Origin of the sequence: Pseudomonas sp., assembly GCF_030147005.1 — a bacterium.
Taxonomy (GTDB): Bacteria; Pseudomonadota; Gammaproteobacteria; order Pseudomonadales; family Pseudomonadaceae; genus Aquipseudomonas.
Genome location: NZ_JASLAW010000246.1, coordinates 57,672 through 115,115, shown reverse-complemented (window position 1 = coordinate 115,115; position 57,444 = coordinate 57,672). Strand labels below are relative to the sequence as shown.

Below are 57,444 nucleotides of genomic sequence, written 5' to 3'. Positions count from 1 at the left end.
GAGTTTGGATATCTATAAGTGCATGAGCTTCATCAATCAGACATTGCATCTGTGCTTGATGGTGGCTGTGCGTAGGGCGCCTTCGGGCGCGCCGGCTTTAGATATCCACCGGTCTACTAACCTGCGTACAGCCGCCACCCATCGTTTAGTAGCGGAAGGTGGTGGCACCACTCAGGATATCTTCATGTTCAAAGCAGACCCAGCCACGCTCTTCAGCGTAGCCCCCAACGCCAGCAACGAAGCTCTTATCACCAACAGCTACGAAACCTTCACCAGCGTCAGCACCCTGCTGCTCGACCTGTCCGAAGACCTCAACGGCAAACACCGCGACATCGCCTTGGCGATCCACCAACTGAGCGAACTGGGTGTATTGCTGACCGCCAGATTGCTTGACCGTGAAGCGCCGTGCGCTGGCTGATCTTCAAGCACCCAACGCGAAAGCTCCCTTAATTGCCGAGTCGTTGTACACCACGTACGACGACTCGGCGATTTGCTTTTGATGGATGGTTCGAAGGACACAAATGCGGCAACTTACGGCCAAAAGCGGACGTTTAGAGTATCTAGCCCTGAAACGGCTTTACACCTATTTCACCTAACCACCGGCGCATGCTCGGCCATCAATTCTATCACCCAGTCGATAAACACCCGCACCTTGGCGCTGACATGCCGATTCGGCGGGAATGCCAGGTACATCGGCATTGGCGCCATGTGCCAGTCCTCGAACAGCGGCAGCAGCTCACCGCTGACCAGGTGCGGTTTGGCCATGTACTGCGGTAGCCAAAGCATGCCAAGACCCGCCAGGCCTGCGGCCAGGTACGCATTGCCGTCGTCGACCGTCAGTTGCGGGCGACCCTGGACCTCGATGCGTTCTTCACCACGCTGCATCGCGTAGGGCAAGGATTTGCCTGTCCGAAACCAGAGGAAGCCAACGGTACTGTGCCTGCCCTCCTCCAACTCCAGGGGGTGCGCTGGCGTACCGAAGCGCTGCAGATAGCTGGGCGCGGCATAAATGCCGATGTGCAGATCACCCACGTGCCTTGCCATAAGCGACTGATCGATGATTTCGCCGCCGCGCACCACGCAGTCGACGTTTTCGCCAATGATGTCGACAATCCGGTCGCTCACGCCCAGGGTCAGCTGGATTTCCGGATAGCGGTCAAAGAACCCCGGCAAGGCCGGTATCAGCAGCATTCGCGCAAACGGGCTGGGCACATCCACCCGCAGCCGCCCGCGTGGTGTCATCGACGCGCTGGACAGGCTGGTCTCGGCATCGTCCATATCGACCAGTAGCCGGATGACGCGCTCGTAGTAGACCGCGCCATCGGCGGTGACGTTGACCTTGCGTGTGGTGCGGTTGAGCAAGCGCACGCGCAGCCTCGCTTCCAACTGCTGAACGAGCTGCGTCACGGTAGTCTTGCTCATGTGCAGGGTGGCTGCCGCCTTGGTGAAGCTGCCGGTTTCCACCACTCGGGCAAAGGCCTGCATTGCATCGAAACGGTCCATTTCACGCCTCACTGGGGTCTGGATAGTTTGGATTCTACAAACAGTCATGACCAGCGTTGCGCGTTTATTCAGGTCGCCCGTCTTTTTATACTGGCTCCATCGTAAACAGCGGGCCATGTCGGCCCCGAAGGAGAGATGCAATGACCAGCAAACGTGATGTGGTTTTCCCGCCTGACCGCCATGCACTGTACGAGCTCCACCGCTACTCACCGGCGATTCGCTCCAACGGTTTTCTGTTCGTATCCGGTCAAGTCGGCAGCCGCAAGGATGGCTCGGCCGAGCCGGACCTCGCGACACAGGTTCGCCTGGCCTTCGCCAACCTCAACGCGATCCTGACCGAGGCCGGCAGTAGTTTCGAGGATGTGGTCGACACGACCATCTTCATGGTAGACCCCGACTCGACATTTGAAACTATCTGGGAAGTAGTTGCCGAGTACTGGGGCGAAGCGCCCTACCCGACGGCGACCGCTATTGGCGTGACTTGGTTGTCCGGTTTTAATTTCGAGATCAAGGTGATTGCCAAACTACCCCAATAAACTCGGCTCAGTCCTTTTCCGACTGTCAAAGGGGGCCATCTTGTTTTTTCTGGGGGATGCTAAGGATTGCAGGCGGGGATAGTTTTCCTGTGCCTGTGTGCGCCGTATAGTGGAAATATTTTTTCGGTCAAGGGAATGGCTATGAACCCGCGCTAAGCTGCCTGTTCGTCGGTGTATCGGCGCCCGTGAAATCGTAAAAGTCACCTCGCATTGCGCGAAAAGGAGAACGCCATGCGTGCAGAAATGATTCTTGCCGGGATCGGCACGACGTTGGCGCTGTTGTCTGCATCGCCAGCCCAGCCTGCGCCCCTGCCGCTGGAAACTGTCAACCAGGGTGCTATCTCGGTGCGGGTACAAGGCTCGGGAACAGATGTCATCTTAATCCCAGGATTTGCCTCGTCCTACGAAGTATGGGCTGATTTGGCCTCCAGATTACGACAGAGCCATCGGCTCCATCTTGTACAGGTAGCTGGCTTTGCCGGCTCAGCTGCTGTACCCGATCCGGAAGGAAGAGTAGTCGCGCCAGCGGTTGAGGCGATCGCTGAATACATCCGCAGCCAGCGCCTCGAGGCGCCGGTCATCATCGGTCATTCGTTGGGTGGTGAGGTGGCACTGATGCTGGGTGCTCGTCATCCCGATCAAGTGGGACGCCTGATGATCGTCGATGCGATGCCCTTTTATACCTTGCTGTTTGACCCCTTCGCGACCCGTGAAACGGCGACCCCGCATGCTGCTGCGATGCGCGATGCAATGTTGGCCGCAACCCCTGAGCAGGCGCAAACCATGCAGCAGGCCTCCATCGCCCGCCTCGCCAAAACTGAAGCGGTCAGGCCAGCCTTGGTCGCAGCGGGGATAAACTCGGACCGAAACACTATGGCCAATGCCATGTATGAGCTGATGGTCACTGACCTGCGACCTGAGCTTGGACGCATCAAGGTGCCTGTCGAGGTCGTCTATGCCTATGACCCGCTTTACGGCATAGAGGCGTCCCACGTTGATGCCATGTTCCGTAACGCCTATGTCTCGACCCCAGACATCAGCTTCAGGCGTATTGACGGCAGTTTTCACTTCATCATGCTGGATCAGCCAGAACTTTTCGTCGGTGCTGTCATCGAGTTCCTGAGTCCAGGAACGGCGGCGGGATTGCTAGATTGATGAATTGCCACTAAAGGGTGCAGTGCTCGTTGCCGTACTTGCAGGAAAGCACGCCGAGAAAACGGGTGACCATTTGGTATCACCCTGACTATTATTGACGTTCACTATCTGCCTACCAAGTAAATCAGCCGAGTCTCCCAGTTGAGAGGGATCGACAGGCTGCGGGCTAATTCGCCAAGGAATTTACGTGTTCAAGATTTTCGCTTTAGCGCTTACCCTTACGTGCCTGTCCGGCTGTAATCAACAAACCCTTGTCCATGCCGTAAAACCCCTCTCTACCCTTCAGGAACAGGAACACGCCCTGATGATCGGTAAGTGGTACGGCGAAGCGACCACCTTCGACGGTAAACGTACGCAGCAACTGAATGAACGTCGCGCCGATGGCACCTTCAATGTGAAGTTCCGCGTGACCGACAAATCCGGCCAATGGTTTGAGCAAAAGGAATTTGGCCTATGGGGAGTGTCCGGCAAGATCTACTTCACTATCACTACCGGGAAACAGGTGGGGGAGCAGATCACTTCCGCCAAACCAGGAAACCCTTACCTTAATGACGCGTATGAAATCATCGAGCTAACCGCTACTACTTACCGCAGCAAGGCGCGAGACGGCGGCGGCGACTTCACCCAAAAAAGGGTGGACGACGGGTTTCAGTTTCCGGCGATTCCGGTGGTCAAGCCTTGATGATTGCTCCCGCGCTCTGCTTGGGTAGGCCGCTCTGAACGCGCCTTGTCGGACTGTTGCAGAGGCTTTATCCCATGCAATGGTGACGATCCCACTGTGTCCGCTTCGGGTCATTCATGAGGGGCTACTTCTGGCCGTTTTCTGCCTGTGACGACCGATTGAATTCGGCCATAAGCGGACATGTCAGAAAAATTGTGGTCGGTGATGCCATCTATCTCCATCTCGTGACAGCGCCAGAAAACGATTGGCCTTTGTCTGGATGTCTACCTCAAAAGCGGACGACCAACTCGGTTCTGGTTTCGCCCAGCTTGCCTCCTCCGCAAGTGCAAGCTGGCTCACTTCTCTGCCTCTTGGATACGCCTGGCATGTCAAGTCGGCTAAAGGCCACGCCCCGATGCGCATTGATTCGGCTCACTTTTAAGTTTGAACTATCCGCAATGTCCGGATAGCCAACTATCGCTGGAATTCTGAATACGCTAAGCTAAAAGGCATCCAATGCTCTACACAGCCCTGCCTTCTCAACAGGCTCGTTTTCAGGTTTTCCAGCTGGGTTTAAGCGCTGCAACGCGACCAGGCACTGGCCACCGTCCAGCAGGATCAGTTCGTAATCTTGCCCGGCCTTGGGGGTGAAGTGAAAGCTCTGCCTGCAGCTATAGGAATTGCCGCCAGAAACATAGCCCTCACTCTGGAAGTTCATGGCAAAAGGCTTGTTCGCCGGCACCTTCAGTTCGCTACGCGCCGAGCCTTGCGCCTCCACCCGGCGGTTGCTCTCGGGCATGCCCAGGCTGCGGCCATTATTCTGACCCGCAAAGCCGGATTCGGACACGGCCATCACCCCGGCGCCAGGCACACGCCAGTCGATGCAGTCACGGCCCGGCACACCGCGCGCCACGCCATTGGTGATCACGCGCAAGCGTGCGGTATCCCCTGCTGTGGGTTCAACATAGGGCGTGTTGTAAGCACGGATATTGGAAATATTGCCGCAGCCACTCACGGCCACGGCCAGGCCGGCTATCAGAAACGCTCTCATGGAAGTCCTTTTTTGAGGCTTAACGGCAGTGATAAGGGCTTTCGCTGCTCAGTTCCTCGCCGGTCCGGGCATCGCGAATGATGACCGTCGCCCCCGGCGCATTGAGGCAGAACGCATTGCGTATGGGGTAAATGTTATGGCCCTCGGCGGTGAACGTGCCGAGCTTGGTTAACGGGGCGCCGGAGGCGTCCTGAGCCGTCACGGTGTACTCACCCGACATGGTCAGACAGCCGCTCAGTAACAGCAGCAAGGTGGCGCAGATTGCATATTTCACAGGTGATGTCCCTATCGTGTCGAGTGACGAACCCTCAAAAAGAGGGCGGTTTTTTTGTGGTTTCATTGCGCCGACTCACAGGCCTTCAACGGTTCTTGGGTGCGCAACGCACAGACGTCAAAACCATCACGCCGGGTGTAGCCCGAGCGCTTCATACACACAAAGCGCTGCGCCCGCTCCTGGAAGCTGGCATTGGGATCGATGCCGGAGCCATTCTTCTCACCGCAAGCCAACATGGAGGTCAAGACATCCTTGCTGCTCGCGCCGGGTTTCTCCCATAAGTCCGCATCAGCCGCCGGGGGCTGAAAGGGCTCGCTGAAACAGGCGGTGACGAGGGTAGCAAGCAGCAGCGCCAATGCCATAGGTTTAAGCCACATGATCAATCTCCTTATTTTCTCGGGCTGACAGGCACCAGCACCGGCTCGCCTTGCGGCCAATATCTTGCGCAGGCTTGCGCACCACTGCCATAACAGCTGTGCATGGTCGTATCACCGGTGAAGACATTGCCCAACTCCTTGAGCAAGCTGCTGCCCTCAGGTATTACGCCGCCAGTACCCGGGTTATTGCCCATGAAGAACCACCTGCCCACCGGGTCGTTGTTATGAACTTCGTATTTAAGAACCATCTTCGCCTGTTCGACTGGGTCGGTGACGGCCGAACGGTTTTGCAAAAAGGCCAACTGTTCATCGGCGGTGTAAACATTGAACGCTCCACCGAAGTTATACACCGTAGTCTTGCTGAGTAACCCGGCAGCATCAGGCATGTTGTAAATGGATTGTCGGGAGTTGCCACCGGTCATAGTGCCGCGACTGTGTTCAGTCAGGTGCAAGCCAGTGGCGCCATAGTCGAGCTGCAACTGGCGCGAGGCCGCGGTGTAGTTGGTCAAGCCGAAAAAGTTGTTATCCATCGCCTTCTGATACCCGGCAATCAACAGCTCCGACAGGGTATTGTCCGCCTTGGGAAACCACATGAAATACTGTGGCCCGGTCGCGCCAGGGTCGCGATGCTGAGCCGCGTATTTAGCCGCGGCTTTGTCGTCGTTGAAAATGCCATTGAGGGCTACGTTGACTACGTTGTTTTCATCCGCCTGCAGATGTTGCCTTTCTGCATCACCCACTACACGGAACAACGGCTTTTGGTCCGCGCCTTCCTTCACATTGCCCTGTTCATCCAGCTCCAGCGCCAACATCTGTGGCGGCGTTTTGAACATGGTGCGATACGCCTTATCGGTAAACTGCACCCCTTGGCGATAGGCCTCATTCTTGATCGACTGCTCCGCCTCGGCGGTACGCTGCAGTTTGTCCAGGTCCTGACGCTCGGCGCCAACATGGGAGTGGGCGGTGTCACGGTTAAGGCTGGCCACGGTTTGACTGGCATCACGGCCGGTCAATTGCTGCTGGCGGTAGGCATCGGTAATGAGGATATTGCCGGCACTCACCGCGCTCAGCGTGTTGCCCTCGGAAGAGTCCGAAGCCTTCCCTGCATCCAGGTAGTTGCTGAACAAGGCCTTGCTGGCGCCGTACATGCCCTGGCCGACAAAGTCGCTGCTGAGGGTGAGCCCGCTGCTGTCGGCGCTGGCCTTGGCGCTGTTGTGCAGGTCAGCGGTGGTCAATGAGCCGGTACTCAAGCTGTTCTTGCCATCGGCAATCGCCTTGTCGTTGCTGGCGATCACGCCGCCCACCAAGTGGGTGTTGCCCTTGACCCGGATATCAAAACCACCGTCCCCGGCCCGAATGCCGCTCTGCTCAGTGACACTTTCAAAGTTGGATTTCTGAATGCCTTTGTTCTGACTCAACGTGAAGCTCGATGAGCCGATGCAGAATGGCGGCACGCAAATACTCACGCCCACGCCCAGGCTAGTCTGTTTGGCCTTGTAGGTACTGGTGTCCTGCAGGCTTTCGACACTGAAATCACCGCCCACATCGGCCGTGACTTGCTTGCTACTCACCACTGCGCCCTTGAGTCGGGTATCGCCACCGGAATCGAGCGAGACCTTATTACCAGCGTCCACATGGGTATTGCTCCAGACCACATCATCGCCATCGGCCTTGCCGCGGTTTTGGGACGCCCCTGCGTTAAAACTGATGCCAGTGGTTTGGCCGCCGATGGCAATGCCAATCCCAAGGCTGGCGTTGCTGCCCTTTTCGGTCGTGCGCTGTTGCACAGTGTTTTGCGCGGCCAGCAAGGCAATAGCGCCGTCGGCCTTGAGGTTAACGTCATGGCCGGCGGTGATCTGGCTGCCTTGTACGGTCAGGTTACTGTTCTTGCCGGCGCCGGCCGCGGTAATGTTGACATCACCACCGGCCAACACCGACGAGCTGGCGGCCGAATTGGAGGTCTGCTCGGTTTTACTTTCCTTCTTGCTGGTGCCGGCCGAAATGCTGATATTAATGCCGCCGGCCATGGACCGGTCCTTGTCATACTGGATATAGCCGTTGCCCGCCCCCATCAGGGTGTTGACCAGCGCCAGTGTTTTGAGCCGGCCATCATCGGTGCGGTCGGACGCGGTTTTCATGCGCTGGGCGGTCTGCACGGCTTCGATCACCGGGTTGGTTACGGTAATCGTGAGGCCGCCTTGCTTGAACTTGGTCTCCTGGGTGATGTGTTGCTGGTCACGGGCCTCAAGGATATCGACCAACCGCGCGGCAATGTTCACATCGCCCTTGGGCGCCGTCACTTGGCTGCCGACCTGGCGGTAGGCATTGCCGGCCAGGATACTCACGTTGCCATCGGTGGCGCCGATGGTGCTGGCCGCCGCCGTTTCACTGGCGGTACGGTTTTTGTCGCTGCGCTGCTGGCTGCCGATGGTCACCGCGATGGCGCCACCGCTGAACAGCCCGCTTTGCTTGACCTCCTTGAAGTGCTGTTCGCTGAGCTGGTCGGTGGCGGCCACCACATTCACATCGTGCCCGGCTACCAGGGTGGTGCCACTGGTGGAGACCACGTTACTGCCGCGCACATTCAAGTCATTGTCGGCCTTGACCCACGCGGTCTCGCCACTGAGGGTGGTGGCCTGAGCGCGGGTTTCACTCACGGTGTCGCGGGTTGTAGTGGTCTTGCTGGAGAACAAGCTGTTACTGCCGGTGACCTTATGGGCCTCGTCGACAAAGTTGTAGCTCTGGCTGGTGCTTAAATTGACGTCGCGGCCTGTCGAAACGGTGACCCCGCCCTGCTCGCTGACGACCTTGGCGCCTCGGGCATTGAGGTCATTGTCTGCGATCAGGCGTACCTCGCCCTCACCCTGGATAACACTGCCGACATCGGTGCGGCTCGCGTCCTTGCGCCAGTTGCTGGCGTTCCATTGCACGCTTTGTTCACGGCTCTGGGTCACCGTGCCCAGGTTGATATCGTGGCCAGCAACCACCGTGGTCTTGCCGTCCTTGCCGGAACTGACGATCTGCGCCGCACTCAGGTTGATATCGCGCGCCGCGTTCACCACCAGTTCACCCTTGGCATCGGAGACAAACAACCCGGCAACCCGCGAAATACCCGTGGCGGTGCCCTGGGCACTTTCGGTGTTGCGCGTGGTGGACACCATGTTGATATCGCGACCGGCAACCGTATTCAAGCGCGTGGAGGCATCGATCAACCCGCCGAGGTTGTTCAAGTCGGTGCGGGCTTTTACCTCCACCTCGCCACCGGTCAGGCGCCCGCCCAGGTTCTGCAGGTTGTCGGCGGAAATCGCCAGCACGCTGCGCCCGGCGATCGTGCCGCGGTTAACCAGGTCGCCTTGTAGCTTGAGGTCGACCACGTTGCCCGCCATTAGTGCACCGGAGCCATCCAGGTCGCCGTCGCGCACCCGCACATACACCTGCGGCACCAACGCCTGCGTCACGCTGCCGTCGGCAAGGGTCACGTCCTTCTTCACCAGCCAGACGATGTCGCTGGTCAACTGGGCCATTTGCTCAGGGCTGAGCGCCACACCCGGCACCAGCTTCCACTTGCCGGCGTAGGTCAGCGCACTGTCGAGCAACGCGCGGTACTGGGTCTCATCATTGGCGTAGCCGTCGAGGAAGCGTCTGCCGGTGAGTTGGGCAATCTGTTCGCGGATCAGTTTTTGCTCATAGAAACCATCGCCCAGCCGCGTAAGGGTCAGGCCCGGATCCAGTTGCAGCCGATCCAGCATGTAGTTGGAAGACAGCCAGGAACGATAACTGGTGAAACGCGGGTCGCTCTCCACCAGATAGTTCGGGTTGGCCTGGGGATTGAGGTGGAACAGGCTGTTGTCCGGCACCTGCACGTTAAGCCCGCCGGTACGGATTGACTCACCTACGCCTCCCGCCGCCGTCGCTTGCAGTGCCGCCACTTCCAGCACCGGGCCAGGCGCTCGGCCATTGCCCACATTGACCTTGGCCGCACTGGCACCGCCGGCAGCCTGATCGACGCTACTGGTCAGGCGAGTGCCGAGTTGCAGGCCACTGCCGGTATGGGCGGTGTTTTGCAGGTACTGGGTTGGCCGCAGGAAAATATCCGTGACGCTGGCGGCCGGGTTGTAGGCGGCTGTCGAACGGCCCTGACGGTCACGGCCCTTGCGATGGATGCGATACAAATGGCTGAACGTGCCACTGTCCGTCACCGTCTGCTGCCCGGTGACTTCGGTGTTGTTGAGCTGTCCGATAGTGCCCACCAACGTGCCGCCGGCGATGATCCGGCTCTTGTCGTTCAACACCGAATTGGCGGTCAGCAGCATTGAGCCGCCGGAAAGGATTTCACCCGGGTCCGAGGTGAGGATCTGGGTCTGGGTAGTGGTACGAGTGTAGTCGTAGCGGTTGTAGTTATCGGCCACGCCCTCGGGGCTGACCAAGTGGCTGACTTCGTCGTTGTAGAGTGAGATCTGATCCGGGCGATAGCGATTGGCAGAGCCGGTGTGCTGGAACTCCTGGACGCCTTCGCGGCTGACCTCAACCACTTGGGTGCTGAAGTGTTCGTTGGTATTGCGCAACTCCGCACTGTTAAGGCTCAGCCCGCCGAGTGCTTCGATACTTGCGCTGGCGTTATGCACCAGCCCGGCCTGGCCGGTGGCCTGGCCCTGGGCATCCAGCGCGCCGCCGATCAACAAGTCACCGGCACTGAAAAGCATGGCGTGCTCACGGTTGACCAGCGTCCCGACGCCAATGTCCAGGCGTTCGCGCGCGGCGATCACGGCCGCTCGGGCATCTTCCACATCATTGGTCAGTTGCCCCGCCGCAACGGATACGTGATCACCATAAATACGGCCGCTGCCAAGGTTGTTGAGCACCTGGGTATTGATTCGGGTGATCTGGGCATCGATCAAGCCACGGTTATTCAGGGTATCCCCCACATCAAGGGTCAATTGCGCGGCACTGATCTCACCGTTGGCGCGGTTTTCAACCCCACCGCTCAATACCCGCAATTGCTTGCCGGCCTGAACCCCACCCTGGTTGTCGAGCGTGCCTTGCAGGGTCACCTCTAGATTACCGTTGGCTTGCAGTTTGCCGGTATTGACCAACCCCGAAGCCAGGTTGAGGCTGATGTCGCCCAGGCTAAACACGCGGCCATCGCCACTGAGGCTGGCGCTGGTCAGGCCGAGCCGTTCTCCGGCGATCAATGTACCGGCACTGTTGAGCAGCGCTTGGTCTGCGTTGATCGACACTTGCTTGCTCGACGAGATCAGGCCCGCACTGTTGTCCAACTGCCCGGTATTGTTGACGCTCAGCAACTGGTCGGCACGAATGGCACCCGAGCGGTTAAGCAACTGCGCCAGGTTCAGGGCTAACGACTGCCCCTCTACGCCCTGGTTGCTCCCTTGGGTCTGCTGGTTATCCAACTGTCCTGCATCGACCGTCAAGGTGCGCCCGGCACGCAGCAGGCCGCCGACGTTATCGAGGTGACCGCTGCCGATGTCCAGCCGCGCGTTCCCCAGGCTCTGCAGCTGGCCGCCGCGATTGCTCAGGCCGCCAGCGGTTAGCAGCAGGCTCTTTTCACTGCTGAGTACACCGGCGTCGAGGTTATCGACCTGCGCGGCATGGATCGCCACGTCGCCTTTACTGCCGATAAAGCCGGCGTTGTTGTTCAGGTTGCCGGAGCGCAGCGTGATACCGGCCTGCCCGAGGATGCCATTGGCGCTGCCCGAGTCAGTATTGGTCAACGTTTGCCCATGGGTGTCGAGTGTGATCGCACCGCTACCCTGGATAAGCCCGGCCTGGTTCTTGAGCTCACCACTGCGCAGGTCCACGGTGCCGCTGCCGATAATGGCGCCGCGCTGGTTTGACAGGCCTTGCCCGGCACTGTCGAGCAACAAGGCCGCGCCACTGATCAACCCATCGTCGTTATTCAGGCCCAGGCTGGTAATTGTCACGCCTTGCCGGGCCTGCACCACACCGCCGATGTTATCGAACGCGCCCTGGCTCACCGTCAGCACCAGCGGCCCGCCGACCGAACCCACGGTGCCCTGCCGGTTACGCAATGCGTCGGCGCTGACACTGAGTGCGCCGATGGCCGCCAGCGTGCCGTGGTCATTGTTCACCTGCCCGCCGGACAGCGTGAGGCTGTCGCCCGCAGTGATCTTGCCTTGCGCGTTGAGCAACTGCCCGGTACTCAACTGTGCGCCCTTGGCTGCGGCCAGCGTGCCTGCACTGTTGTCCAACAGCGTATGCGCGGTGACCTTGAGGTTGCCGGCCACCGCCGCCTGAACCGCGCCGCCTTGATTGAGCAAGCGATCAGCCGTCAGGCTGATATCACTGTCACTGGCCACTGTGGCGCCCGTGTTGTCCAGCAGGCCCATGGTGTTGATGCGCAACGTGCCCGCGCCGGTCTGCAGGATGTTCCCCTGCCGATTGGACAGTTGGTTGGCGTCGATTTGAATCTGCCGGGCTACGGTGGTGGCGCCGTCCAGTACCGCGTCGGCAACGGTGACTTGCAGTAGACCATTGCTCTGCAGGCTGCCTTGGGCACCTGTCAGCGCCTGGCCCTGAAGGGTCAGGCTGCCCGTGCCGGCATGCTCGATCCTGCCCTTGGCATTGGACAGGCGCGCCGCCGAAAGGCGTACGTCGGTCGCATTGCTGGCGATGCGTCCTTTGGTGTTATCCAGGCTGTCGGACACAGCAATCACCGTGGCGCCCTTGCCGACCTGGACGATTTCACCTTGGCGGTTGGACAGGCTGCCGGCGGCCAATTGCACACCTTCGGTGTTGATTTTGGCACTGTCGGTGGTCAGGGTTTGTCGCACCGCTGTGCTCAACGTCCCTGTCGCGTCCAACGCTGCACCGCTTAAGTCAGCGCCGCCCGTGCGGGCAGTGAGCATGACATTTTGCGCAGCGGTCTTACTCGCATTGAGGTCAAGGTTCTCGGCGCTCAACTGCAGATCCCCGGCAGCAATCGCCGAGCCTTGGTGCTTGAGCGTCTGGCTGGCGCTGACGCGCAGTGCGCCATTGCCACTGACCGCGCCGTCAGCTGCCACACCTGCGCCCAATATCGACCTGCTGGCGTTGTCGATGGTTTGGGCGGTCAGGGTCAAGTCCTGCTGCGCAGCCACCACCCCTTGGTTGTTGATATCGCCACGACTGGACAGCGTCGCGGCGCCCTTGCTGTACAGCGAACCGCTGTTATCGATGCCCAGCTGGCTGTCCACCTGCAGGTTCTGACTGCTGCTGATTTGCCCGCTGTTGCCCAGGCGCCCGTCGGCGCTGATGACCACATCGCCGGCACTCGAACCTATTTGCCCGGCATTGCGCACGCCGAGGCCGGCTTCGGTACCCACCAACTTGATTTTGCCGGCATACATGCCACCCAGCTGCGCCACGTCAATGGCGACCTGGGGCTTATCGCCGGAACCGTTGATGACCGTCGCCTGGGTATTGTCGGCATTGACCTGGTTGGCGCCACTGGTCACCCGCAGGTCCTTGGCCCAGATACCGGCATTGACCTCGACCGAGCGTGCGATGACATCGGTAAAGTCGGTCTGCGATGCGTCCAGGCCCTTGCCGGAGATAACCACCTTGCCGCTTTCAACGCGGTAGCCTTGCAATTGGCCGTCCTGCATCTGCGCACTGCCGCTGGTCAAGGTGGCACGGTTAGCGTTGATAAAACCACAGCCGTCACAGGCGATGCCCGACGGGTTGGCGATCACCACCTGGGCTCGGTCACCGGCGACTTCGATGTAACCACGCAATTGGCTGGGGTTGCTGCTGTTGACCTCATTAAGGATCACCCGCGCCGTACCGCCGGCCAAATGCGCATTGCCCTCAATCCAGCCACCCAGCTGAGTTTGGGTATTGGTGCGCGCATTGTTAAGGATCGCGCCTTGGGCATTAACGTCGAACTGGCTGTAGGTGTTACGTGACACCCCTGCCGCACTCGGGGCCTGAATGTTGACTTGGGGCACACCGTTTGCGGCGTTGATAATCACCGGTTGCTGGCCGGGCGCAGCGCCACGGTCAACCACAATATCGCCCCAGGCCAGCGGCGAGGCCAATGTGATCAAGCCCAACGCCGCCATCAATGAGAACCGCAGGGGACGCAGTGTCAGCACAGTATTCAAGACGACAGGGACGACACCGATCCCGGTGCCTGAGGCTTTTTTGCTGCCCAGCACGTTTTCGGCCACTACCATCAGCAGGCCACGGGCTTTGTTAAAAACGATCCTGTAGAGGTGTTTGTTCATGACGATCCCTGTGTCTTGAAAGCTCTAAAATGCCGCAAGTACTACGATTGGCGGGCAACGGCCGCGATCGGCCACTTCAAGCGCGCCAGAGCAGCACCTTGAAACCGCTTGATCCGTAACCCGCGCTCGTTGCCACGGTGATACAGAGCGCTGAACCGGCTGTCGGCAAACAAATGGCGCTGCACTAAGCGTGCAAGGCGGGCGCTGTGACCAAAAGGCGCCACCCAGTCCAGGAACCACAGTCGCTCGCCGCTGTTCCAGTCGTGCGCAGGCAGGCTGATGGCAGGATTTTGCACATAGCGCTGCTCGGCCTCGACGCTGAACCAACACCAGGCGGCGTAAAACACCGGGCGCCCCGATTCGTAGCCGATGATGAACTGGCGGTTGGCAATAGCTGGCAACAGCAGCGCGTTCAGGGTGTGCAGCGGCACATCGCGATGGCTCGCCGAGTGCATCCACAGCCATACGGCGGCACCCAGCGCCTGGGCCTCGTTCCATGGCTTTTCGCTGAACGCCGGCGCGATCAGCTCAAGGTTATCGAGTTGCATGGCAAACCCTCACATCGACCACGTCAGGCTGAAACCTGCCGTGGTACTGGCAGTCTCGAAGCCCTTGGGTTTGCTGATCGGTTGACCGACAAACACGTCGTAAGAAACTTGCCGGTAGCCACCGCGCAACCCCACCACGTACCCAGCCAGATGATCACCAATGAGGTATTGGCTTGAAGGCCCGCCCACCTTGCCGTAGTCAACACCCAGGTAGGTTTCCTGCCCGGAGTTGCCCAGCGCCAGGCCGAGGTCGTTACGCACCAGCCAACCACGGTCGGCCGACAAAATGTTTTCACCGTCAAACCCGCGAACGCTGTAGCGCCCGCCGATCGAGAAACGATCCTGCGGCACCAACGCCGTGCGGTTCCACTGCGCACGCCAGGCCGCGGTGTAACGCAAGCGCTGCGTGGCAAGGCCAAACGGTACGGAAAATTGCGCGTCGGCGTTGATGATCTGCGAACGCGAGGTCCCTTCGTCAAACGCCTCCTCAGGCGCAGCGATTGCGTTGCGCGCACCTGTGCCCCGGCGATAGCTGGTGCCCAGATCGAGCGTGGCGGTACCGATGAACTCCCGATGACTCAGCCCCAGCGCCCAGCCTGCCATGCGTCGGCGCTGAATTTCGATCTCGGTATGGTCGATATAGTTTTGCGAAGTGCGCGTCCAGCCACTGAGCTTGAGCGTGGTTTTGCGCACGGCATCGCGATACAGCAAGCGAGACGCGCTGATCTCATTGTTTTTGCTTTCTCCGGTGTACTTGTAAGTCTGGTTGGCCCCAGCGACCGTCTGGTGATAGTCATACTCGCTGGACGTGACGCCAAACAGCCAATAACCGTAGGGGACAGAGTAGTGCAAGGTATGGCCCTTGGAACCACGATTACCCGCGTCCCCCCCGCCCAAGTCGTGGTTGAAGCTGGCGTAGAACAAATCGTTCAGGCTCAGCAGGTTGTCCAACGACACCGAAGCCGAACCCAGGTATTTACCTGTGGCGTCGGTTCCCGAATCATCTACCGACACGCTCAAACGCACGGGAAGTGCCTGTTTCCACGCGATAACCAAGTCACTGTCGCCCGGCTTTGCGTCCATCCCTTGGGCCGCGGCGATTTGGATATCCGCCTCAGCCGTGGGCACGCGTTTGAAGTTTTCCAACGCTTGCTCAAGATCACGCAGGTTCAGCAGGTCACCTGTTTTGGCAGGCACCGCGTTCCAGGCATTGGCTCGGGTAGAGGTGCCTTCGGCGAAGCGGATGGAATGAATGCGCCCCGGAATCAGGGTCAGTTGCAGCACACCGCTGTTTAAATCCTGAGGCGGTGCAAGCACGCGTGTCGTGACAAACCCGCGCTCGATGATTGCATTCTGGATTCGCTTCATCGTCAGGTTGATGCCTTGGGCACCCAGACATTGACCGGTGGCCGGGTCATTTTTGGGATCGGCGCTGCGCAGTGCCCATTGAAAATCTTCAGCCAACTCGCCGTTCAAGACGACCTGACGAATCAGGAAACAGGGGGATTCGCGCTTCTCGAGCAAAACCCCGGCGGAGGATGAGGGCGGCGCCTCAAGGCGCACATCCGGCGACGGCTCAAGTTGCTCGCGCAACGCTCGCTCGCGGTCCTGCTGCAATAGCAACTGTTGGGCAGGTGCGGGAGGGTCAGCGGCCTGCACGCCGAAACAGCTGATCAAACCGAACAACAATACGGCCACCGAATGAAGGGACGGTGGCAGTTTTCTAACAGGCAAGTACAACGTACCGAAACGGGCCAGGTACTCCTTAGGCCGGAAACATACTTTCATTTCGCATCCCTGTGAAATCTTCCTGCGGGTGCAGCATGCACCAGAACGGCACGTGATCTGCGAGAATTGCCTCTGACAGGCAACTCCCCTATGAACAACTGTTGCTCATTAAAGTTCAAGGGCGCGTGAGAAATTTCCTACACTTAATTTCCCTCCGGCTTCTTAGACCCCTCTAAGAGAGTACTCTTGGCCGGTGAGCGATCGTCGCTCTGATTAGCCATCCTTGTCTTTCCACACGTGGAGGACTTGTTATGAACATCATCGCTACCTGCGGCCGTCAGCCCTGGAACAAAGGAAAACTAGTCGGGCAGAAAGCCCCACTCCGACTGAGAGATATCTGGGCCATCCGAGTAAGGCTTCAAATTGCGGAAAGAACCCGGGATCTGGCTCTCTTCGATCTGGCCATCGACAGTAAGCTTCGAGCCTGCGACTTAACCAAGCTCCGCGTGCGCGATGTCGCCCATGGCGAACACGTATCATCACGAGCCATGGTGATGCAGCAGAAAACGCAGCGACCAGTGCAGTTTGAGATCACTGAGCAAACACGGTCAGCTCTCGTGGCATGGATACATCAGGCACAACTACGCAGCGAGGACTGCCTTTTTCCTAGTCGGCTACATACCTCAGACCATCTATCCACTCGTCAATACGCTCGTATCGTCCGCACTGTTCGATATTTGGGGATTGAGGTCGATGACGCCCTGGAAATGGCGGAACAGACTGAGGTTTGATCATGCATAGCGACGGTCGAAGTCAGACCGTCGCTAACCGGCCAGAAGCGGTCATTCCGGAAGAAAAATAAATCTGTTACCGTTTCAGTCACCTTTTCACCGTTGCGCTTGACCCTATTCCCTCCTTGCGGCCACATACGCGTACTGACCCAAAAACAAGGAAGACTCTCACATGCCCCGCCTGGTTTGGCTGCGTGACCATATGCAACACAGCGACACCCTGGCGCAGTGGCTGCATCAGCAGTTCGCATACGAGTTTGTTGAGCAGCCATTGGCCGATTGGCAACGCGAATTCGCGGAAGGCCAGGGCAACGGTGATTGGCAATGTCTGATCGCCCTAGAGGATGACCAGCTACTTGGCGGCGCTGCACTTGCCGCCAACGACTTGCCCGAGCGCCCGGAGCTGGGGCCCTGGCTAGCCTGCGTCTTTATCGCCCCGCAGGCAAGGAAGCGAGGGTTGGCGGAACAATTGATAGAAGGCATCTGCGACGCCGCAAAGGCCAACGGCACCACGCGATTGTACTTGCACACCTATGATCGCAGCGACTACTACGCCAAGCGTGGATGGCAGGTGCAGGAGTTTTTTCGGGCGTGGGGTAAGGAGCAGCGATTGATGCTGCGGGATCTTTGAACTCGCTCAGGTTTGCAGCATAAGATGGAGAGCAAACGCCTGGGAGCGCGGATGTTCGCAATAGGGACGAAAGGCTAGAAGCTGCTAATTCAGGAATGTCCGCCGCCAGAAGCAGACGCTCGAAGGTATTGACGAAAATTCGGGTGACTCAGCTTTTGTTGATTGACGCGCGGTCTTAATAAGGCCGCATGCAAGAAGCCCTGGCGTTCGCCAAGGCTTCTGCGTTTTTCGCGAGTAAGGTCAGGTCACTACCATGGGGCTGGGATACTAGTCCCGTCCCGCACCTGCATCAGCGCAAATCCCAACAGATTCAAACCTTTCCACAGATTTGGATTGTTCGCATCCGCGTTGTCCTGTGCGAGCCCTATACCCCAGATGTTATCAACCGGGCTGGCTTCGACAATAACGCGCGAACCGGTTTGTAGAAGATAATCGTTTAACTGCGGATTCTGAGAGAACTTGGCCTGGTTCGCTCGAACAACAATGTCGTATCGGTGTTGCAGCCAAACCTTATCATCAAATCCGCGCACGTTGCGGCCAAGTGCTTTGGCGGCATTAGGAGTTGGAGCGTGGAGCACCTGCGCACGACTTTCCTGATCATCGAACAAGGCCGCTTTCTCGGCCATCATGAAGTGTTCGGCCGTCGGGTAATGTTGCCCCTCGACAATGAACCCGGCCTCGAACCATTGGCTGAAGCACGAAGCCGTGACGACAGTTTTGCTGCGCTGGTGCCCCCAGAAAAACGTAAACCTCAGATGCTCTCCGGAGTTGAAACGGGCGCACAGTCCTTTCAGATGTTCAGAGTCGTTCAAAAATATATCCTCGCTGACTGAGGATCGAAGTTACAGCTACTGTGCTGGCCAAGGCAATCACGAAGTTTGGTAGTTCTTCGGTTGAAAAAATTCAGTCTCGGGTTTTCGAATGTGAACTAAACAGCGATACGTTAGGCCTATTCTGACCGATTCCTGCCCTCCGTGAGGGTCGCTTTGGGTCGGAAGCCGCCTGACTCGACCGGCGGCTTCTGGCCGATTCTGTTGAAAAAGTCGGCTTCGAATTCCACGGCAGAAAGTACGCGCCTGAGATTGAAATCTGAGTTTTGCGCAGAAGGTTGATGAGCTGATTTCGCGTAGCAGCGTGCAAAAGAGGTGTTTTCATCCATCAATATTCGAGCGCTTTGGACAGACCGACTTTTTCAACAGAATCGGCCGAAACCCGCCCTTCATCTCAACTTCGCCCCATAAGAGATCTCCAAAGGAAAAACAACAAAAATCTTCAGAACCGCTGGTCGACCTCCGCTCAAGAACCGCTCTGGCACGCCGATGACAGGGGTAATAGCTGGCGCGGCTGCGGCCGCCAACCGGGACTGCAGACAGGGAAGTTTGGACGTCTTTCACGCCCAACCAGGCGTACCTCGAACCTGTCATGAGTATTATTCGATGCTTCAAAAATCCCTGAGAGCCCAAATCCTTACGCTGCTGAGCGGCAGCCTGTTGGCGATGTTGCTGATTGCCTTGGCCTGCTTCCATTTCCTGTCCAACGGCGTGCATAACTACGCCAACTTGATCGAAGGTCCGCTGCGTACTTCGCAGTTGATCGATGAGGCCAACTTGCAATTCAAGGTGCAGGTTCAGGAGTGGAAAAACGTATTGCTACGAGGCAAGCAGCCGGCCGACCTGGATAAATACTGGAAGCAATTCGAAGACCGTCAGCGCGACGTACAGGGCATTCTCGGCGAACTGGCCAGCCAGAAAGGCCTGGACAGCCAACTCAAGAGCCGCATCGAACGCCTGCGTGACGAACACCGTCAGTTGGGCAGCGGTTACCAGAAAGGTCGCGATGCTTATATTGCCGCCGGGGCGGACCCCGCCGCAGGTGACGCCGCCGTCAAAGGTGTGGACCGCGCCACCAGCGATCAGATGAGCGAACTGGTCAGCGAACTGCGCAAGCAGGGCACCGAGCAATCGATGCTGATCAACGCTGCAGCCGAGCGCACGGTGATGTTGGGGACTGTCGTGATGCTCGCCTCCGGGCTGTTGATCGGCCTGTTGAGCCTTTGGCTGATCAACCGCAACCTGGTTGACCCCATCCGCAAGCTGATCGACTACGTGGAGCAACTGAGCCGAGGCAAATTTGCCGAACGCGTGGCCAGCTCCCGCAAAGACGAATTAGGCAAACTGGCCATGGCCGCCAACACCCTGCGCGACTTTCTCGCCGAAACCTTCAACCGCCTGCAGCGCAGCGCCAATGACCTGGACAGCGCCAGTGGCGAGTTGAGCGCCATCGCCGGCCTCATAGCCAGCGGCACCAACGAGCAGTTCAACCGTACCGATCAAGTGGCCACGGCAATGAACGAAATGTCCGCCACCGCCCAGGAAGTGGCGCGTCACGCGGCCGATGCCGCACGGGCGGCCGATGATGCCGACCAGTCCGCGCAGCAGGGCGAAAAAGTCATGAGCAACACCATTCACACCATCACCCAAATGCGTGGCGAGATCGTCAACACCGCCAGCGTCATTCGTCGTCTGGAAACCGACAGCGGCCGCATCAGCAAGGTGCTGGAGGTCATTCGCGGCATCGCCGAGCAGACGAATTTGTTGGCACTGAATGCGGCGATCGAAGCGGCCCGTGCAGGTGACGCAGGACGCGGTTTTGCCGTAGTGGCCGACGAAGTGCGCAGCCTGGCTCAGCGTACGGCGACATCGATCATCGAGATCAACCAGATCATCCAGACAGTGCAAACCGGCGCGGAGGAAGCGGCCAAGGCGATTGAAAGCGGCCAGACGCGCAGTGAAGAAAGTGTCGCGCAAGTGAATCAGGCCGGCGCCATGCTGGAGCGCATCACCCATGCCGTGGAAGCCATTCGCGACATGAACCGGCAGATTGCCACTGCCGCCGAAGAGCAAACCTCTGTGGCCGAAGATATCTCGCGCAACCTCACCGAAATCACCGCGATTGCCAGCACCAACCTGGACAATGTGCAGCGCACCGAAGCGGCAAGCCACAACCTTCACGGGTTGTCTGGACAGTTGAATGAAGTAACGGCACGCCTGAGCGCCTAGTCGGTCAATAGGAGGCGCGATTTATTGTGGCGAGGGCGCTTGCTCCCGCTGGGACGCGAAGCGGCCCCTGTTCTTGCTCAAAGAGAACGCGGCTGCTACACAGTCCAGCGCGAGCAAGCTCCTCGCCACAGGTTTACCAATGGATAGCTAATTACAACAATTCATGCACTGTCAGGTCAGAGGCCAAGCAGATGGACGCTGGCAAAACACAGCACCCAGCTCACCCGCAGCGCTAACACCTGACAGCAAAGGACGCCTTTCTCCATGGACCTCCACCAAATCAAACAATGCCTCGCCCGCCCTGCCCTTAAATTCACAGCCGGGGGCTTCCGCCCTCTCGGTACCGACGAAGAAAGCTGGCTAGGCAACGTCTTCCTGTTCCGCCCCGATGAAGGCGTGCCCGTCAATCAGGCCGGGCAGCCGTTGCTTCCCTATGCCCAGTTCTACCTGCCCGCCCTGCCCTTCACCAGCCCGTTGCTGGCAGGGGTGCGCGTGTTGACGGTGTTTATTTCCAACCCGTTTCCCGAGTATTTGGAGCCCATGGGCGATAACTGGGTGATCCGCGAATACGGGCCGCAGGATGTATTGGTGCGCAAAGTGCTGCCGGTGGAGGGGTCGTTTCTCAAGGCTTTCGCGCTGAAAGCGCAGGCGGTGCCGGAGGATTTTCCGCTGTGGGATGGCGGTGGTGTGCCGGCTGACGTTGAACAGGCAATTCTCGAACTGCAACGCGCGGGCGAGATACAGAGCTACTACGACCTGGTCACCCACACTTACGAGCACAAAATCGGCGGCTATCCGTCGTTTTGCCAGTCAGGGGTGGACCCGGGTGAAGGTTTCGAGTTTGTCTTCCAGATTTCGTCGGACGCGAAGATCAATCTGAATGTGGTCGACAACGGGAGCCTGATGTTCTGGAAGCACGTCGAGACTGGGGAATGGGCGCTTTATTACGATTTTTACTGAGGCTTGGAACGAGCTTATTAGTAGCGGGCCCGGCCCTGATGACGAAAACCCAAACCGCATCAGGGCCGACTGCCCTTCAGCCCTTTAACTCGCTGGCACGATGGCTCGCCGCATCATCGTAAGCCACGTACAACGACTCGGCGATCTGGCTTTTGATGGCCTTGGTGGACTCCAGTCCCAACACGAAACCCTCGGCTTTGCCGCCGGCACGGTTGAGCTCTTCATGGGTGGAAGCGCCGGTGATGGCGTCGAGGAGTTTGGCGGCGTGGGGGCCGATGCCTTTGGGCAGGGAAATTTGATCGATGGACATTGGCGGTACCTTTAAGAAAATGAACGGTAGCGCATAGCACCACTGCCGGGATGGGCATGGTAGACCAGCTGGCAAAGAAAGGGGCTGCTTTGCGCCAAAAGTATGTAAATACCTGCCCACTTTCGCTCAGCCTCACACGAGCCATTGCGCCGTTAGCAGTCAGCCGTTAGCAGTCAGCAGTCAGCAGTCAGCAGTCAGCAGTCAGCAGTCAGACGTTAGCCGTCAGCCGTCAGCCGTTAGACGTTTGCCGTCAGCCGTCAGCCGTCAGCCGTCAGCCGTTAGCCGTCAGCCGTCAGCCGTTAGACGTTAGCCGTCAGCCGTTAGCCGTTAGCCGTCAGACGTTAGCCGTTAGCCGTTAGCCGTTAGCCGTTAGCCGTCAGACGTTAGCCGTTAGCCGTTAGCCGTTAGCCGTCAGCCGTTAGCCGTTAGCCGTTTAGTTCGAACATCACGCCTGTCCTGCCCGCCGTGCAAACATCGCCTGCTCCGTCTCCTCCGTGGCCCGCTCGCCTTTGTAGGCCAGCTGGGTAACTAAAAACCGGTCCTTGATGTCCTTCAGATCCGACGGGTCATAGGTTCTGAGCAACGGCGCCAGGTCGATGGACTTGGCGAAGTTCTCGTTGGTCACGCTGTAGTAGCCCATGACGCTGCCGGACCAGGGCGAGCTCGCGTCGGTCATGTCGATGGTGGCGTTGCGGTAGGCCACGGCGGCCGTTTTCAGCTCAGCGGAGCCATTGAGCAGTACGGTGAGCCGTTTGATAGTCGCGTCGCTTAGCTGACCGGCCTTGTCGAGTACTTTCAGGCGGCCATCGGCTTCGACGGTAAAACCATAATCGGTTTTGGCCAGGTCGGGCGCGGTGCTGTCAAGGGTGGATTCGAATGCGGCGAAGGCGCTTTTGAGCACCGCCTGTGCACCGTTGAAGCGCTCGACGAAGCGAGGATACTGCGGCGATTCGGAGCGGCCGACCCAGGTGTCGATCACCTGCGGTGGTTCGCTCGCGGCTTGTGCGGCTTCGCTGGGATGATAGACCGCCGCCGGCCCGGCATTTGCCAAGGGTTGCGTGGCGGCCTGCGGCAGTGCCTGGGGCGTGAGTTTCTGCTCGGAAGGCGCGAGTCGGGTATTGGCGGGAGCTAGATAGGCAGCGCTGACGGAGAGTGCCATTTCAATCGGTCCATGATTGGTGGGTTCATGGAGGTTATCGACGTGAAACGTGCGACCTTTAGGCCAACTCGGGCCCGCAAGCGGCGCTGGCCTTAGGCCTTAGGCCTTACTCCTGCACGCTGCGCATCAGCGCGCCGAATAAGTCTGCACGCGGCATCTTGTCCAGTGGGATGTCAGCGTCCTCGAACCACGCCTGCCCGGCTTCCGGATGGGGACCGCTGAGTACCACCACGCCCTTTTTATAGGTGTAACGCGCGGCCGCCACGTCGCCGTTCTGGTAAGTCGCCAGGGTTGTATACGCGGAAGTCGAAGTGGCTTTGGGAAAGTACGGGCCATCCTGATAGAACACGCTGTCCGGCTTGCCGTCCCAAATGACGCGCACTGCGGCGTCGTCGATGCCGCTCACTTCGAACCCTGGCCGGCCCGCTTCGCTGTCGAGTTCCTGGGAAATCAAGCCGAGGTTGTTGTCATCGGCCAGGTAAGCGCCCATGCACAACCCCAGGTAGCGCCCGCCTTGGGCGACGTAGTCGCGGATGGCATCGGCGCGTGCGTCGCCCAGGCTGTCCAGCGCGGCGGGGATGTCCTGGCCGCCTCCCGGTTGTACGTAGAGGTCATAGCGTGCGAGGGTTTGCGGGGTGATGTCGACCGGTTCATCGGCACCGACAAGATCAATCTGGTAACGCGGGTCCAGGCGCTGCAGCGCCGCTTTGACGTTTTGCGAACAATCAGCACAACCTGCCGGGCCTCGATAGATCGCCACATGGGTAATCGGCGTGGCGGCGTGCGCCTGGGCGGCAGTGAAAACGAGAAAGGCGGCAGCGATGACGCGAAGGTTCATGGGGATGCGCTCTGTGCAGATGGGGTTCACGTAGCCAAGCCTAAATCGAATAACCCGCGCAAACAGTTAACAGTTGTAAGCAACTGCCGATGAACCGCCTGCATCCCCTCACTCAACCGCCTGCGACAACGGCCGCGCCACCCGCTCCAGGGCCTTGCGTTCGGCCGCCACGCCCCAGATCGCCTGCACCACCGCGGCGATGAGCATCAGCGCCGCGCCGATCAGGTAGCCGATCAACAGACTGCCGCGTTGTTGCGTCTGGATCAACTCGCCAAACAGGGTCGGCCCGATGATCCCGCCCAACCCAGTGCCGAACGCGTAAAACACCGCAATCGCCAGCGCGCGTATCTCCAATGGGAAAGTCTCCGCCACGGTCAGGTAGGCCGAGCTCGCCGCAGCCGACGCAAAGAAGAAAATCACCATCCACGCCACGGCTTGCTGGGTTACGTCGAACCAGCCTTGCTGGAACGCGTAGCCACTGAGCGCCAGCAACACGCCGGAGGTCGCATAGGTAAAGCTGATCATCACGCGTCGGCCGATCACGTCGAACAGGCGCCCGAGCAGCAGCGGCCCGCAGAAGTTGCCGAGGGCGAGCGGCAAGATGTACCAGCCGACCTGTTCGGCGGGTACCTGGTAGAAGTCGGTGAGGACCAGCGCGTAGGTGAAGAAAATCGCGTTGTAAAAGAACGCCTGAGCGGTGAGCAAGGTCATGCCGACCAAGGCACGACGGCGGAAGCTGACGAACAGGGTGTGGAAGATTTCCGCCAGTGGCGTGTGGTCGCGCGCGTGCAGGCGCAGGGGTGGGCTGGTGACGGGCGCAAGCGCATGGCCTTGTTCGCGCAGGCGCGCTTCGATGCCTTCGACAATACGCCGCGCTTCGGCGTGCTGGCCGTGAATCAGCAACCAGCGCGGGCTTTCCGGGAGCCATAAGCGCATCACCAGAATGATCAGGCCCAGGGCGGCACCGATGCCGAAGCACAGGCGCCAGCCGAGGTCGCCGCCGACGACGTTCGGGTCGAGCAGCACGATGGCGCCACCGGCACCGAGGGCGGCGCCCAGCCAGAAGGTGCCGTTGATAGTCAGGTCGACCCAGCCGCGATAGCGCGCCGGGGTGAACTCCTGGATGGTCGAGTTGATCGCGGTGTATTCACCGCCGATGCCCATGCCGGTGAGGAAACGGAACAGCAGAAAGGTTTCCAGGTTAAAGGAAAACGCCGTGGCCGCCGTGGCGCCAACGTAGAGCCACAGGGTGATGAAGAACAGTTTGCGTCGCCCCAGGCGGTCGGTGAGCCAGCCGAACAGCAGCGCACCGAGTACGGCGCCGGCGATGTACACGCCACCGGCCAGGCCAATGTCGAAGTTGCTGAGGTTCAGGCCGGCGCTGCTTTTCAGCGCACCGGACACCGAGCCGGCCAGAGTCACCTCCAGGCCGTCGAGCAACCAGGTGATACCCAGGGCGAACACCAGCAAGGTGTGGAAGCGGCCCCAGGGCAAGCGGTCCAGGCGCGCGGGCAGGTCGGTTTCGAACAGCGCGCCTGGGGTGTTTGAGTGTGGTTGGGTCATTGTCACATCCGTCACGTGCAGTGCCTCATCAGTTAGGAGTGGGCCTTTTGAAAGGGAGTTCAACCTTGTCGCGCTGAACGAAAGGGCGGTTGGCGCAGTCGCACTATCAGGCCACGGCAAGGAACCCCTGATGCCCCTGAATAATGCTGCCCTCGCGATGCTGTTCACCCTGGCTGCCGGCACGGCGGTCGCCTCCCAGGAGCCCCTGCGTCTGGAGCAGCTCAAACGCTGCGGCGACCTGCTGGAGAGCGCACAGCAGGATTGGTGCCTGAGCGTGCGCGGCATGGGCGATGCCACCGCGCAATTGAAACTGGATGGCAAGGCATTGCCGCAAGACGCTGTGCAGCGCGACGGCAACCACCTGCGCCTGCGCCTGGACAGCCGCCGCTACCAGAGCGGCCCGTTGTGGCTCGAAGACGGCCCGCGCACCAGCAACGCGGCCTGGCTGACCCTGCGCAACAGCCAAGTGGTGGCCGCAGGGCCCAGCGAAGTGGCGAAGAACATGGACGGGCTGACCACCTACGTCGATCTGGTCAGCGTGCTGATCGAAGAAGACCGCGATGGCCGCCAGGAAGCCGAGCGCCTGGCGCGAAAATACGGGGCGACGGTGGTGGGCAGTATCGCGCCGCTGAACGTTTTTCAACTGCGCCTGCCGGCCACCGACCTGATGCAGCGCGACGCTTTGGTGCTGCGCCTGGGCAGTGAAACCGCCGTGGACGCCGTGGTGATCGAAGAATCCGCCGCCGAAGAAGCCGAGCAAACCGCCCCTCGCCACGAAGCGCCGAAGAAGCCGTCGCCCGACTCCGATGAGTGGGCCGCCAACCGCTTTCTCGACGCAGTGGCCTATTACCAGCGGCGCATCCCGGGCCAACACACGCCGATTGTGCCGCAACCGGTGCGCATCGGTTTGATCGAGCGCGGCGTGGATTTCGACACGGCGGATTTCGCCGACTACCTGGGCGCCTGCGCACCTGGGCGCACCTGCGTCTACGCGCGCGACACCGGTGCGGCGGGCGGCCATGGCACCACCGTTGCCGGCATCCTCGCGGCACGCTGGAACAACGGCGGCAACACGGGCTTTTTGCGAGGGCTGGGCAACGCCAGCGGCGGCTTCGACGTGATTGTCGACCGCAACTCCGATGCCGGAATTACCGCAAACATCGCCGCATCAGTCAACCTCGTGGAAGACGGGGTACGCGTGCTCAACTGGAGCTGGGGCATTCATCGCGTCGGCACCAAGGACGTCAACGGCAATGACGTCGACTCGCTGGTGCGCTCGGGAATAGCCATGAACGGCTACGAAGAATTGCTTGAAGAGTTCTTTCTGTGGCTGCGCAAGGAGCACCCCGACGTGATCGTGGTGAACTCGGCCGGTAACGGCTCGGCCTTCTCTGGCAGCGACGAGTACCGCCTGCCTTCCTCGTTCATCACCGAGCAATTGTTGGTGGTGGGCGGGCACCAGCGTAACGAGCGCGACGGCGTCGCTGTGGATGACCCGGCCTACGCCCTCACGCGCAGTTCCTCGAACGTGGACATGCGCGTCGACATCACCGCCGCCGCCTGTGCCCACGCATCCACGCCCAACGCCGACGAGGAAGGCGCCGTGCATTGCGGCACCTCCTACGCCACGCCAATGGTCGCGGGCCTGCTGGCGGCGATGCTGTCGATCAACCCGAAACTGCAGCCCGAACAGCTGCGCATGCTGTTGCGCCGCAGTGCCATGGCCATCGGCGATAACCACGATTTTGAAAGCAGCGACGCCCAGGACCTTACCGCACCGATCCTGCCGTCGGAGCGCAATTACCAGCTCAACAATAAAGATGTCGGCCGCTCGGCTCGGTTGGATATGCAAAAGGCATTGGACCTGGCGGTGCAGAGTCGAACACGGGTGCGGTAAAGCACCGGGGTCGGCTGTAACACCCGAATATTTCATCGCCTGGCCCACCGCCCTCGCGGCCTCGCTGGGGCTCGAGCGCGCCCACAGGGGATGGGCTGTGTTGGATGGATCTCACCCTCGCCCGCGCCGCCATGGGATCAGGAGTGCTTCAGCGCAATCGGCTTGGCCACCGGGCCATGCTGACGCGCCGTGATCAGGCCGATGAAGGAGATGACCAAGGCCAGGCCAATCGTCGAGGACACTTCCACGCGGTGTTCCGGCGTCACCATCATCACTGCCAACGCTGCGCAGATGAACACAATCACCAGGTAAGTCAGCCAGGGAAACAGCCACATGCGGAAGGTCAATTCGACGTTCTGACTGAGCAGCAACCGGCGCATGCGCAATTGCGAGATGGCGATGACCAAGTACACCAGCAACGCGATGGCACCGGAGCTGGCGAGCAGAAACTGGAACAGGCCGGCGGGCATGAAGTAGCTCAGCAGCGTCACGCCCGCGCCGATGATGGTGCTGGCAATCACCGCCGCCCTGGGCACGCCCGCCGCCGAGGTGCGTTTAAGGGCGCTGGGCGCATCGCCGCGCTTACCCAGGGAGAACAGCATGCGCGAAGAAATGTAGATCGAGGAGTTCATGCAACTGGCGACAGCGATCAACACCACCAGGTCGACCATGAATTTGGCGTTCGGGATGTTCATCAGCTCCAGTGCGCGCTGATAAGAGCCCACCGACGCCAGCAGCGGGTCGTTCCAGGGCACCACAGAGACGACGATCGAAATCGACAACAGGTAAAACACGCCGATGCGCCAGATCACCGAGCGTGTCGCCTTGGCGATGTTCTGCGCCGGGTTGCTCGATTCGGCGGCGGCGATAGTCACCGCCTCGGTACCGATGAAACTGAACATGATCGTGATGAACGCGCCCACCACCGCCGACAGGCCATTAGGCGCAAAACCGCCGTGCTCCTCCATCAACCGGCTCAAGCCGCTGGCTTCACGATCAGGAATCCAGCCCATCAGCACGCTGAAACCCAGGCCGATAAACCCGACGATGGCGATGACCTTGGCCATGGCGAACCAGAACTCGAACTCGCCGTACTTGGCCACGCTGAACAGGTTGGTGATCACCAGCAAAATGATCGACAACAAGGCGAACAGCCACGCATCGACCTGAGGAAACCACTGATTGAGCACATGGCCGGCAGCCAGCGCCTCGATCGGAATCACCAACACCCAGAACCACCAATACAACCAGCCGATGGTGAAGCCTGCCCAGCGCCCAATGGCCTGGTCGGCATAGGTCGAAAAGGAACCGGTATCGGGGCGTGCCACCGCCATTTCGCCGAGCATGCGCATCACGAGTACGACAAGCAGGCCGGAGCACAGATAAGCCAGCAACACCGCCGGCCCCGCCGCCGCGATGGCATGGCCGGAACCGACAAACAACCCCGCGCCGATGATGCCTGCGATGGACAACATGGTGACATGGCGCGGCTTGAAACCCTGCGCCAGTTGACCGGTGGAATCGTTGGAATTGAGGCTATTCATTGTTTTTGTTGTTCTCAGGCGACCAGTACCCCTCACCTTAAGTGCGCCGCGCAACGCCCAAGTAGCCTGAGCGCGTCATCATCGTGTCTGATCTCGACATTCTGGCCCACGCGCCGCGTGGTGTTCGCAGCCCATTAATTGATCATCTGCCACAGCGAGGCCCCAACCCCGGTAATGCTCTCCCCGGCGATCAAGCCTGCCGCCGCGGTAATCGCAAAACGTTCGGTAAGGCTTGGCCAACGACAGCTCGCCCACCACGTGATCACCGCGCCCAGCGCCATCATCAGCGACACCGAGGCGGGCAATACAAAGGCCAATCCCAATGCGGCGGCGCTGGGCAAGTAGCGGGCCCGGTGCGCGGGCAAGGTGCTGTCGAGCCCACCCAGCACTATTCCGACCAGGCCCGCGATGCCGATGGCCCAGCGAATGCTCGGCGACAAGGAGTCCAGCCCATGGGTCAGGGTTTGCGCCACGGCTTTCCAGGTGGCCACGGCCGGGGCCGGCCATTGTTCGGTGAGCAACATGGTCTGTGGGTCGGGGATCAGCGCCAGGTAGGCGAATACGCCGACAATGCTGCCGACAAAAATCCCCAGGATTTGCGCGATCACCTGCTTGTGAGGCGTGGCGCCGATCGCCTTGCCGACCTTGAAGTCATTCATCAAGTCCGTGCACTGCCCGGCCGAGCCGCCGGCCGTGTTGGCGCTCATCAGGTTGATGGGCACCTGCCCCGGCGCGACGATGCCAAAACTCAGTTGGGACAACTGCCCAATCGCGCCAATCGGCGGAATGCCGGTGGCGCCCACCACGCGGGCCGCCACGGCGGCCAGGCAGATTGCCAGCGGGATGGTGAGCAGCGCCATCCACAGGTTGATACCGAACAGCAACGCTTGCAGGCTCACCACCAGCAGGATAGCCAAGGCAAAACCGGCCGCCGGGCCCGGCCGAGGAATCGTCCAGGGCGTGCCGCCGCCTGCCCGGGTGGTTCGGTGCAACGCCCATAAGCGAATCCCCAGAGACGCCAGGGTAGAACACACCATCAGGCTCACCCCCGGCCACAGCAGCCACTCCACCATCGCGGCGAATTGCGGGCCGCTGCTGCCCGGCGCTATGTTCACAAGCCCTTGCGCCAACAGCCATGGCCCCAGCCCACCCCAGGCCAGCAGGGCGCCGAGCAGCAAGGTCAGGCCCACGCGGATGCCAATGATGCCGCCAAAACCGAGCAGCAACAGCGACGGGTCACTGGTAAATGTCAGGCGTTCAAGCTGGGCCGTAGGCGACCAGCGTGGGAATGCCCACAGGAAGGTATCCGCCCACTTGACCAGCCCCGACAGCAACGCGGCGCCGAGCAGCACTTTCAAGCGTGTCGCGGCTTCGCGGCCGTGGTTGTAGATATGCAGCAAGGTCTCCAGGGTGGCCATGCCCTCGGGAAATTTCAGCGCCTTGTCGTTGAGCAATGAGGGCCGCAGGTACCATGCGATCCAGATACCCAGGAAGCTTACGGAAAACACCCAGGCGATCATCGGGACCGCCTCCAGCTGGTTGCCCGTCAGCAAGGTGTAGGCCGGGATGGGCGCAACCAACCCGCCGGAAATGATCGACGCGGCGGCCGAGGCGACGGTCTGGTTGATATTGCTTTCGTGCAGCGTCCACGGCAACGACGCGGCAGAGCGTTTGGCCAGGCCCTGCCAGATGGCATAGCCAATCAGCAGGGCGATGATCGACATGTTGAACGACCAGCCTATCTTAAGGCCGGCGTAGACATTGGACGGGGTCAGCAGCACACCGAGCAAGGCGCCGGTGGTTACGGCTCGCACGCTGAGTTCGCGTTCTACGGGGTTGGTTGTCGGGCTGGGATGCATGCAGATTCCTTTCGGCCAGAAGGCAGCGCCACCTCATAAGTGAGCGCTGCCGAGCTGGAAGGTTCCGCCCTTCCAAGTGCCTCTACTTGGCGAAGGCGTACTCGCCGCCCTGCTCCACCGCCTTGCGATAGGCCGGGCGTTGCTGGAGTTTGTCCAACCATGCCGCCAGGTTCGGATACGCCGGCAACTTGCCCTGAGCCATGGCAACCTCGGCGATAAAGCTCATCTGGATATCCGCGCCGGTCAGTTCGTCACCCACCAGGTAAGGCGTTTGTGCGAGCACGTCATTCAGGTAGCCGAGGTAGTTGGCCAGCTCCGACTCAATGCGTGGATGCAACGGTGCGCCCGCGTCACCCAGGCGCCCGACGTAGAGGTTGAGCATCAGCGGCAACATCGCCGAGCCCTCGGCGAAATGCAGCCATTGCACGTATTGGTCGTAGGTGGCGCTGGCCGGATCAGGTTGCAGTTGACCGTTGCCGTGGCGGCGGATCAGGTAGTCGATGATGGCGGCCGATTCGATCACTACGCGGGAACCGTCCTCGATCACCGGCGATTTACCCAGGGGGTGAATCGCTTTGAGCTCGGCGGGCGCGAGGTTGGTTTTCGGGTCGCGTTGGTAGCGCTTGATTTCATAGGGCAGGCTGAGTTCTTCGAGCAGCCAGAGGATGCGTTGGGAACGCGAGTTGTTGAGATGGTGGACAGTGATCATGGGCGCTCCGCTGAATAGACATGGGTTTGCATAACGAAAGACTACACCGTCGCCGAAGCGTTCGGGTTGTCTTACTCAAGTGGCGGCCGTATTCACCCAAAACCCGCCCCCCCCCCTGCGCGCGCGCGTAGGTGGCCTCCGCCTCAGCTCAAGCGGAACCGCGCCGTATTGTCACTCAACGCCTGGCTGCCTTTACTCAAGGTATCGGCGGCCTGGTTTACCGCCCGTGCGCCTTCCAGCAAGCGCCCCGCAGCCTGATCCACTTGCTGGATATTGCCGCTGACCTCATCTGCGGTCGCGGCTTGCTCCTCCACGGCCGCCGCAATGTGCGTCAGGGTGTCGGTGACGTTTTGCACCGCGCCGGCGATCTCGCCCAAGCGTGCGCCCAGGCCGGTGACGGACTCGGCGTCGCTCAGCGCCTGATCGCAAGCGGCGCCCATCAATGTGACGGCCTGGCTGACCGTGGCGCGCAGGCTGTCCACGGTGTCGGCGATCTGCGCCGTCGAGGCTTGAGTGCGTTGCGACAGGCTGCGCACTTCATCGGCCACCACGGCAAACCCCCGGCCCTGTTCGCCTGCGCGGGCGGCTTCGATGGCGGCGTTGAGCGCCAGCAGGTTGGTCTGTTCGGCGATGCCGCGAATGGTATCGACCACCGACTGGATCTGCTGGCCCTGCTGGCTGACTTGCTCCAGGGCGTTGGCGGTGTCGGTCAGGCGCTGGTTGAGTTGCTGAATGCTGGCCGTGGTGCGCTGGCTGTCGCGGCTGCTGTCTTCGGCGATGCGCCGGGTGTGCTGCGCGCTGCCCGAGGCCTGTTCGCAGCTTTTGGCGACGCCCATCGACGTGGCGGCCAATTGAGTGGCGGCGGCGGCAATCTGGCTGATCTGGTGTTGCTGGTCTTCGACTTCGGTGAGGGTACTGCCCGATTGCGCGTTGAGCGTGCGCACCGCCGAGCCCAGCTGTTGGGTTTCATGATTGACCCCCAGCAGGCTGGCGCGCAATTGCACGACAGCAACGTTGAGCGCCCTGCTGATCGCTGCCAGTTCATCACGCCCTTCAACGGCCACCTCCACGCACAGGTTGCCGTCGCGCAGGGATTCGGCGAGCGTGTTGATGCCCTCGGTGCTGCGGCGGATCGAGGCTTGCAGGCAAATGAACAGGTACAGCGCCGCCAGGGCGAGCAGGCTGAACGTCGCCGCCACGGGAATAAACTGTTTGAGCGAACGGTCGCGGTAGTCGCTCAGGCGATTATTCAATGAGTTCAGCGACTGGCTGCGCAACGCACCCAACGCGCCGAGCATGCTGTCGATACTGCGGTCGAAAGCTGCGGTGTCGAGCTTGATGGTGCCGCCAAACACACCGTCGTCCAAGGCCTTGAGTTCGTTATCGAGCAGTTGCAGGCTGCTGTCGTATTGCGCGGTCCACGGCTCGATTCCTGGGTATTGCTTGGCTTTGAGCGACGCGGCAGCCTTGACCAGCTGGTCTCGCGCATCGCCGATGCGGCCGCGCAGGTCGCGCATCTGCAAGCGGCTTTGCAAGGTGAACTGCCCAGACGCAATGGATGACTGCCCCACGCTGGCGGTACGGCCGATGCGCTCGATCAGGTCCGGCGTGTGTTGGGTGGAAATCTGCATCAGCAGGAAGGTTTCCAGCCACGGGTCGAGGATCAGGCCATTGTCGAGGGTGATTTGCTCGCGCAGTGTTTGCAGCGCAGTCAGCGCGGCGGTGAACCGGTCGTAGCCGTCCGGCCACCACCCCACCGTGCGCAGGGACTGGGTATCCATGCCCTTGACGCTCGCCTGCAACGCCTCGAAACGCGCACGGGTGTCGGCGCTGGCGTTGTGGGCTGTGAGGGCATCGCCCAGGGCTTGCAGGCTCTGCACAATCGCCGGGTTGCCGGCATCCACCTTGTCCATGGCAGTGCGTGCCGCAGGCGTTGGGGCATGCAGAATATCCAGGGCTTTCCAGCGAGCGGCCAGGTTGCGTTGCGCGGTCAATTGGCTATCCAGCGCTTCCAGGGCAAGCAGTTGCTGAACACCGGACTGCTCGCTGGAAATCACGGTCAGCTTGTCGCGATAGTCAGCGCCGATCAACCAGAGGCTCCCGGCCAGGGGCAGCATGAACAGGAAAAACAGAATCTGGAACTTGCGCGCAAAGCCGAAACGGCCGAGCAGACGGATACCGGGTGATAGAAGACTGTGCATGGCCGAGCGCTCTCTAAAACAACCTGAAAATGACTAGAAGCAAAATGCCATGTCATTGATTAGTCTGGCTCTAGCAAGATACGGGCCGTAAGGGCAAGGGCCACAAACTGGCGGGCTGGCGGGGCGGGCGTACGCTGGGGTGCGCGAAAATGGGGCAAAAGGCCCCAGTGTGCAGAGTGAAACGGTAACCGGTGGTTTCATTCGCGTGCGCACGGGCCGGGTGCGGTGCAGTCAATCGAGCAACTGTGCAATCCAGCGAGCGTGCCGGGCAACCTCCTGCACCTTCTCCTGCGCAACGGCCTGCCGCGCCTGCTCAAAACTGCTCAGGGTTTTGTGCTTCTGGCGCAGCATGCGCTGCCACTTGGCCAGGAACTGCGGGCTGCGTGATTGCATTTGCAGCGGGCCGAAATACAGCTCTTCATCGGTGTAGGCCACAGGCTCCGTGCGTTCGGCAACGATGATCTCGTAGTAAAAACGGTTTTCCCGCAGCAGCTCTTCGTGAAGGATGCGGTAACCGTTGTTCATCAGCCACAGGCGCAACGGTTGCTCGCCGCCGTTGGGTTGCAGGACCAGGCGTTCGCGGCCGCTCAAGTGGCCCTTGCCGCTGTCGAGAATGTCGCGAATCGTCTCGCCGCCCATGCCGCAAAGGCTGACTGCGGTGATCCCGTCCCCAGGTTCAATCGCCGCCAGACCATTGGCCAGGCGCACGCTAATGTGCGCCTGCAGGCTATTGTCGCGCACGGTGCGCTGGGCCGCCTGAAACGGCGTGGTGGCCACCTCCCCCGCCACCGCCGCGGTGATCACGCCACGGCGCATCAGCGCCACCGGCAGGTAGCCGTGGTCCGAGCCGATATCGGCCAGGCGCGCGCCGTTCTGTACGTTCGCTGCCACGCGCTCAAGGCGCATGGACAAGGTGTGTTCGTTCAACGGTGGTTCCTTGTCATTCCCCGGAAAACCGGTCCCGGCTGTTGGTCAGGTGCAGCACCATGGCGGCACGTGCCGCGTCCGGGTCCTGGCGCTTGATTGCATTAAAGATCGCCTCATGCTCCAGGTTCGCCAACTGCCCCAGCCTGGCAAAGTCGGCACCGCCGCGTTCGGCGCCCAGCACCTGAGTGCGTGGGATCATCGCATTGCCCAGGTGCAGCATGATTTCCGTGAAGAAGGTATTGCCGGTGGCTTCGGCGATCAGTTGATGAAAGCGTTTGTCCTCTTCCACGCAGCTGTCGTTGTTGGCGAGCGAAGCCTGGTAATCGTCCAGCGCCTCGCGCATGCGTGCGAGCTGTTCGTCATGCCTGCGCAACGCAGCCAGCGCCACGGCCTGCACCTCCAGGCCCAGGCGCAGCTCGAGCATGTTACGCACGCTGGCGACCGTGTCCACATGCAAGCGCAAACCTTGTTGGGCCTGTTGCTCCAGCACAAAGGTGCCGATGCCGTGGCGCGTTTCCACCAGCCCGGAGGCCTGCAGCTTGGAAATCGCCTCGCGCACCACCGTGCGGCTCACGCCGTGCTCCAACACGATGGTGGATTCCGAAGGCAGCTTTTCACCGGGTTTGAGTTGCCCGAGCAGGATGCGCTGGGTCAGCGCCTCGACCACGCCTTGGGCCAGATTATTCGAACGTTTGCGCACAAGAGTTCCGCTTTCAATGGGCATGGCTACGGGTCCATGGGTTGGGCTGAGGGCAGCTTAACACCCTGTCGGGAGTACACATTGCTTGCGCGTTAAAAACCCCACTTGTATGACAACCAATCTGTATGACTCGTCTCACGTTAAGCTCTGTTATTCGCGCCCGGATGAAAACAGGCCTGAAACGGCTGAAAAAAATCAGCCTAAACCTCAATAAAAGCGGCGCAAATAACCAAAAAAGCTAATTTCACGCCGTCTTATAAGAACAAAATACTCACCGCCGCATTGCGAATGCCGAAAACCCACTTGTATGATGTCTATCAACAGGACACACAAACCCGCACAAAAATAAATCAGGGGGAGTTTTGAATTGTGAACAATTCAAGCCATGCATCTGCCGCTCCAAAAGATGATTCGGTACTCACACGCGCCGTGAGCAAAGTGAAGGGCCATGTGCTCCCACTGTTCGTGATCATGTTCATCCTCAACTACATCGACCGCGTCAATATCGGCTTCGTGCGCACGCACATGGAGCATGATTTGGGTATCGGCGCAGCGGCCTACGGCCTGGGTGCCGGGCTGTTCTTCATCGGTTATGCGCTCTTCGAAGTGCCTTCCAACATGCTGCTGCAGAAGGTCGGCGCACGCATCTGGCTGACGCGCATCATGTTCACCTGGGGCATCGTCGCCACGTTGATGGCCTTCATCCAGAACGAAACCCAGTTCTATATCCTGCGCTTTCTGCTGGGTGTGGCCGAGGCCGGGTTTTTCCCTGGGGTGATCTATTACTTCACCCGCTGGTTGCCCGGCGTCGAGCGTGGCAAAGCCATTGCGATTTTCCTCAGCGGCTCGGCGGTCGCGTCGCTTATCTCCGGCCCGTTGTCGGGGGTACTGTTGCAGATCGAAGGGTTCGGGTTCCACGGCTGGCAATGGATGTTCGCCCTCGAAGGCCTCGCCTCCGTGGCCCTGGCGTTTTTTGTCTGGTTCTGGCTGGACTCCAAACCCCACGACGCCAAATGGCTGACCCGCGAAGAGCAGGACGCGCTGGTGGGCGCCATCGACCAGGAGCAGCGCGAGCGTGAAGCGCTGACCACGGCCAAACCCACCCTCGGCAAGCTGCTCAAGGACCGGCAAATCGTGCTGTTCTGCGCCTTGTACTTCTGCATCCAGTTGACCATTTACGCCGCTACCTTCTGGCTGCCGAGCATCATCAAGAAAATGGGTGACCTGACTGACGTGCAGGTCGGCTTCTTCAACTCGATCCCGTGGCTGATCTCGATCATCGCCATGTACGCCTTCGCCTCGCTGTCGGGCAAGTTCAAGTTCCAGCAAGCCTGGGTTGCCGCCGCGCTGTTGATTGCCGCTGCCGGGATGTTCATGTCCACTACCGGCGGGCCGGTCTTCGCCTTTGTCGCGATCTGCTTTGCGGCGATCGGCTTCAAGTCCGCCTCCTCGCTGTTCTGGCCGATTCCCCAAGGCTATCTGGATGCGCGCATCGCCGCCGCCGTGATCGCGCTGATCAATTCCATCGGTAACCTCGGCGGTTTTGTAGCACCGACCACGTTTGGCTTCCTGGAGCAAACCACCGGATCGATCCAGGGCGGCCTCTACGCCCTGGCGGGCACCTCGGTGCTGGCGGCGATCCTGGTGTTCTTTGCCAGGACTTCGCCCGCTGCCGCACTGACTTCGCCTGGCGCCGCGCCCGCGAGCGGCGCCATCAGCAAACCTCTTTAAGCTCATCAGGACCTTGCCATGAACACTCCCGTCGTTACCCATTTCCAAGTCATCCCCGTCGCCGGCCACGACAGCATGCTGTTAAATCTGAGCGGCGCCCACGGGCCGTTTTTTACCCGCAATATCGTGATTCTCAAGGACAGCTGCGGCAACACCGGCGTGGGTGAAGTGCCCGGCGGCGAACGCATTCGCGAAACCCTGGAAGAGGCGCGCAGCCTGGTGATCGGCCAACCGATCGGCCACTACCAGCGCATCCTGAACCAGATGCGCACTGCCTTCGCCGCTCGCGATGCCGGCGGCCGTGGCCTGCAAACCTTTGACCTGCGCATCACCATTCATGCCGTCACCGCCATGGAAGCCGCCTTGCTCGACCTGCTGGGTCAATTTCTGGAAGTGCCGGTGGCCGCCTTGCTCGGCGAAGGCCAACAGCGTGACGCGGTAAAAATGCTCGGCTACCTGTTCTATGTGGGTGATCGCACGGCCACCGACCTGGCCTATCGCAACGAGGCCGACGCCGATGACGACTGGTTGCGCCTGCGCCATGAAAAAGCCCTGACCGCGGACGCCGTGGTGCGCCTGGCCGAAGCCGCCAAAGCTCGATATGGCTTCAACGACTTCAAGCTCAAAGGCGGCGTACTGAGGGGTGATGAGGAAATCGAAGCCGTGACGGCCCTGGCCGAGCGCTTCCCGGATGCGCGCATCACCCTTGACCCGAACGGCGCCTGGTCACTCAAGGAAGCTATCCGCCTGTGCCGCGACCAACATCACGTACTGGCCTACGCCGAAGACCCGTGCGGCGCCGAAAACGGCTACTCGGGCCGCGAAGTCATGGCTGAGTTCCGCCGCGCCACCGGCCTTAAAACCGCCACCAACATGATCGCCACCGACTGGCGCGAAATGGGCCACGCCATCCAGTTGCAATCGGTGGACATCCCACTGGCCGACCCGCACTTCTGGACGATGCAAGGCTCCGTGCGCGTGGCGCAGATGTGCAATGACTGGGGCCTGACCTGGGGCTCGCACTCCAACAACCACTTCGATATTTCCCTGGCGATGTTCACTCAGGTAGCGGCAGCCGCGCCGGGTGAAATCACCGCCATCGACACCCACTGGATCTGGCAGGACGGCCAGCGCCTGACCAAAGCGCCGCTGACGATTGAAGGCGGCTACGTGAAGGTACCGGCCAAACCTGGCCTTGGCGTGGATATCGACATGGATGCCGTGGCCAAGGCCCACGAGCTGTACAAAGGCATGGGACTGGGCGCGCGGGATGACAGCGTGGCGATGCAGTTCCTCATGCCGGGTTGGCGCTTCAACAACAAGCAACCTTGCCTGGTGCGGTAAGGCTTCAGGGCCAAGCGGGTCGATATGGGGGCTGTCGAGCCCTCCATGTGACCCGCACCGTTTTGAGTATGACGCTCGTTTATTTACCCACGGTCGCGCCAGGCGCTTTCTGGCTGGGAATTGGCTGCACGGTCAGCTCAACCCCCAACGCCAACATCAACTCTGGACCGTTTCGTAGCGCGTCTTAGAGCCGCCTTTCACCGTTTTATAAAGGCTCTCGCGATTAATCCCCGCAGCCTCCGCCACCTTGTTTACACCCTGAGCCTTGGCGACCTCGGCAAGGGCCTTCATCAGATGTGCGGCCCCCTGAACTTGATGCTGTGCGCAAGACAGGCGCTGATAGCCGCCGGGTCGTCGAGGAAGCGTGAAGCTTCGTAGGCGCTGGTACCGGATGTATCCAGGTCGAGGATCGGCATGCCCTCGGGTTTGAATGTCGATTCGCTCATTTCATCTACCTCTGAGGGCATCAAGGATTTCTTTGCCCGCTTGATTCCTCGTTTCTGATCGGTTTTATCGCTTCCCCAACGCAACAGGTAAGCCGCAATGCCGGTGCGTACAAAATAGATTCCGTAGCCGGGCCCGACGAAGACACGCATTTCGCTCAGCCCATCGCCGACGGGTTCGCAATCGCCAATGCCAGTGATTTTGCTCCGGGACACCGGAACAAAAAAACCAGCCCAGCCTCCGTATCAACAGGCGATCAATACTACTAGCGCTTGTTTCCGTCGCGTTTAAAGCGCCCGATCAAACCACGGCTTCAGGTCATGAGCATCTGCGCACCTACCTAACGCCGGTGCGCGAGGAAGGAGCGCTGTGCTGCGCCAGGGAAGTCAGTACGCCAACACTGCGCCGTCCTCGGGAATATCCACCCGCCCCTCGATACCGTGCTGTTTGACGTAGCTGCGCAACGCCTCGCGGGTCAGGGACATGTGGTTGATGGCGTCCATATGCACGGCGACGATTTTAGCGTTTTTCGCGGTTTGTGCGGCGCGCAGTACATCTTCCTCGCCCATGATGATCGAGCCCTTGTACCCCGCCATCATGGCTTTCCCGGCATTCAGCACGATCACTTGCGGGTGAAACTGCTCGATGGCCTGGTCGACCTCTTTACGCCACACGGTGTCGCCTGCCAGGTATAAAGTCTTGTAGCCCGGCGCTTGAAAAACCACGCCCATGGCTTCGCCCAGCGGCTTGGCCAGTGCCGGCACGGCATACATCTCGTCGGTGCCGTGCTGGCCGCCGGTCTTGGTGATTTTGACGCCACCGAACTGCGCCTCGTCGGTCAGCACACGCACATTCTTGAAACCCTGGGAACGAATCAGCTGCGCGTCTTCTTCATGCTGGGCGAACAATGGGATGTCCTTAGGCAGGGCTTGCTGTGCCGCGTCGTCCCAGTGGTCAAGGTGCGTGTGCGTAACGATTACAGCGTCGACACCGGAAATGACCTCGGCCGGTGACTCGGTCAAATCCACCAGCGGGTTGCGCAGTTCGCTCCGGTAGGTATTTTCAAAGCCTGGGTAAGTGCCCTTTTTGGCCAGCATCGGGTCGATCAGAAACGTGGTACCGCCATAGGTGATTTTCACCGTAGCGTTGCGCACCTGTTGAAGGTCAACCCTGTGGGCTGCTTCAGGTGCGTTCGAGCCTGCAAAGGCGGGGACGGCGGCGGCGCTGCAAGCGATGCCGAGGGCCAGGGGGAGCGTTGTAAATTTCATGAGTTTTATCCTGTTGATGGATCGAGGCGTTCATTTTTGCCGAACGCGCTGAAGGCCAACAGTGGCCTGAATGACAGATAACGATATAATCAGGCCAAACACCCCAACACTCCCGAGATCGCCCCGATGCGTCCCATACACGTAGCCGTCCTTGCCTTCGACGGCGTCAGCCTGTTTCACCTGTCCGTGCCGGGAATGGTCCTGGGAACGGCCCAGTCCAGGCCCGACGAGCCTTGTTACCAGGTCAGTTACTGTGCAGAATCGCCCGGCATGGTCAGCAGTGACCAAGGCCTGGAACTGTCTGTGAACCTGGGCCTGGAACTGATGCACACGGCCGATGTGATCATCATCCCTGCCTGGGGCGATCAGTCGGTGACGGCATCCCCTAAGCTCATTGACGCGCTGCAACTGGCCGATGCACAGAGCAAGCTGATCGTGGGCTTGTGCCTGGGCGCATTCGTGCTGGGCGATGCGGGCCTGCTGGACAACAAAGAAGCCACCACCCACTGGGCCGCCCGCGACGAGTTTGCGCGACGCTTTCCCAATGCGCGGTTCAGGCCGGAGGTTCTTTATGTGGGTGACGGCAACATCATCACCTCCGCCGGTACCGTAGCGGCCATCGACTGTTGCCTGCACCTGGTACGCCAGCGACTCGGCGCCGATGTGGCGAACCGTACCGCGAAGATGCTGGTCACCCCGCCACACCGCCAGGGCGGCCAGGCGCAATACGTGGAGCACCCGGTGCCGCAATTATCCAGCGAGACGCACCTGTCGGAAGTGCTGGCGTGGGCGCGCACGCACTTGGCCGAGGACCTGTCGCTGGACGTGCTGGCGGACCGGGCAAAGATGAGCAGGCGCACATTCACTCGCCGGTTCAAGGAGGCCACCGGCACCACTGTGTCCAAATGGTTGAGCGCCGAACGCGTAGCCAGGGCGCAGGCGCTGCTGGAGACGACCGAGCTGCCGGTTGAATGCATCGCAGGGGAAGTGGGGTTTGGTACGGCATTGTCATTGAGACAGCACTTTGCCACGCAACTGGGCACATCGCCTTCGGAGTATCGGAAGATGTTTTGCCTGGAGTTGGGCGAGTCGAGGTAATGGCGGCGCCCGCATGTAGACATGTCCTACAGCAGGCTTCACCACCTTGCTCCATTGCCTACAGTTGCGTCAGAATCCGCCGGCTTGTGCGCTTGGATGGGCGTCTCTAAGGTGGCTCGGTCGCTGACACCTCAGTGATCGGGTTTAGTAGCCCGAGGTCAATTCCAGCTAGTGCATAAGCCTTACCCATCAGACGACTTGTCTGTGTTTGATGGTGGCTGTGCGCAGGGCGCTTTCGGGCGCGCCGGCTTTCTTGGAATTCCCCGGTCTACTAACCTGCGCACAGCTGCCACCCCTTTGTTTAGTAGCTGAGTGGTGGTAGCCCTAGTTAGGAAATTCCAAGTATGTTCAAAGTTACCCCCAACCCTCCAAACGATCCCGACCTGAAACTGAACCAAGCGGCGCATCGTGCGATTGATCGCTGCATCAACACTGACGTAGAAACTCCCGAGCCGCGCCCAGCACCCTTCACGACATTATTCAGCGTCGCTGACGATGCCAGCCGCGAAGCGCTGATCGCCAACAGCTATGAAACCTTTTCTTCCGTTACCGCGTTACTGCTTGACCTGTCTGATGAGCTGGCAGGAAAACAGCGGGATGTGGCCCTGGCGATTCACCAACTGAGCGAGATAGGGATGTTGCTGGTGGATAAACTGATGGAACGAGAGGGTGCGCTCACTGACAGCTGATTTTTCAATACCGGCTGGCCGCCGAGCCGTTGTGACGTGTCACGGCTCGGCTTTTTTTCGGACGTTCAGAGTCCCCGCTTACGCATATCAGCAACGTCCCGGTCCCGCCTGCCCTCTACCGGAATTGATCCGTGGCGAGGGAGCTTGCTCCCGCTGGGCGGCGTAGCAGCCCCGGAAACGGGAGCGCTGCGCACTCCAGCGCGAGCAAACTCCGTCGCCACAGGTGCAGTGCGCATCCTCGGCAGGCATACCTTTCAATCCAGGTTTTTTTTAGCTGGTATCATTCGCGCCTTTACCTGCCAGGCCAACACACATGAACCGCCAGAAAAAACTCAAGCAGCTCTTCAAGGCCAAGGCCAAAAAGGCCAGCGCCAAACTGGCGCCGAAAAGCAAAGATAAATACATCAGCAAGGCGGACCGTTCAAAGCTTTCGGCCGAAGCCGGCCAAGAACCGGTTACGTCACCCGAGACGCTTGCTGAATAAGGCGCATCGCTGAAGGCGTGCCCGCTTCATGTTTGCCCCAGATACGCCGCAGATGGCGCGCCGAACCAAAGCCTGCGCGCTCGGCGACGGTTTCGATATCCAGATCCGACTCAACCAGCAGCTCGCGGGCCACGGCCAGGCGCACACGGTGCAGGTAATCCAGCGGGCTGATGCCGACATGCTCGTGGAACAGGCGCGCCAGGTGGCGGCTGCCGGTGCAGGCCAGGTTCGCCATGCGGGCGACGGTCCAGGCTTCACACGGGGCGGCGGCAATGGCGTCCTGTACGCGATGGACGGCCGGGTGCAGGTGATTGCGTCCGGCGATCCACGGCGATAATTGCGGGTCGGTGCCGCCGCGGCGCAGGTACACCACCATATCCCGCGCGACGGCGCACGCCAGCCTTGGCCCGGCGCGCTCGGCAACCAGGTGCAGCATCATATCGATACCGGCGGTGATCCCGGCGCTGCAGCTGACCGGGCCATCGGTGACGTACAGGCGGTTTTCCAAAACCCGCGCCTTGGGCGCGAGGGCCTGGAGGGTGGCGCACAGCGCGTGGTGCGTGGTGCATTGGCGCCCGTCGAGCAGCCCGGCGCGAGCGGCGGTCAGCGCGCCGGCGCACACGCATATCAAACGCTCGGCAGAGGGTGCGAACACCGTTCGCAGCCACTGCACCAGGCTGTCGCTGGCGGTTTCGAAGGCTTGTTGGCCGGCTTTGCCTACCTTCATGCTGGAGCCCACCAACACCACCAGGGTGCCGGGCGCCAAGCTGGCCGGCAAGGGCGCCAGGCCTGTCAACGGCAAGCCGATTGAGGTGTGCAGGGATTGCACCGGGCTGACGTACTGCAGCTCGAAATCCACCGCCGCCGGGTCGTCCACCTGCGCAGCCAGGCGCAGCACTTCGGCGGGGCCGGCCAGGTCCAGCATCAGCACATTGGGCAACAGCACGAACAGCACCGGCACGCTCATTAAGTCACCCCGCCAATGCCTGGGCGACGGTGACGATGCGTGCAAACCGACCTTCCAGCACCAGCTCGGTACGCTCGCGAATCTCGGCCGGGGTGTACACCCGGCCGCTGCGTGCGTGGGTCATCGGGAAGGTCAGCGTGGCCGCGCTGACGAAGTCGACGTTAAACCCGCTGTCCGAGGCCTGCCGCGTGGTGGTTTCACAGCACTGTTCGGTACGAATGCCGCTGATGATCAACGTGGTGACGCCCATCTCCGTGAGGCGCGCGGCCAGCGGCGTACCGGCGAAGGCGCTGTGGTAGTGCTTATGGATGACCAATTGCGGGTCGATCGACAGCTCGCTCAATGCCTTGACGTTGCCCGATGCCATCGAAAAGTGCCCTTGGTCTTCCACATGAAAAACTTGCACCACCGGGATGCCTTGCTGAACACAGCCGTCGATGAGCGCCTGTTGGTTTTCAAGGTAATCCGGCAGGTCGTTTTCGGACCAGTAGGGTGCATGACGAAATGAATGCTGGGCGTCGATCACGATCAGGGCTTTGCGGCTCATGGTGGGTCCTTTTGGCTGTTCAGGGGGCTGATGCTGCGAGCCATGGTAAAGACCCACCCGGCTACGCAACAGGCCCAAGGCGGACCGGTTCAGGACGGATTCGGACATAGCCGGCCAATATGAACCGCTCGCTCAGCAACCACTCAAGGCGACCTGGGGCCGTTCGCCCGCGAAGAAAAACGGTCGCAGGCGCACGCCCACGCTATTGCCGATAAACGCCGCCACCAGCCACAGCCAACCGTGCAGGCTACCCGAGGCGATGCCGCTGAAGTAGGCGCCGATGTTGCAGCCATACGCCAGGCGCGAACCATAACCGAGCAACAGGCCACCGACGACCGCCGCGATCAACGAACGCGCCGGAATCTTCAAGCTCGGTGCGAAACGCCCGGCCAGGCCCGCAGCCAACAGCGCGCCAAGCACGATGCCGATGTCCATGACGCTGGTGATGTCTTCCCAAACCGGCGCGGCCAGAGCCTTGGCGTTGGCCGGCATCTGCCAGAACGCCCAACTGGCTACGTCTACACCCAACCCACTCGCCACCTTGGCGCCCCACAACGCGAACGCTGAAGTAATGCCCCATGGCCGCCCGGCCAGGGCCAGCGTGGCATAGTTGAGCAAGGCCAGGCCAATCGCTCCCCACACCAACGGCCAAGGCCCGCGCAGGAAGCGGCGCAGCCCTTGATGCTCGCTGGTTACGCCGGTTTCGAGTTGGCCATGGCGGCCCTTCTCCAGGCGCACGCTCACCAGCGCGATGGTCGCGAACACGGCCAGGCTCAGAAGCAACGCCGGCAGTACGCCGAAACTTTTGACGATGGACACCGGCGCGAACGACGGCAAGGCAAACCACCAGTCGACGTGATGCGTGGCGATCAACGAACCGCAGATAAAGAACAGCAGGGTCACCAGCATGCGCGCGTTGCCGCCGCCCACGGTAAACAGGGTGCCCGACGCGCAACCGCCGCCCAGCTGCATGCCGATGCCGAAGATAAACGCCCCGAATACCACCGAGACCCCGGCCGGCGCCACCAGCCCGACCACAGGCTGACCAAACAAGGAGCCCGCGCCCAGCGCCGGGAAGAACAGCACCACCGCCACCGCCAGCATCACCATCTGCGCGCGCAACCCGGCGCCGCGCCGATCATTGATAAACACGCGCCAGGCCGAGGTGAAGCCAAAGGCGGCGTGGTACAGCGTCAAGCCCAGCGCGGCGCCGACGATCAGCAACAAAACCTGGCGGGCACCCACCATGTTCTGCAGGAACAAGGCGCCTGCCACCAGGACGATAAAGGCCACCAAAGGCGCGACCGGCTTGCGCGCCGGCGTCAGGGAAAGAGAGGTGCTCATGGGGATCTCGGTTGGTTTGAAGAGGGGCAGTATAAACCTAGCGTGGTCTCTGGCAGGCGGTGGCATTGCTGGCCTGTTTAACGCCTGTGCCACCGCTTTAGCAGCCTCGCTGCAACTCGACCGCTCTCGCAGGAGTTTACCGGCCTATGACTGCGCGCCTGGGCTGATCGAATGCCACGCGGCCTCAGCCAGCAGTTCACGATAGTCCCAGGGGCTCTTCTTGACCTTCGCCGACAACCAGGCGCGCGAGTAGCTTTGCGCCGCGCCGATGATCAACGAGGGGATCAGTTCGGCGGGCAGATGGCTGAACTGTTCCTTGCGCCCTGCCCCGCTCATCCAGTCCTTCAACCGTTGATTGCGTTGTTTGTTGCGTGAAACCAACTCGTCCTTGAACGGGCCGTTAGACACTGCAAAGTGGCTTTGAAACATAAAACGCGCCCAGTCCGGCTGCTCAGTCACCCACTCGACATAACTGAACACCAGCCCGGCCACGCCCGCCTGGGCGGTATCGGCCGTTTGCAGATAGCGGTCGCGCAGGCTGGCCTGGTCCTCGAGCGCGGCGAAGAAAAGCGCCGCGACCAAACCTTCTTTATTGCCGAAGTGGTGGTAAATGGCACCCACGCTGGTCTCGCAGCGGGCGCGGATGGTTTCGATATTCGTCGCTTCAATACCTGCCTCGTTAAAGCACGCCAGCGCCTCGCGCAGGATGGTGCGCTTGAGGTCGCTGCGCCTGCCGGGGAAGGTGCGCTCGATAAGGTCGATGGAATGCATGCACAGGGACGCCAAATGAAAAGAGTCTATAGGTTCTGCGGGCGGCAGTGAAAGCGTGGCTTGACATGCATCAAAATAACGGAATATTGTTCCGTTACAGAATATTATTCTGTAACCCACTAACGAGGATATCCAATGAGCCAAGCACTCAGCATGTTCAACAGCGTAGGCCCTGCCGCGTTCAGCAACCTGGCCTGCCAAATGGCACCGTACTTCAGCACGATCACGCCCGAGATCGCTGAGTTGCGCCCCAACCACGCGGTGGTCAACGTGCCGTTTCGCAAGGAAATCACCAACCATCTGGCGTCGGTGCACGCGATTGCCCTGTGCAACGCCGCCGAGCTGGCCGGCGGAATGATGACCGATGCGTCCATTCCCCCTGGCGCACGCTGGATACCCAAAGGCATGACCGTGGAATACCTGGCCAAGGCGAAAACCAGCATCCGCGCGGTCGCCGATGGCAGTGCCATCGACTGGCAAACGGCCGGGGACAAGCGTGTGCCGGTGGAGGTTTTTGATGAGGGCGGCGTCAAAGTGTTCACGGCCCACATCACCATGAATGTGAAGCTGGCTTAACTCAGTGCCCCACCGCCGCAGGCCCATCGGCAGACCGCCGTCCCGGTTTGAAGCCATGGGCATGCGCCGACCAGGCGATCACCAGCGCCACGCCCGCCAACAACAGCATTACCCACGCAAACGAGGCCACACCCCAACGGTCAAGCAGCACGCCCCCCACCACTCCGCTGCCGGCAATCGCGCTGTTCCACGCCACGACATTCAGCGACAGCGCGACATCCGCACCATCACCCGCGGCATCGGCCAGGGCGGTTTGCAGTAAGGTGGCGGCGCCGCCGAAACTCAAACCCCAGACCGCTACGCCGAGGTAGATCACCTGCGGCTGGTTGCCTAGAAAGCCGAATACCGCACTTATCGCCGCAAAGGTCGCCAGGCTCACCAATACCGTCTTGCGCAACATTGGCTCGACCAACCTGGCGGTCAACCAGATGCCCGCCAACGCGGCAACGCCGAACACCAACAGCACCAGGTCCACCCGCTGCGCCAGCCCGGCCGGTGCCAGGAAGGGGGCGATGTAGGTATACAAAATGTTATGGGCAAGCATCCAACTGATCACCACGGCCAACACCGGCCGTACTCCGGGGGTGATCAACACCTTGCCGAGGGAGAGACGCTGGTGCGCGGGCTGCGGCGGGTAATCCGGGACTTTCACCAGTACCCACACGATCAATCCCAACGTCAGCGCCGACATCAGGCCAAACGTCGTCCGCCAGCCCAGGCACCCACCGAGCCAGGTACCCAGCGGCACCCCCAAGGACAGCGCAATCGGCGTACCCACCATCGCCAATGCCAGCGCTTTACCCTGTTGCCCGGGCGCGACCATGCGCCGCGCATAACCGGCCAGCAGGCTCCAGGCCAACCCTGCCGCCACGCCGGCAAAAAAGCGCGCCATCAGCGTGACACCATACTGGGACGACAGCGCAGTAATCGAATTGAACAGGAGGAAACCGACAATGGTGAGCAACAGCACTTTGCGTCGACGCCAGCCACGGGTGGCGATAGTCATGGGTATCACCGCCAGCATCGAGCCCAGCGCATAGGCGGTGACCATTTGCCCGGCCATGGACGGTGAGATCGCCAGGCCCTCGCTGATTAACGGCAACAGGCCCGCGGGCAGCGTTTCAGTGACGATGCAGATGAAGCCGGTCATGGCCAGGGCGAGCAAGGCACCGATGGGCAGACGCTCGGATGGCGCCGATAAACTGGGTGAGGGGGTCATGGGGAAACTCCGCAGGCTGACTTAAATACTGATCGATACAAATGTTGCAGGCGGGCGCAGGCCGTTGTCAACGACTTATGTATCGACTAGTATTTATGTAGCTATCCAGAGGACTCTCGCTATGGCACAAATGGGCCGCCCCCGTACCTTCGACCGGGAACAGGCCGTGGAACAGGCCATGCACCTGTTCTGGCAACACGGTTACGACGCCACGTCGCTCGCCCAGCTCAAGGCCGGCCTGGGTGGCGGCATCTCCGCGCCGAGTTTTTATGCAGCATTCGGTTCCAAAGAGGCGCTGTTCGATGAGTGCGTGCAACGTTATCTGGCGACCTACGCCCAAGTCACCGCATGCCTTTGGGACGAAGCCCTGCCACCGCGCCAAGCCATCGAGACCGCACTGCGCCAGTCGGCGCGCATGCAGTGTGACAACGGCCACCCCAAGGGCTGCATGGTGACACTCGGTGTGATGAGCGCGCCGAGCTCCGAGAACGCCCGCGTGGCGGATGCGCTGACCCAGTCACGGGCACGCACGCGGGCGGGGATCGTGGCGTGTGTTGAACGCGCAATCAATGACGGATACCTGCCGGACACCCTTCATGCAGCGGCGATGGCGACGGTGTTCGACAGTTTCCTGCAAGGTGTATCGATACAGGCGCGGGACAACGTCCCCCATGCCGTTATCGATGCGGCCATCAGCCAGCTCATGCTGACTTGGGATATCGCCGCCGCAACTGCCCCGCCCCATCGCAACGCTGCTTCATAGGGAAGTGGATATTTTGGTTATGGGGAACGCATCATGTTCCGGGAGTTCTCGAAGAGGCAATCGTCGAGACTGGTGGCAAGTGAGGCCGTATGACGCTGCACAGGATCAAACTGATGATCATCGCTGTGATCGTCGACGGCCAAGTCAAATTCCACGCAAAAAAAAGCCTGCATTTCTGCAGGCTTTTCTCTATCTGGCTCCACGACCTGGACTCGAACCAGGGACCCAATGATTAACAGTCATTTGCTCTACCAACTGAGCTATCGCGGAATGCGCCGTATGTTACTGATTAAAAAGAAGAAGTCAAGCCTCCTCTGACCTTCTTCACGACTGACCGGGATGACCGGTCGAAACCGCCTGCTCCCTGGCCAGTTCCAGCCACGCACGCGCTGCCGGGGGCAGGTGGGCGCTGGCCCGCCAGGCCAGGGCGATGTGCCAGTCGGTGTGGGGTTCGTTCAAGGGGATCAACGCGATGCCGGCGTGTTGGTGCTTGTGCGCCAGCATCCGCGGCAGAAAGGCGACGCCCAGGCCGGCAGCGACCAGATCGACGATGAAGTCGATCTGCCCGCTACGTGCGGTCACCTTTGGCACAACGCCCTTGCGTTCGCAGGCGGCGAGGATTTTCGCGTTGAGGGCGAAGCCGGCTTCGAACAGGATGAATGGTGAGTCCGCCAGGTCGGTGAAGTCGATGCGTTTGCGGCGTGCCAAGGGGTGGCTGATTGGCAATACGGCGATCAGCGGTTCGTTGCGCACCGGCTGGTAGTCGAAACCTTCATCCACCGGCAGCAGCAGGGCCGCCAGGTCGACCTCCCCCGCTTCCAGGCATTCGCGCAGTTTTTTGCTGCCGTATTCGGTGAGTTCGATGTCGATGTCGGGGTAGCGCGTGCGGTAGGTGGCGAACATTGCCGCAAACAATACGCCGCAACCCACCGGCGGCAGGCCGATGCGCAGAACGCCGCGCTTGAAGCCGCGCAGGTCGTTGATCTCCACCATCAGGTCGTGGTGTTCGGCAAGCAGCACCAGGGCGCGGCGGTAGGCAATTTCGCCGGCCGCGGTGAGTTCGTTCTTGTGACCGAGCCGATTTAGCAGCGGTGTGCCCAACTCTTCCTCGAGGGTCTTGACCGCCTTGCTGACCGTGGACTGGGTCAGGGACACCACCTCGGCCGCCTGGGAAAAACCTCCCTGGCGCACCACTTCGACAAAAGCCCGCAGTGTTCGCAGGTTCATCAGTATTCCTTTTGCGACTGGATAGCAGCGATAAAAGTTGTTTTTATCATGCCAGAACTTTGCTTATGGTGTAGCACTTTGCCGAGTGGAGCCCATCTTCATGATTATTTCGTCCGCATCCGATTACCGCGCCGCCGCCAAGCGCAGGTTGCCGCGCTTTTTATTCGACTATATCGATGGCGGCGCGTACGCCGAACACACGCTGCGCGCCAACAGTTCGGACCTGGCCGAGATCAGCTTGCGCCAGCGCGTCTTGCGCAATGTCGATAGCCTGAGTTTGAAGACCACGCTGTTCGGCCAGGAACAGGCCATGCCGATTATCCTCAGCCCGGTCGGCTTGACCGGCATGTATGCGCGGCGCGGTGAAGTGCAAGCGGCCAAGGCGGCGGCGAACAAAGGCGTGCCTTTCTGCCTGTCCACGGTGTCGGTGTGCCCGATTGAGGAAGTCGCATCGCAAAGCCCGCAGGCGATCTGGTTCCAGTTGTATGTGCTCAAAGATCGCGGCTTTATGCGCAATGCCCTGGAGCGGGCGCAGGCAGCGGGCGTTACCACACTGGTGTTCACCGTGGACATGCCGACCCCAGGGGCGCGTTACCGTGATGCGCATTCGGGCATGTCCGGGCCGTATGCGGCGCAACGGCGGATGCTGCAAGCCATGACCAAGCCACAATGGGCGTTCGACGTGGGTTTGATGGGCCGCCCCCACGACCTCGGCAATATTTCCAGGTACCTGGGCAAACCCACGCATCTGGAAGACTACATTGGCTGGCTGGCCAATAACTTCGACCCGTCGATCAGTTGGAAAGACCTGGAGTGGATTCGCGACTTCTGGAAGGGCCCGATGATCATCAAAGGCATTCTGGACCCCCAGGATGCCAAGGATGCGGTAAGTTTCGGCGCCGACGGTATCGTAGTCTCCAACCATGGCGGTCGCCAGCTCGATGGCGTGCTGTCTACCGCCAAAGCCCTGCCGCCGATTGCCGAGGCTGTCGGCGATGACCTCACCGTGCTGGTGGATTCCGGCATTCGTTCCGGGCTCGATGTGGTACGCATGCTCGCGCTCGGCGCCAAGGCCTGCCTGTTGGGGCGCTCCACTGTGTATGCGCTGGCCGCAGACGGCCAGCATGGCGTGGAAAACCTGCTGGAAATTTTCGCCAAGGAAATGCGCGTGGCGATGACGCTGACAGGCGTCACCTCTATCGCGCAGATCGACCGCTCCACGCTGGTGTAATCCTCACTCAGCCCTTAGCCAGGAAAATGACGCGGCTGGTCGTCCTCTGCTTTTCAAAAAAAGGCAGTCAATTGATTTATATAGCTATTTAAAAAATCAAACGATTTGGCACGAATCTGGCTCTAATCCCACTCAAACAGGTGAGCGATGGGACAAGATGTGTGGCGGTGCCTCGGGCTTATACCAGGCACAAAGCGGTTTAAGCTGTTTCCAAGTTTTACGGAACTGAAACAGTAAGACGCTTGGCACGTGCCACTCTCATCCGCCTGTAAGACAGTCAAGAGCTTAGAGGCCGCCCACGCATGAAAACGCCCACCCAGACCAATGCAATTGACTTTGACAGTGCCAAATTGCAACGCCTGGGATTTGGTCAGCCATCCCTTCGTCCACATCGCCCCGCCACCCTCGGTGAGCTTCGCCAGCAACTGAGCCAGCAATTGCAAACCAGCCTGGAACCGGAACGCATCCTCGGCTTGTTCTTCCGTGAGGTGCAACGCCTGGTGCCACTGGATGCCCTGCAATACCGCTACGAAATCAGCGACCTGCGCCTGGAGTTCGGCCATCGCGGCCATCATTCGGTGAGCTACACCTTGAGCCATGAGGGCGAGCACTTGGGCGAGCTGGTATTCCGTCGCAACCAACGCTTCACGGAAGAGGAGCTGGGCCAGCTCGAATCCTTGCTCGCAACGTTGCTCTACCCAATGCGCAACGCCCTGCTCTACCGCGCCGCCACCCGCAGTGCCCTGCGCGATCCGTTGACCGAAACCGGCAATCGCATCGCCATGGACCAGACCCTGCAACGGGAAATTGACATGGCGCGGCGGCACATGCACCCGCTGTCGCTGTTGATGCTGGACATCGATCACTTCAAGAAGGTCAATGACACCCATGGCCACACCGCTGGCGACAGCGTATTGCGTGCCGTGGCTGCGCAGATCAAAGGCCAGTTGCGCAACGTGGACATGGTGTTTCGGTTCGGCGGGGAAGAGTTTCTGATCCTGCTCTCCAACACCGGTCGCGATGCGGCGCGAATGGTCGGCGAGCGCCTGCGCCAGGCGGCACAAGCTCATGATTATTGGGTGGAGGGTACGCGGGTCGAGTTGACGGTAAGCCTGGGCTGCTCGACGTTACTGGCGGCAGAGTCGGCTGAAAGCCTGCTGCGCCGGGCCGACAATGCCTTGTACGTGGCCAAGCGCGCAGGCCGTAATCGCTTGGCAATGGCGGGGTGAACCCCCGCCATTGCCTGTGCGTCACGCCTCGCTGGCAACGCGAGCCTGGCGCTCGCGAACGAGTGCGGGGGCCTTGTCTTTCTCTTGCTCCAGGCGCATGCAGCTTTCCAGGAACAGATACATATAGTCGTAGCTCTTGCAGACCGCCTGGCGCAACTCCACCTGCAGGGCCTTGCTTGGGTGGTTGCCGGCCAATGTGCAAATGATTTCCAGGGCCTCCCAAGGGTGCGCGTCATCATACTGGGCGTGCATCTTCAGCCACTTCATCGCGCGCTTGCGCTCTTCCTCGGGGAAGGCGGCGGCATACACGCCGGTGGAACAGACCACGGCGGACCACTCCCCCGTCGCGCCCTCGATGGCGTAGTTGGTGGCGGCAATCGCAACGATCAACGAATCAGCCGAGCTGGTGTGCCAGCACCAATGACTCAATGCGTGCAACTCCGGTGGCACTTCCTGTGCCTGCAGTTCTTCAAGGCTGACCCCGTGGGCACGCGCCCAGTGCACCCAATAATCGGCGTGGTTCAATTCAACGCGAATATTGCGCATCAGCCAGCGTCGCGCCATGTCCTCCCCGGGATGACGGGCAAACTTGGTCTTGGTGAGGTTCTGTGCCATGTACAAGGCAAACTGCTCCACCACGGGCCAGCCACCGATCAGGTAGTGGCGCATGGTCTTGGCGCTGAGCGTGTTATCACGCATGCGTTGGTACAGTTCGTGTTCGACAACCCGACGCTTGCTCTCGCTACAGTCCTGGATCAATTGCTGGGCCCAGGCTGGGTAACTGGAGGCTTCCATAAGCGGGCCGGTTCTGTTGAATGTGTCGATCACTGTAAGGCTCCTTTTTAAGTGTGATGTACAGACCAGCAAAGTTTCAGCGGAATGTGCCGGGCGCCTTGAATAACAGGGGCTGCGGCCGCACAGGTCTGCACTGCAGACTATCAAAGGTAAACAACTGCGGACGTTCAATCAGATAGCCTTGAGCGTAGTCCACACCTATCTCAAGTAACGCCTGTTCGATCTGCGACGTTTCAACAAACTCGGCAATTGTGCGCTTACCCATGACATGGCCGATGTGGTTGATCACTTCGACCATGGCGCGGTTAATCGGGTCGTCCAGCATATCCTTTACGAAACTTCCATCGATCTTCAAGAAGTCTACAGGTAAATGTTTGAGATAAGCGAACGAGGACATTCCGGCACAAAAGTCATCCAGGGAAAAATGGCAACCTAAGGCTTTGAGTTCATTAATAAAACGAATCGCGCTGCCTAAATTGGCGATCGCGCTGGTTTCAGTTATTTCAAAACAAATCATTTCCGGCGGAATGCTGTAAGTGTCGAATTTCTCACGTAAAAACCCGAGAAAATCGTCATCGCCAATGGTTATTCCTGACAGATTAATCGCACACATGGCCATGGGCCGGCCCGGACGCTCATACATGCAACGCGCGATGATCTTGAATACGTTCTCCACCACCCAGCGGTCCAGGGAAGTCATCAAGCCGTAACGCTCGGCCGCCGGAATAAAACTGTCGGGCAATATGATTCGACCCGCCTCGTCGTGCAGGCGCAGGAGAATTTCGACGTGCCCATTGCCCGCTTCGGTATGCCCCAGGGGCGAAATTTCCTGGGAGTACAGGCAAAACCGATTCTCTTCCAGCGCCATGTGCAGGCGCTGCACCCAGGCCATCTCGCCAAAGCGCAGGGACAACTCCGAGTCATCGGCGTGATACACCTGCACCCGATTGCGCCCTTTTTCCTTGGCCATGTAGCACGCCATGTCGGCGGCGCGCAGCGACGTTTCCAGGGTGGTGGGCGCGTGCGAGATATTCACCAGGCCGATGCTGACGGTGGTCATGAACGGTCGGCCCTTCCACACAAAATGCAGGCTCTGCACGGTGTGGCGCAGGCTCTCGGCGATCTTCTCGGCCACCGGCGCCGGGCAGTTCTCCAGCAGGATGCCGAACTCATCGCCGCCCAGCCGCGCCAGGGTATCGCCTTCACGCAGGTCCGATTGCAGCAGCGCGCAAATGTGTCGCAGCAACTCGTCGCCCGCGGCGTGGCCGCAGGTGTCGTTGACCAGCTTGAACTGGTCCAGGTCGAGGAACATCAAGGCATGGCGGCCGTTTTGCTGGCGGGCCACCTGCTGCAGCACCTGCTCCAGGCGGTATTCGAATTCACGCCGGTTGGCCAGGCCGGTCAAGGCGTCGTGGGTCGCCTGCCAGGAAAGGTTGGCGATGTACTGGCGCTCCTGGGTCATGTCATGCAGCACCAGCACCGCACCAGTGACCTTGCCGGCGTTGCGAATCGGCGCGCCAACCAGGGTCACGGAGACGGTGCTGCCGTCCAGGCGCTGGATCAACTTGGAATGTCCGCTGCCACCACTCAGCTCGCCCTTGATGATGTGCTCGATCAGGGTGAAGCCGTCCGGTTCAGCGTTTTCATCCAGCAACTTGAACAACGCCGCCAGCGGCAGGCCCTGGGCCTGGGCCGACTTCCAGTGGGTCAGCGCTTCGGCGGCGGGGTTCATATAGGCAATCGCACCGTCCACGTCGGTGGTGATCACGCCGTCGCCAATCGATTCGAGGGTGATCTGCGCCCGCTCCTTCTCTGCCTGCAGGGCATCGGCAAACGCATGGCGCTGGGCCAGTAACTTGTGCGTGCGCAACAGCGCCAGGACGATCAGGCCCAGGGCCGTGGCCAGGTTGGTGATCAACAACAGGCGCAGGATCATCCGTGACCCTTCACCCAACGCATCACTGAACGCCTTGGCCGCCGGCGTCACGCCTTCGTTGATGGCCGTGATGCGCGCCTTCCACAGGCGCACATCGTCAGCATTGACCCGGTCAGCGGCAATCGCGCCGTGCATTTCCCGGGCAAGGTCGTCCAGTTGCAGCAAGTAGCCGTCGCCCACCGTCCACAGTTCGATGGCTTTTTCCAGGTAGCTGAAGTGGCGAAAGTTGAGGTACAGCCAGATCAGGCTGGAGACGTCGTCCGGGTGGTTGCCGCCCTTGATGATGCCCTGGCGTGCGGCGGCGATATCCGGGGTGGGCCGGTCCAGCGCGATGCGCAGTTCATGCCCGCCTTGCGGCACCGCAATGGCCTGCTGATATTTGAGGTAGGTCGCCGCTTCGCGGTTATCGGCGTAGAGGGTCAGGTAGTAGATGGCATCCTTCTGGCCCTTGGACCAGAGGCTTTCGCCAGCCACATAGCCACGCACCGCCGAGAGCACGTAGAGACTGACGCAGCCTAACAATGCCTGGAACAGCACAACGGCAATAAAGGGCCAGACAATGCCCAGCAGGCGTGGCGTTCCGAGAGTCCGCTTTTGCTTCATGAAGTCCCTTGCACATGCACAGCTCAATACGCACGCGAAAATCCGCTCCCGATCGCACAGCCTAAGCTAAATCACCGCACTTGTTGCAAGTGTCCATACAATTTGGCGTACAGGCCGCCGTCGGCAATCAACTGCTGATGGTCGCCATCCTCGGCAATACGCCCGCCATCGAATACCAACACCCGATCAGCCTGTTTCACCGCTGAAAGCCGGTGGGCGATGATCAGTGTAGTACGCCCGCTGAGAAACCGCGCCAGCGCCTGATGCAGATTGTATTCGGTGGCCGCGTCCAGCGCCGAGGTGGCTTCATCCAGAATCACCACCTTGGGCTCGGCCAATACCATGCGCGCGATGGCCAGGCGTTGCCGTTGGCCACCGGAAAAGCGCACACCGGAACGGCCCACTACGCTGTCCAGGCCCAACGGCAGTGCCTTGACGGTAGCCTCCAACTGGGCGATTTCCAGTGCCTGCCAGCACGCCTGATCCGTCCGCTCGCGACCCATCGTCAGGTTGGCGCGCACGGTATCGTTGAACAGCGCCGGGTGTTGCAGCACCACCGCGACGTTTTCACGAATGGTTGCCAGGCCGATTTCCTGCTGGGTCGCGCCGCCAAAACGAATGCTGCCGGCCTGGGGTGTGTAGAGGCCCAGCAACAGTTGCACCAGGGTACTTTTCCCGCCGCCGCTGGCGCCCACAATCGCCACCTTTTCGCCCGGTGCGATGGCCAGGTTCAATTGGTCGAGCACCAGGTCCTCGCCGTAGCCGAAGTCCAGGCCGCGCACTTCGATGCCGACGGTTGCACGCCCGGTGAAGGGGTCGGCGCCTCCGGCATATTGCGGCTCGTCGGCGCGGGCCAGCAGCTCGTTGATGCGCGTCAACGCGCCGCCTGCCGCGTAGTAGGCGTATTGCAGGTTCAGCAATTGCTCCACCGGGCCGATCATGAACCACAGGTAGCTGAACACCGCCAGCATCTGGCCGATGGACAGGTCGGAAAACAGCACGGTGAGCATCGCCGCTGCGCGGAAAATGTCGATGCCGAACTGGAACAGCAAGCCACTGGCTCGGCTGGAAGCGTCGGTTTTCCATTGCGAGTGAATGGCGTAGTCCCGCACTTCCTGGGCGCGCTGGCCCAGGCGCCCGAGGAAAAAGCCCTGACGGTTGCCGGCGCGCACTTCCTGGATGGCATCCAGGGTTTCGGTCAGCGCCTGGGTGAACCGCGAGGTGCTGTCGTTTTCCAGTTTCTTCAGGTGCTTGACGCGCTTGCCCAACTGCACCGTGGCGTAGATCACCAACGGGTTGAACAGCAGGATCAGCAATGCCAGTTGCCAATGCATCCACATCAGGATGGCCGAGGTGCCGACCAGGGTCAGCATCGCCACCAGAAAGCGGCTGAGGGTTTCGCCGACGAATTTGTCCAGGGTGTCCAGGTCGGTGACCAGATGGGTCGTCACCGTGCCGCTGCCCAGGCTTTCGTACTCGCCCAGGGAGATGCGCTTGAGCCGTTCGATCAGGCGCACGCGGATGCGGTACACGATGTCCTTGGCCAATCGCGCAAACAGCCGCGCCTGCACCACGTTGAATACCAGCGCGCCGCAGCGCAGGGTCAGGGTTACCAGCAGCATCAGGCCGATATAGCCGGCGGCCTTCTGCCAGCCCAGCGGCAAGGCGTGGTTCATCACCTTGAGCGCGGCATCGCCATGGCCCAGCAGCACTTCATCGACCAGCAGCGGTAACAGCAACGGGATGGGGACACTGCACAGGGTCGCGAGCACGGCGACGCTGTTGGCGACCCACAGGGATTTCTTGTGACGCAAGGCCAGGCGGCGAATTTCCGCCCAGGTCAGGCGGTCGGTGCGCGTTGATTCAGGCGTGTCGGGTTGATCATGCACAGGGGGTTCGCTCCAGCCATCGCCCCAGCAAAGGCGACAACTCGGACAGCGGCTGATAACCA

Annotated in this window: 47 protein-coding genes, 1 tRNA gene and 2 pseudogenes (1 of these 50 cut by a window edge); 18 read left to right on the top strand and 32 right to left on the bottom strand. The window is 60.6% G+C overall.

The genetic code is table 11. From position 1 onward, the window contains the following. Positions 1 to 184 precede the first annotated feature (184 nt). A complete protein-coding gene (locus Q1V60_RS23365) occupies positions 185 to 418 on the top strand; it encodes a DUF6124 family protein (RefSeq protein ID WP_300635254.1) in 234 nt (77 codons plus the stop codon). A 170-nt stretch (positions 419 to 588) separates the two neighbouring features. Here the strand turns inward: Q1V60_RS23365 and Q1V60_RS23360 are convergent, their stop codons facing one another. Next, complete coding sequence (locus Q1V60_RS23360) at positions 589 to 1,503, bottom strand: LysR family transcriptional regulator (protein WP_300635253.1); 915 nt, start codon at positions 1,501 to 1,503, stop codon at positions 589 to 591. 140 nt (positions 1,504 to 1,643) lie between these two features. Between Q1V60_RS23360 and Q1V60_RS23355 the strand changes: the two genes are divergently transcribed. The 3 genes from Q1V60_RS23355 to Q1V60_RS23345 all read left to right on the top strand — a co-directional run bounded on the left by Q1V60_RS23355 (position 1,644) and on the right by Q1V60_RS23345 (position 3,876). Further along, the gene (locus Q1V60_RS23355; protein ID WP_300635251.1) at positions 1,644 to 2,039 is read left to right on the top strand and encodes a RidA family protein; all 396 of its coding nucleotides are present in this window, start codon (positions 1,644 to 1,646) and stop codon (positions 2,037 to 2,039) included. A gap of 231 nt (positions 2,040 to 2,270) precedes the next feature. Then, positions 2,271 to 3,194 (top strand): alpha/beta hydrolase, encoded by a 924-nt coding sequence (locus tag Q1V60_RS23350; RefSeq protein WP_300635249.1) that lies wholly within the window; start codon positions 2,271 to 2,273, stop codon positions 3,192 to 3,194. Between the two features lie 187 nt (positions 3,195 to 3,381). Further along, on the top strand, positions 3,382 to 3,876 hold the full coding sequence (locus Q1V60_RS23345) for a hypothetical protein (RefSeq protein ID WP_300635247.1): 495 nt from the start codon (positions 3,382 to 3,384) through the stop codon (positions 3,874 to 3,876). Between the two features lie 481 nt (positions 3,877 to 4,357). Here the strand turns inward: Q1V60_RS23345 and Q1V60_RS23340 are convergent, their stop codons facing one another. The 6 genes from Q1V60_RS23340 to Q1V60_RS23315 all read right to left on the bottom strand — a co-directional run bounded on the left by Q1V60_RS23340 (position 4,358) and on the right by Q1V60_RS23315 (position 16,139). After that, the gene (locus tag Q1V60_RS23340; protein WP_057960145.1) at positions 4,358 to 4,906 is read right to left on the bottom strand and encodes a hypothetical protein; all 549 of its coding nucleotides are present in this window, start codon (positions 4,904 to 4,906) and stop codon (positions 4,358 to 4,360) included. A gap of 19 nt (positions 4,907 to 4,925) precedes the next feature. Next, a complete protein-coding gene (locus Q1V60_RS23335; RefSeq protein WP_015371087.1) occupies positions 4,926 to 5,180 on the bottom strand; it encodes a hypothetical protein in 255 nt (84 codons plus the stop codon). Positions 5,181 to 5,242: 62 nt separating this feature from the next. After that, positions 5,243 to 5,557 carry a hypothetical protein gene (locus tag Q1V60_RS23330; RefSeq protein ID WP_046068324.1) on the bottom strand — a complete coding sequence of 105 codons (315 nt, stop codon included), beginning with the start codon at positions 5,555 to 5,557 and terminating at the stop codon, positions 5,243 to 5,245. An 11-nt stretch (positions 5,558 to 5,568) separates the two neighbouring features. Beyond that, positions 5,569 to 13,803: a hemagglutinin repeat-containing protein gene (locus tag Q1V60_RS23325; RefSeq protein WP_300635240.1), complete on the bottom strand. Its 8,235-nt coding sequence runs from the start codon at positions 13,801 to 13,803 to the stop codon at positions 5,569 to 5,571. Between the two features lie 41 nt (positions 13,804 to 13,844). Continuing rightward, positions 13,845 to 14,351 carry a toxin-activating lysine-acyltransferase gene (locus Q1V60_RS23320; RefSeq protein ID WP_046068326.1) on the bottom strand — a complete coding sequence of 169 codons (507 nt, stop codon included), beginning with the start codon at positions 14,349 to 14,351 and terminating at the stop codon, positions 13,845 to 13,847. A 9-nt stretch (positions 14,352 to 14,360) separates the two neighbouring features. After that, positions 14,361 to 16,139 (bottom strand): ShlB/FhaC/HecB family hemolysin secretion/activation protein, encoded by a 1,779-nt coding sequence (locus Q1V60_RS23315; RefSeq protein WP_300635236.1) that lies wholly within the window; start codon positions 16,137 to 16,139, stop codon positions 14,361 to 14,363. Positions 16,140 to 16,390: 251 nt separating this feature from the next. Here Q1V60_RS23315 and Q1V60_RS23310 point away from each other — a divergent pair, with 251 nt between their 5' ends. Next, a complete protein-coding gene (locus Q1V60_RS23310) occupies positions 16,391 to 16,870 on the top strand; it encodes a tyrosine-type recombinase/integrase (protein WP_300635234.1) in 480 nt (159 codons plus the stop codon). Between the two features lie 172 nt (positions 16,871 to 17,042). Further along, positions 17,043 to 17,501: a GNAT family N-acetyltransferase gene (locus tag Q1V60_RS23305; RefSeq protein ID WP_300635233.1), complete on the top strand. Its 459-nt coding sequence runs from the start codon at positions 17,043 to 17,045 to the stop codon at positions 17,499 to 17,501. 248 nt (positions 17,502 to 17,749) lie between these two features. On the opposite strand, the gene Q1V60_RS23300 is transcribed toward Q1V60_RS23305, so the two are convergent. Further along, positions 17,750 to 18,313, bottom strand: coding sequence for an NADAR family protein (locus Q1V60_RS23300; RefSeq protein ID WP_300635231.1), 564 nt, complete (start codon positions 18,311 to 18,313; stop codon positions 17,750 to 17,752). Between the two features lie 624 nt (positions 18,314 to 18,937). Between Q1V60_RS23300 and Q1V60_RS23295 the strand changes: the two genes are divergently transcribed. After that, positions 18,938 to 20,560 (top strand): methyl-accepting chemotaxis protein, encoded by a 1,623-nt coding sequence (locus tag Q1V60_RS23295; RefSeq protein ID WP_300635229.1) that lies wholly within the window; start codon positions 18,938 to 18,940, stop codon positions 20,558 to 20,560. A 264-nt stretch (positions 20,561 to 20,824) separates the two neighbouring features. Then, the gene (locus Q1V60_RS23290; protein WP_300635227.1) at positions 20,825 to 21,520 is read left to right on the top strand and encodes a DUF1963 domain-containing protein; all 696 of its coding nucleotides are present in this window, start codon (positions 20,825 to 20,827) and stop codon (positions 21,518 to 21,520) included. 76 nt (positions 21,521 to 21,596) lie between these two features. Here Q1V60_RS23290 and Q1V60_RS23285 read toward each other — a convergent pair whose 3' ends face one another. The 4 genes from Q1V60_RS23285 to Q1V60_RS23270 all read right to left on the bottom strand — a co-directional run bounded on the left by Q1V60_RS23285 (position 21,597) and on the right by Q1V60_RS23270 (position 25,390). Continuing rightward, complete coding sequence (locus Q1V60_RS23285; protein WP_300635225.1) at positions 21,597 to 21,830, bottom strand: hypothetical protein; 234 nt, start codon at positions 21,828 to 21,830, stop codon at positions 21,597 to 21,599. 445 nt (positions 21,831 to 22,275) lie between these two features. Beyond that, on the bottom strand, positions 22,276 to 22,989 hold the full coding sequence (locus Q1V60_RS23280; RefSeq protein WP_300635223.1) for a hypothetical protein: 714 nt from the start codon (positions 22,987 to 22,989) through the stop codon (positions 22,276 to 22,278). A gap of 106 nt (positions 22,990 to 23,095) precedes the next feature. Beyond that, complete coding sequence (locus Q1V60_RS23275) at positions 23,096 to 23,827, bottom strand: BPL-N domain-containing protein (protein WP_300635222.1); 732 nt, start codon at positions 23,825 to 23,827, stop codon at positions 23,096 to 23,098. 108 nt (positions 23,828 to 23,935) lie between these two features. Beyond that, complete coding sequence (locus Q1V60_RS23270) at positions 23,936 to 25,390, bottom strand: MFS transporter (RefSeq protein ID WP_300635220.1); 1,455 nt, start codon at positions 25,388 to 25,390, stop codon at positions 23,936 to 23,938. 130 nt (positions 25,391 to 25,520) lie between these two features. Here Q1V60_RS23270 and Q1V60_RS23265 point away from each other — a divergent pair, with 130 nt between their 5' ends. Beyond that, positions 25,521 to 27,287, top strand: coding sequence for a S8/S53 family peptidase (locus tag Q1V60_RS23265; RefSeq protein ID WP_300635218.1), 1,767 nt, complete (start codon positions 25,521 to 25,523; stop codon positions 27,285 to 27,287). A gap of 137 nt (positions 27,288 to 27,424) precedes the next feature. On the opposite strand, the gene Q1V60_RS23260 is transcribed toward Q1V60_RS23265, so the two are convergent. The 6 genes from Q1V60_RS23260 to Q1V60_RS23235 form a co-directional block, all read right to left on the bottom strand. Next, positions 27,425 to 28,831, bottom strand: coding sequence for an amino acid permease (locus tag Q1V60_RS23260; RefSeq protein ID WP_300635216.1), 1,407 nt, complete (start codon positions 28,829 to 28,831; stop codon positions 27,425 to 27,427). A 134-nt stretch (positions 28,832 to 28,965) separates the two neighbouring features. Next, positions 28,966 to 30,690: an OPT family oligopeptide transporter gene (locus Q1V60_RS23255; RefSeq protein WP_300635214.1), complete on the bottom strand. Its 1,725-nt coding sequence runs from the start codon at positions 30,688 to 30,690 to the stop codon at positions 28,966 to 28,968. Between the two features lie 82 nt (positions 30,691 to 30,772). After that, positions 30,773 to 31,399: a glutathione S-transferase gene (locus Q1V60_RS23250; RefSeq protein ID WP_300635212.1), complete on the bottom strand. Its 627-nt coding sequence runs from the start codon at positions 31,397 to 31,399 to the stop codon at positions 30,773 to 30,775. Positions 31,400 to 31,542: 143 nt separating this feature from the next. Continuing rightward, on the bottom strand, positions 31,543 to 33,600 hold the full coding sequence (locus tag Q1V60_RS23245) for a methyl-accepting chemotaxis protein (RefSeq protein WP_300635210.1): 2,058 nt from the start codon (positions 33,598 to 33,600) through the stop codon (positions 31,543 to 31,545). Positions 33,601 to 33,831: 231 nt separating this feature from the next. Continuing rightward, the gene (locus Q1V60_RS23240; protein WP_300635207.1) at positions 33,832 to 34,527 is read right to left on the bottom strand and encodes a tRNA (adenine(22)-N(1))-methyltransferase TrmK; all 696 of its coding nucleotides are present in this window, start codon (positions 34,525 to 34,527) and stop codon (positions 33,832 to 33,834) included. A 13-nt stretch (positions 34,528 to 34,540) separates the two neighbouring features. Beyond that, the gene (locus Q1V60_RS23235; RefSeq protein ID WP_300635205.1) at positions 34,541 to 35,251 is read right to left on the bottom strand and encodes a FadR/GntR family transcriptional regulator; all 711 of its coding nucleotides are present in this window, start codon (positions 35,249 to 35,251) and stop codon (positions 34,541 to 34,543) included. A gap of 345 nt (positions 35,252 to 35,596) precedes the next feature. On the opposite strand from Q1V60_RS23235, the gene Q1V60_RS23230 reads away from it, so the two are divergent. Both Q1V60_RS23230 and gudD read left to right on the top strand, forming a co-directional pair. Beyond that, positions 35,597 to 36,958, top strand: a complete 1,362-nt coding sequence (locus tag Q1V60_RS23230; RefSeq protein WP_300635204.1) for an MFS transporter — start codon at positions 35,597 to 35,599, stop codon at positions 36,956 to 36,958. Between the two features lie 18 nt (positions 36,959 to 36,976). Further along, on the top strand, positions 36,977 to 38,302 hold the full coding sequence (gene gudD / locus Q1V60_RS23225) for a glucarate dehydratase (protein WP_300635202.1): 1,326 nt from the start codon (positions 36,977 to 36,979) through the stop codon (positions 38,300 to 38,302). Positions 38,303 to 38,381: 79 nt separating this feature from the next. On the opposite strand, the pseudogene Q1V60_RS23220 reads toward gudD, so the two are convergent. The 3 genes and pseudogenes from Q1V60_RS23220 to Q1V60_RS23210 form a co-directional block, all read right to left on the bottom strand. After that, positions 38,382 to 38,748, bottom strand: a pseudogene (locus tag Q1V60_RS23220) (addiction module antidote protein). 1 nt (position 38,749) lies between these two features. After that, positions 38,750 to 38,934, bottom strand: a pseudogene (locus Q1V60_RS23215) (type II toxin-antitoxin system RelE/ParE family toxin); the annotation flags it as partial. 198 nt (positions 38,935 to 39,132) lie between these two features. After that, the gene (locus tag Q1V60_RS23210) at positions 39,133 to 40,014 is read right to left on the bottom strand and encodes an MBL fold metallo-hydrolase (RefSeq protein WP_300635200.1); all 882 of its coding nucleotides are present in this window, start codon (positions 40,012 to 40,014) and stop codon (positions 39,133 to 39,135) included. Between the two features lie 126 nt (positions 40,015 to 40,140). Here Q1V60_RS23210 and Q1V60_RS23205 point away from each other — a divergent pair, with 126 nt between their 5' ends. The 3 genes from Q1V60_RS23205 to Q1V60_RS23195 all read left to right on the top strand — a co-directional run bounded on the left by Q1V60_RS23205 (position 40,141) and on the right by Q1V60_RS23195 (position 42,285). Further along, on the top strand, positions 40,141 to 41,112 hold the full coding sequence (locus tag Q1V60_RS23205) for a helix-turn-helix domain-containing protein (protein ID WP_300635198.1): 972 nt from the start codon (positions 40,141 to 40,143) through the stop codon (positions 41,110 to 41,112). Between the two features lie 344 nt (positions 41,113 to 41,456). After that, positions 41,457 to 41,801, top strand: a complete 345-nt coding sequence (locus Q1V60_RS23200) for a DUF6124 family protein (RefSeq protein ID WP_300635196.1) — start codon at positions 41,457 to 41,459, stop codon at positions 41,799 to 41,801. Positions 41,802 to 42,114: 313 nt separating this feature from the next. Continuing rightward, positions 42,115 to 42,285, top strand: a complete 171-nt coding sequence (locus Q1V60_RS23195) for a DUF2986 domain-containing protein (RefSeq protein ID WP_300635195.1) — start codon at positions 42,115 to 42,117, stop codon at positions 42,283 to 42,285. On the opposite strand, the gene Q1V60_RS23190 is transcribed toward Q1V60_RS23195, so the two are convergent. The 4 genes from Q1V60_RS23190 to Q1V60_RS23175 all read right to left on the bottom strand — a co-directional run bounded on the left by Q1V60_RS23190 (position 42,257) and on the right by Q1V60_RS23175 (position 45,914). Then, complete coding sequence (locus Q1V60_RS23190) at positions 42,257 to 43,252, bottom strand: helix-turn-helix domain-containing protein (protein WP_300635193.1); 996 nt, start codon at positions 43,250 to 43,252, stop codon at positions 42,257 to 42,259. The genes Q1V60_RS23195 and Q1V60_RS23190 overlap by 29 nt on opposite strands. 4 nt (positions 43,253 to 43,256) lie before the next feature. Beyond that, positions 43,257 to 43,799: an isochorismatase family protein gene (locus Q1V60_RS23185; RefSeq protein ID WP_300635191.1), complete on the bottom strand. Its 543-nt coding sequence runs from the start codon at positions 43,797 to 43,799 to the stop codon at positions 43,257 to 43,259. Positions 43,800 to 43,931: 132 nt separating this feature from the next. After that, on the bottom strand, positions 43,932 to 45,143 hold the full coding sequence (locus Q1V60_RS23180) for a YeeE/YedE family protein (protein WP_300635189.1): 1,212 nt from the start codon (positions 45,141 to 45,143) through the stop codon (positions 43,932 to 43,934). A gap of 144 nt (positions 45,144 to 45,287) precedes the next feature. After that, complete coding sequence (locus Q1V60_RS23175; protein ID WP_300635187.1) at positions 45,288 to 45,914, bottom strand: TetR/AcrR family transcriptional regulator; 627 nt, start codon at positions 45,912 to 45,914, stop codon at positions 45,288 to 45,290. Between the two features lie 135 nt (positions 45,915 to 46,049). Here Q1V60_RS23175 and Q1V60_RS23170 point away from each other — a divergent pair, with 135 nt between their 5' ends. Beyond that, positions 46,050 to 46,490, top strand: coding sequence for a hotdog fold domain-containing protein (locus Q1V60_RS23170; protein ID WP_300635185.1), 441 nt, complete (start codon positions 46,050 to 46,052; stop codon positions 46,488 to 46,490). A 1-nt stretch (position 46,491) separates the two neighbouring features. Here Q1V60_RS23170 and Q1V60_RS23165 read toward each other — a convergent pair whose 3' ends face one another. Then, entirely contained in the window at positions 46,492 to 47,709 is a 1,218-nt protein-coding gene (locus tag Q1V60_RS23165; RefSeq protein WP_300635183.1) for an MFS transporter, read from the bottom strand. A 121-nt stretch (positions 47,710 to 47,830) separates the two neighbouring features. Between Q1V60_RS23165 and Q1V60_RS23160 the strand changes: the two genes are divergently transcribed. After that, positions 47,831 to 48,472: a TetR/AcrR family transcriptional regulator gene (locus Q1V60_RS23160; RefSeq protein WP_300635181.1), complete on the top strand. Its 642-nt coding sequence runs from the start codon at positions 47,831 to 47,833 to the stop codon at positions 48,470 to 48,472. 194 nt (positions 48,473 to 48,666) lie between these two features. Here the strand turns inward: Q1V60_RS23160 and Q1V60_RS23155 are convergent. Continuing rightward, positions 48,667 to 48,742: transfer RNA gene (locus Q1V60_RS23155), tRNA-Asn, on the bottom strand. A gap of 54 nt (positions 48,743 to 48,796) precedes the next feature. Continuing rightward, the gene (locus tag Q1V60_RS23150) at positions 48,797 to 49,699 is read right to left on the bottom strand and encodes a LysR family transcriptional regulator (protein ID WP_300635179.1); all 903 of its coding nucleotides are present in this window, start codon (positions 49,697 to 49,699) and stop codon (positions 48,797 to 48,799) included. A gap of 100 nt (positions 49,700 to 49,799) precedes the next feature. Here Q1V60_RS23150 and lldD point away from each other — a divergent pair, with 100 nt between their 5' ends. Continuing rightward, positions 49,800 to 50,930, top strand: coding sequence for an FMN-dependent L-lactate dehydrogenase LldD (lldD, locus tag Q1V60_RS23145; protein WP_300635177.1), 1,131 nt, complete (start codon positions 49,800 to 49,802; stop codon positions 50,928 to 50,930). Positions 50,931 to 51,232: 302 nt separating this feature from the next. Further along, on the top strand, positions 51,233 to 52,159 hold the full coding sequence (locus tag Q1V60_RS23140) for a GGDEF domain-containing protein (RefSeq protein WP_300635175.1): 927 nt from the start codon (positions 51,233 to 51,235) through the stop codon (positions 52,157 to 52,159). Between the two features lie 21 nt (positions 52,160 to 52,180). Here the strand turns inward: Q1V60_RS23140 and Q1V60_RS23135 are convergent, their stop codons facing one another. The 4 genes from Q1V60_RS23135 to Q1V60_RS23120 form a co-directional block, all read right to left on the bottom strand. Further along, complete coding sequence (locus Q1V60_RS23135; protein ID WP_300635173.1) at positions 52,181 to 52,987, bottom strand: iron-containing redox enzyme family protein; 807 nt, start codon at positions 52,985 to 52,987, stop codon at positions 52,181 to 52,183. Between the two features lie 43 nt (positions 52,988 to 53,030). Further along, positions 53,031 to 55,493, bottom strand: coding sequence for an EAL domain-containing protein (locus tag Q1V60_RS23130; protein ID WP_300635171.1), 2,463 nt, complete (start codon positions 55,491 to 55,493; stop codon positions 53,031 to 53,033). Between the two features lie 71 nt (positions 55,494 to 55,564). Beyond that, on the bottom strand, positions 55,565 to 57,382 hold the full coding sequence (locus Q1V60_RS23125; RefSeq protein ID WP_300635169.1) for an ABC transporter ATP-binding protein: 1,818 nt from the start codon (positions 57,380 to 57,382) through the stop codon (positions 55,565 to 55,567). Further along, on the bottom strand, positions 57,375 to 57,444 hold the end of the coding sequence (locus tag Q1V60_RS23120) for a DsbA family protein (protein WP_300635167.1). It continues 566 nt past the right edge of the window; only the last 70 of its 636 coding nucleotides appear in the window; its start codon lies beyond the right edge, outside the window; the stop codon is at positions 57,375 to 57,377. Before Q1V60_RS23120 ends, Q1V60_RS23125 begins: the two co-directional genes overlap by 8 nt.

Excerpts from the sequence above, each read along its gene's own strand:
- Q1V60_RS23310 (WP_300635234.1), top strand. The coding sequence starts at position 16,391 with ATGAACATCATCGCTACCTGCGGCCGTCAGCCCTGGAACAAAGGAAAA.
- Q1V60_RS23160 (WP_300635181.1), top strand. The coding sequence starts at position 47,831 with ATGGCACAAATGGGCCGCCCCCGTACCTTCGACCGGGAACAGGCCGTG.
- Q1V60_RS23250 (WP_300635212.1), bottom strand. The coding sequence starts at position 31,399 with ATGATCACTGTCCACCATCTCAACAACTCGCGTTCCCAACGCATCCTC.
- Q1V60_RS23355 (WP_300635251.1), top strand. The coding sequence starts at position 1,644 with ATGACCAGCAAACGTGATGTGGTTTTCCCGCCTGACCGCCATGCACTG.
- Q1V60_RS23245 (WP_300635210.1), bottom strand. The coding sequence starts at position 33,600 with ATGCACAGTCTTCTATCACCCGGTATCCGTCTGCTCGGCCGTTTCGGC.
- Q1V60_RS23270 (WP_300635220.1), bottom strand. The coding sequence starts at position 25,390 with ATGACCCAACCACACTCAAACACCCCAGGCGCGCTGTTCGAAACCGAC.
- lldD (WP_300635177.1), top strand. The coding sequence starts at position 49,800 with ATGATTATTTCGTCCGCATCCGATTACCGCGCCGCCGCCAAGCGCAGG.
- Q1V60_RS23205 (WP_300635198.1), top strand. The coding sequence starts at position 40,141 with ATGCGTCCCATACACGTAGCCGTCCTTGCCTTCGACGGCGTCAGCCTG.
- Q1V60_RS23305 (WP_300635233.1), top strand. The coding sequence starts at position 17,043 with ATGCCCCGCCTGGTTTGGCTGCGTGACCATATGCAACACAGCGACACC.
- Q1V60_RS23325 (WP_300635240.1), bottom strand. The coding sequence starts at position 13,803 with ATGAACAAACACCTCTACAGGATCGTTTTTAACAAAGCCCGTGGCCTG.
- Q1V60_RS23195 (WP_300635195.1), top strand. The coding sequence starts at position 42,115 with ATGAACCGCCAGAAAAAACTCAAGCAGCTCTTCAAGGCCAAGGCCAAA.
- Q1V60_RS23275 (WP_300635222.1), bottom strand. The coding sequence starts at position 23,827 with ATGAACCTTCGCGTCATCGCTGCCGCCTTTCTCGTTTTCACTGCCGCC.
- Q1V60_RS23255 (WP_300635214.1), bottom strand. The coding sequence starts at position 30,690 with ATGCATCCCAGCCCGACAACCAACCCCGTAGAACGCGAACTCAGCGTG.
- Q1V60_RS23190 (WP_300635193.1), bottom strand. The coding sequence starts at position 43,252 with ATGAGCGTGCCGGTGCTGTTCGTGCTGTTGCCCAATGTGCTGATGCTG.
- gudD (WP_300635202.1), top strand. The coding sequence starts at position 36,977 with ATGAACACTCCCGTCGTTACCCATTTCCAAGTCATCCCCGTCGCCGGC.
- Q1V60_RS23185 (WP_300635191.1), bottom strand. The coding sequence starts at position 43,799 with ATGAGCCGCAAAGCCCTGATCGTGATCGACGCCCAGCATTCATTTCGT.
- Q1V60_RS23265 (WP_300635218.1), top strand. The coding sequence starts at position 25,521 with ATGCCCCTGAATAATGCTGCCCTCGCGATGCTGTTCACCCTGGCTGCC.
- Q1V60_RS23180 (WP_300635189.1), bottom strand. The coding sequence starts at position 45,143 with ATGAGCACCTCTCTTTCCCTGACGCCGGCGCGCAAGCCGGTCGCGCCT.
- Q1V60_RS23150 (WP_300635179.1), bottom strand. The coding sequence starts at position 49,699 with ATGAACCTGCGAACACTGCGGGCTTTTGTCGAAGTGGTGCGCCAGGGA.
- Q1V60_RS23315 (WP_300635236.1), bottom strand. The coding sequence starts at position 16,139 with ATGAAAGTATGTTTCCGGCCTAAGGAGTACCTGGCCCGTTTCGGTACG.
- Q1V60_RS23340 (WP_057960145.1), bottom strand. The coding sequence starts at position 4,906 with ATGAGAGCGTTTCTGATAGCCGGCCTGGCCGTGGCCGTGAGTGGCTGC.
- Q1V60_RS23330 (WP_046068324.1), bottom strand. The coding sequence starts at position 5,557 with ATGTGGCTTAAACCTATGGCATTGGCGCTGCTGCTTGCTACCCTCGTC.
- Q1V60_RS23130 (WP_300635171.1), bottom strand. The coding sequence starts at position 55,493 with ATGAAGCAAAAGCGGACTCTCGGAACGCCACGCCTGCTGGGCATTGTC.
- Q1V60_RS23365 (WP_300635254.1), top strand. The coding sequence starts at position 185 with ATGTTCAAAGCAGACCCAGCCACGCTCTTCAGCGTAGCCCCCAACGCC.
- Q1V60_RS23290 (WP_300635227.1), top strand. The coding sequence starts at position 20,825 with ATGGACCTCCACCAAATCAAACAATGCCTCGCCCGCCCTGCCCTTAAA.
- Q1V60_RS23175 (WP_300635187.1), bottom strand. The coding sequence starts at position 45,914 with ATGCATTCCATCGACCTTATCGAGCGCACCTTCCCCGGCAGGCGCAGC.
- Q1V60_RS23320 (WP_046068326.1), bottom strand. The coding sequence starts at position 14,351 with ATGCAACTCGATAACCTTGAGCTGATCGCGCCGGCGTTCAGCGAAAAG.
- Q1V60_RS23235 (WP_300635205.1), bottom strand. The coding sequence starts at position 35,251 with ATGCCCATTGAAAGCGGAACTCTTGTGCGCAAACGTTCGAATAATCTG.
- Q1V60_RS23295 (WP_300635229.1), top strand. The coding sequence starts at position 18,938 with ATGCTTCAAAAATCCCTGAGAGCCCAAATCCTTACGCTGCTGAGCGGC.
- Q1V60_RS23200 (WP_300635196.1), top strand. The coding sequence starts at position 41,457 with ATGTTCAAAGTTACCCCCAACCCTCCAAACGATCCCGACCTGAAACTG.
- Q1V60_RS23285 (WP_300635225.1), bottom strand. The coding sequence starts at position 21,830 with ATGTCCATCGATCAAATTTCCCTGCCCAAAGGCATCGGCCCCCACGCC.
- Q1V60_RS23260 (WP_300635216.1), bottom strand. The coding sequence starts at position 28,831 with ATGAATAGCCTCAATTCCAACGATTCCACCGGTCAACTGGCGCAGGGT.
- Q1V60_RS23350 (WP_300635249.1), top strand. The coding sequence starts at position 2,271 with ATGCGTGCAGAAATGATTCTTGCCGGGATCGGCACGACGTTGGCGCTG.
- Q1V60_RS23210 (WP_300635200.1), bottom strand. The coding sequence starts at position 40,014 with ATGAAATTTACAACGCTCCCCCTGGCCCTCGGCATCGCTTGCAGCGCC.
- Q1V60_RS23165 (WP_300635183.1), bottom strand. The coding sequence starts at position 47,709 with ATGACCCCCTCACCCAGTTTATCGGCGCCATCCGAGCGTCTGCCCATC.
- Q1V60_RS23140 (WP_300635175.1), top strand. The coding sequence starts at position 51,233 with ATGAAAACGCCCACCCAGACCAATGCAATTGACTTTGACAGTGCCAAA.
- Q1V60_RS23280 (WP_300635223.1), bottom strand. The coding sequence starts at position 22,989 with ATGGCACTCTCCGTCAGCGCTGCCTATCTAGCTCCCGCCAATACCCGA.
- Q1V60_RS23360 (WP_300635253.1), bottom strand. The coding sequence starts at position 1,503 with ATGGACCGTTTCGATGCAATGCAGGCCTTTGCCCGAGTGGTGGAAACC.
- Q1V60_RS23170 (WP_300635185.1), top strand. The coding sequence starts at position 46,050 with ATGAGCCAAGCACTCAGCATGTTCAACAGCGTAGGCCCTGCCGCGTTC.